Below are 57,671 nucleotides of genomic sequence, written 5' to 3' on the forward strand. Positions count from 1 at the left end.
ATTGGAATCAGGTTCAAAATGGGCTCATAAAAATTTAGAAATTGATAAATAGGGATTAGAATATTTTTTCATTCTATTTTTTTTTATTGTACTGAATCTGATGCTTATTTATTTTTATTTATTATTTTTAAAGTCAAAAAGGCTTGAAACTTTTGTTTGATGTTAAATTTGTTTCAAAGTATATCCTTAATTTGTACCATATTCATAAAATTAATATAACTGATTTAAAAATGAATATTTGTCCCTTATAACTCTTTAAATTCCTTTTAAAACAAAGTTTAAGTAAAACAAACTATAAAATATATATAAGAATTAGTTTTTTATTATATTTTTAGGGAGGTTTGTAATGTCAATAGATTCATCAAGAAAGGACGTTAGTATTGTTCTTTGCGGAGAAGCGGGTCAAGGTATTCAAACTGTAGAAAATATACTTGTAAAAGCAATTAAAAAGAGTGGATACAATGTTTTTTCAACCAAAGAATACATGTCACGTGTTAGGGGTGGCGAAAATTCCACAGAGATCAGAGTATCATCAAAGAGAGTAATTTCCTATGTTGATAGAATTGATATTTTGCTATCGTTAAGTAAGGGAGCGGTTCCACATCTAGAAAACCGTATAAAATCTGATACACTCATAATTGGGGATGAAAAAACATTAGAATCCCTTTCTACAGAAAATTACAACTTACTTAAAGTGCCTTTAATGGAAATAGCTAAAAAAATGGGTGGATCAATTTTTTCAAATGTAATAGCTGCAGGGATAATAGCTTGCGTTCTAAACATACCTAAATCAATATTTGAAAATTGTATCGAAGATATTTTTGCACGTAAAGGTCAGGAGATTGTTAAAAAAGATACAGATGCAAGTGTGAATGGATATGAAATTGGCAAGAAAATAGTTGATTCTGGAAGAATTAACTTACAGATTGAAAGGGATCCCCAAGTTTTAGAAGAACTACTTCTAGATGGAACAGAAGCAGTGGGATTGGGATGTATAGCGGGTGGCTGTAAATTTATGTCTTCCTATCCTATGACTCCATCCACACCTCTCCAAGTATTTATGGCTGTCAATTCAGAGGAATTTGACATGATCTTTGAGCAGGCAGAAGATGAGATTGCTGCAATTAACATGGCAATAGGCGGATTCTATGCAGGTGCTAGATCAATGGTTGCTACTTCAGGAAGTGGATTTGCACTTATGGAGGAAGCAGTAGGTCTTTCGGGAATGATTGAAATACCAGTGGTAATATATTTGGCTCAAAGACCAGGACCGGCAGTTGGTCTACCAACAAGGACATCACAGGAAGATCTGAACCTTGCACTATATTCAGGTCCTGGAGAATTTCCAAGAATAATATTTGCACCGGGTAATCTTGAAGATGCGTTTTTCCTTTCTCAAAAAGCATTTAACCTTGCTGATCATTACCAGATACCAGTATTCATACTTTCAGACCAATATTTTGCAGATATATTCTACAACCAACCAATATTCGATCTAGAGGGTCTTGAAATTGAAAATCACATAATAAAAACCAAATCAGATTATAAACGATACGAAATAACAGCCAGTGGAATATCTCCAAGAGGAATTCCCGGATATGGCGAAGGATTGGTTGTTGTAGATTCTGATGAGCACGATGAGGAGGGACATCTTACAGAGGATCTTGATCTCAGGACTGAGATGATTGACAAGAGACTAAGAAAATTAAATGAAATACAGAAGGAGATAATACCTCCAGATTTGTTAGGGGGTTCAAATTATAAAATTTTGGTAATAGGATGGGGATCAACCTACGGCTCAATAAAAGAAGCTTTGGATAATCTTGAAAATGAAGATATTAGCTTTTTATATTTTAAACAAATCTACCCATTAGATCCATCAATAAAAAACCTCCTTAACAATGCAGAAAAAACCATAATATTTGAAAATAATGCTCAGGGACAATTTGCAGATTTAATCAAACTTAAAATTGGATTTGAAATAGAAAAAAATGTTTTGAAGTATAATGGTATGCCATTTTCAGTGGAAGAAGTTGAAACGAGTCTCAAAGATTTTATAGGAGGATAAAAAATGGATCCTAATATATTTGATATAGACGGAGCAGACATTGCCTGGTGTCCGGGATGTGGAGATTTTGCAATTCTCAAGACAATAAAGGAAACACTTGCAGAAATGGAAATCAGCCCAGAAGAGCTGGTTTTTGTATCTGGAATTGGGCAGGCCGGTAAATTACCTCATTATCTTAAAGCAAATGTTTTTAATGGGCTTCATGGAAGATCTTTACCTGTATCCACAGCAATAAAAGCTGTTAATCCAGAACTTATTGTAGTTAATGTGAGTGGTGATGGTTGCACATATGGTGAAGGAGGTAACCACTTTATCCATAATATTAGACGTAATCCTGACATAACAAACATTGTTCACAACAACATGGTTTATGGTTTAACAAAAGGACAAGCATCCCCAACAAGTCAAAGAGATTTTAACACTCCTTTGCAGATTGAAGGCGTAACATTAGAACCCTTTAATCCACTGGCAATAGCAATAGCCCTAAATGCATCATTTGTTGCTCGGGCATTTAGTGGAGATATAAAACAAACTAAAGAAATTCTTAAAAAGGCAATAAAACATAAGGGATATGCTTTAATTGATATATTCCAACCATGTGTGACTTTCAACAAGGTTAACACATTTCAATGGTTTAAAAATAATACCTATTATTTAGATGAATCCCACGACCACTTTGATAGAGAGGAAGCATTCAAAAAGTCAATTGAAACAGAAAAATATCCTTTAGGCATATTCTATATGAATTCCGATAATAAAACATTTGAAGAGAACATAGTTGCCTATAAAACAGACAAATCACCCATGTACCAGAGGGATCTTGACATTGGTAAATTGAAGAAATTAATTGACACAAAAAAATGAATAAAAATTTTTAAATAGAATTTCCTTAAGATATGGTTATTAACAAAATGTTAAAATAGGGTGTAATTAATTATTAAAAAGAATTAGAGGTAAAGTATGGATAAAATTAGGATTCGATCTTGGAATGTCAATGGTATTAGGGCAGTTCATAAAAAAGGGTTTTTGGAATGGTTTATTAACGAAAAACCAGACATTCTTTGCCTTCAAGAAACAAAAGCAACTAGAAAACAATTTCCTAAAGATTTAAGGGTTATTGATAATTATCATCTTTATAATTCCGAAGCAGAAAAGAAGGGATACAGTGGAACTGCAACATATTCATCTATCAAACCTGAAAAAGTACAATATGGTTTTGGAATTAACAGATTCGATCTTGAGGGAAGAACAATTATCACAGATTATGGGGATTTTATACTGTTCAACATCTATTTCCCTAACGGTAAGATGTCACATGAGAGGTTACAATACAAGATGGAATTCTACGATGTATTCCTAGGATATGTAGATGAGCTGAAGGATGAGGGAAGGAATATAGTTGTATGTGGAGATGTTAACACTGCACATAAAGAAATAGATCTGGCCCATCCAAAAGAAAACTCAAAAATTTCAGGATTTCTTCCTGAGGAAAGGGCTTGGATGGATAAATTTTTTAGTCATGGCTATGTGGACACTTTCAGAGAATTTAACAAGAAACCCGAACAATATACGTGGTGGAGTTACCGTACCAGGGCAAGGGATAGAAATGTCGGCTGGAGACTGGACTATTTCTTTGTAAACAAGGAATTTATGGATAATGTTGAGTCTTCATACATTTTATACGATGTAATGGGATCAGATCATTGCCCAATCGGTCTTGATATTACGATATAGAACTAAAATTCCTGAATTAAAGTATTTAAGGAGTTTAAATTTTATTATTTTATTTAATATTTAAGTTTCGCATTGATTTTAGATTATATTATATATATTAAAAAAGTTAAACATCAAAACTTAAAAGTTTTATGAGATGTTTTACTAAGATAAAACACCTAATTATTATGCAGCGTTTTTTGTATAATCATTTAGACTTCATTATAAAAAACTTAAACAGGAATTTAATCAATACTTAGAGGGATGTTATATGGGTTATAAAGGATCTTCACAGAAATTTTTGGAATTATCAGGCATATCCATAGGGGATATTATTAAAATTACAAAAAACAATGTTTCTTACCAGGGAATTCTACTTGATAGAGCGGAAGATCCTGATGATAAACACATAGTTTTAAAACTAGATAGCGGTTACAACATAGGGATAGATGTTGTGGGAGCATTGGCAGAATTAGTAACAAAAGGAGATAAGCCCAATTTAGAACTTCCACCTTTAGATATGGGGAAAGATGTAGATAAACCAGATATATCAATAGTATCCACGGGAGGAACTGTCGCATCTGTTGTTGATTATAAAACAGGTGCAGTTCATCCTGCTTTTACAGCAGATGATCTTATTAGGGCAAATCCAGAATTACTTGTCCACGCTAATATAAATGGTGAAGCAATTCTCAATATTCTGAGTGAAAATATGAAACCCGAGTATTGGGCAAAAACTGCAAGATCAGTAGCTGATGAAATTAATAACGGAGCCGATGGGATTGTTGTAGCACATGGTACAGATACAATGCACTACACATCTGCAGCTCTGAACTTCATGTTAGATACACCTGTACCTGTTGTTGTGACAGGTGCTCAGAGAAGTTCCGACAGACCCTCTTCAGATGCATTTATGAACTTGATAAGTTCGGTGGTAGCTGCAAAATCTGATATAGCCGAAGTAACACTTTGTATGCATGCAGAAGAAGATGATTCATATTGTTTACTTCACCGTGGAACAAAGGTCAGAAAAATGCATACAACTCGCAGAGACACCTTCAGAAGTATAAACACCCTTCCAATTGCTAAAATTGAAAAAGGTAAATTAAAACTAGTTGATAAAAATTCAAATTATAAAAAGAGAAGCAACGAAAATGTACAGCTTCATGATGATCTCGAAGAGAAAGTTGCTTTAATTAAGAGCTATCCTGGAATTGAGGCAGACATAATTGATTATCACATTGACAAGGGGTACAAGGGAATTGTTCTTGAGGGTACAGGATTGGGACATTGTCCTGAAAATTTACTGCCATCGCTTGAAAGGGCAAAAGATTCTGATATTCCAGTTGTTATGACTTCACAATGTTTATATGGTCTGGTTAATATGAATGTGTATAGTACGGGTAGAAAAATTGTTTCTGCTGGTGTGATTTCTGTTTTTGACATGATTCCTGAGACAACATATGTTAAATTAGTTTGGGCTCTGGGTCAAACCGAAAATATTGAAGAAGTCAAAAAAATCATGCAAACCAATATAGCAGGGGAGATAGGGGAAAAATCATCAGAAAAATACTTTTTGAACTGATGATCAGTATTATATTTTAGTTATAGGGGGATCTTTATGGACTACAAAAAATTAGGTTTAAAAATGGGTCTTGAAATACACCAACAGCTTAACACAGAAAAAAAGTTATTTTGTCCGTGTAAATGTGAATTAACTGATAAAAAGCCTGATTACAAACTTTTAAGGTATTTGAGACCAACCCAAAGTGAGCTTGGGAAAATAGATAGGGCGGCTTTTGAAGAATCTAGGCGGAAATTAAAATTTATATATGAATCATACGATTATGAAACATGTCTAGTAGAATCTGATGATGAACCACCACACCCACTGAATATGGAAGCCTTAGAAATAGCAATGATAATAGCTTCCATTCTTCATATGAATATTATTGATGAATTCCACACCATGAGAAAACAGGTTATAGATGGGAGTAATACAGGCGGATTTCAGCGAACTGGACTTGTCGCAACAGATGGATATCTTGAAACAGAATATGGAATTGTCAAAATAGAAAATCTCTGCCTTGAAGAAGACGCAGCTAGAAGAATTAGTCAGAAGAGAGGGAAAGTAGTATTCAGACTCGATAGGCTGGGAATTCCTTTGTTGGAAGTAACTACAGATCCATCTATTAAACATCCTGAACAAGTTAAAGAAGTTGCATATCAATTGGGTCAAGTTCTTCGAAGTACAAAGGTGAAACGGGGACTAGGAACAATACGTCAAGACCTGAATATTTCCATTGCAGAAGGAGCACGTGTGGAAATAAAAGGGGTACAAGACCTTGATTTAATGCCCAAAATGGTAGAAAATGAAGTTAAAAGACAATTAAACCTCATAAAAATAATGAAGGAACTTCAAAGTAGAGAAGCTACTGTTGATAATGAAATACATAATTTAAATAAAATATTTAAAAAAACTGAATCTAAAATAATATCTAAAGCATTGTCCAATGGAGGAAATGTTCTAGCAATAAAATTAGGTGGATTTAAAGGTTTAATAGGAAAAGAAGTTCAACCTGGAAGGCGTTTTGGAACTGAACTAGCAGGTTATGCTAAAAAGATGGGAGTATCAGGAATATTTCATATTGATGAACTTCCAGCATATGGTATAACAGATGTAGATATTGAAAGAATTGCAGACCATCTCAAACTATCGGAATATGATGCATTTATCATTGTTGCAGATGAGGATGAAAAGGCAAGAAATGCTATTATGGAAGTACAAAGAAGAGCAAAAACATCTATTAAAGAAGTCCCTGAAGAAACAAGGAAGGCTTTAGAAGATGCTAACAGTGAATATCTCAGACCATTACCCACAGCTAGCCGTATGTATGTTGAAACAGACATACCTACTACTGTAATATCTAAAGAGCAGATAAATGATATTAAATCAAATTTACCCGAACTTCCAAATGAAAAGAAACAAAGAATTATTGATCAGTACAAATTAAGTGAGGATATAGCTTCACAATTAGTTCGATTAGATAAGGTGGAAAATTTCGAAGATATAATGTCCACCTCAAAATTAGACCCAACCACGGTAGGATCAACACTTGCTTACACACTTAAAGAGCTTAGAAGAGATGGAAATGATGTTTCAAGATTAGATAATAAGATGTTGAAGGATACTTTTGCATTGGTTGAAGATGGAAAAATCGTTAAAGAAGCAGTTTCAGAAGTTATTGTGGGATTATGTAACGAAGAAGGTTCACCAGAGCAGATAGCTAGAAGTCTTAACATTATTATGCTCTCTGAAAAAGAAGTGGAAAAAATAATAGATGAGATACTGTTTGAAAATAGCAAAATTGTTGAAGAACGTGGAATGGGTGCAATTGGAGCTTTAATGGGTAAATCCATGCAGAAACTCCAGGGTAAGGCAGATGGAAAACTTGTGAATAAACTTTTGAGGGATAAGATACAGAATATAAAGTAGTTGTGATGTTTTTAATAAAAAAATTATTAAGTGTATACGCACTTAAAATCCCTTAAATAATATTTAATAATGGAATTTCGGGTGGTTTTATGGAAGAACATGATATTATTATTGTGGGGGCAGGACCTGCAGGTCTAACAGCAGGCATATACGCAGGAAGAGAAGGTTTGAAAGCAATGATTATCGATAAAGGTGTTAAAGGTGGAAATGCTAACATGGCCCCTGTTATTGCAAATTTTCCAGGGTATAAATCAATACCGGGATTGGAGTTGCTTAAAAATATTGGAAACCAAGCAGAAAAATATATTTATATCCGGGAATACGAAGAAATAGTTGAAATACAGAAAAAAACCGACACAATAACATTAAAAACTGATAAAGATAATTATAGAACTAAATCATTAATAATCTGCTCTGGCACAACCTACAGGAAATTGGGTGTTCCTGGTGAGGATAAATATATAGGGAAAGGAATATCATATTGTTCAATATGTGATGGAATGCTTTTTAAGGGTAGAGATGTTTTAGTTATTGGTGGAGGTAACTCTGCTGTTACACATGCTCTCCATCTTAAAGATATAGGTGTAAATGTTAAAATTGTCCATAGAAGAGACGAGTTGAGAGCTCAGAAATATTTACAGGATAAACTACATGAAGTTGGAATACCTATTATTTGGAACTCTGTTGTAAAGGAGATAAAGGGAGATATATTCCTAAAAAGTGTGATAGTCCATAATAGAGAAACAGATGTTGATGAAGAGCTGGAGGTTTCAGGTCTATTCTTAGCTGTAGGTGAAAAACCAAACAGTGACATTGCATCTAATATGGGTGTAAATGTAGATGAAATGGGTTATATCATAACAGATAAAAACCAAAAAACAAATATTACAAATGTTTACGCTGCAGGAGATATAACTGGAGGAGTGAAACAACTTGTAGTTGCTTGTGGTGAAGGGGCTGTGGCTGCTGTAAATGCATATGAAGAACTTAAAATTGTAGAATAGAATTTTTATGATTTAGATTATTCTTTTTTTAAATAAATTCCAATAAGTTTCATTGGAGGGAATATGTCAAATGTAAGATTTGGTCCGGCTGGAAGACCCATTAACTTTAAAGGTAATGCAAAGGATGCATGTACTTATATAAAAGAAGAAGGACTTGAAGCCTATGAATATCAGGCAACATATGGTGTAAAAATTTCTAAACAATCAGCAATCGAACTTAAGCAGGATTCTGAAGATAATGATGTACTTGTTTCGATGCATGCGCCATATTACATAAATTTATCATCAAACAAGGATGATGTGATAGAAAGATCCATTCAAAGGTTGATTCAAGCTGCAAAGGCTTCAGAATGGATGGGTGCTTATAGAACTGTTTTCCACCCCGGATTTTATACTAATTACACTTCAAATGAGGCTATGGATCGATGTAAAAATGCTATAAAGCAGATTATGGATAAATTGGAGGTTCTTGGGGTTGAAAATTACTATTTTGCACCGGAAACCACGGGAAAAAGGTCTCAACTTGGCAATTTGGATGAGATAATAGAAATTTGCAGGTCATTTGATCATTTTGAACCTACAGTGGATTTTGCTCATGTATATGCAAGATCTAGAGGAAAAATTAATAAACGGGAAGATTACAATCAAATCTTTCAGAAACTTGAGGATGAATTAGGGATTAAATCTCTTCATTCTCATTTCACACATATAGAATACACAGATGCTGGAGAAAGAAAGCATCATAAACTTTTAGATGATAATTATGGTCCTCCTCTCCAACCATTTATTGAAGAAATTGCTGAGTGCGGTTGGAACATTACAGTGATATGTGAAAGTCCACTAATTGATCAAGATGCTCTTGTAATGAAAAAGATGTACAGCCAGTTTTTGGCAAATAAAAAAAAGATATAACACCAAAAAAAATAACCTCTAAAACAACTCATTTTTATTTAAGAAGTCCTGATGTAAATTCTAAATAAAATATTACATTAATATTATTATTGGAAAATAATTAATATTAATGCAAGTAAATCATTGTTGTCTATAAAAATAATTATTTTTCATTTTTTTCAATATTATTTTGAGAACAAAACTTTTTTATCCATTGCAATATACAAGTATGTTCATATAGTATTGATTCTAAAAGTATAGCAAATCAACAAATATTTTGATATTCACAAATTTATACATTCAATTTGAATAAAATTTACTAAATATAAAAAATGGTAGGTATCCTAGTGAAACTGAATAATATAACTCCTGATACATTGGTATCGGACAAAAAAACTTCAAAAAATTTAAATGAACCTAATAAGGAGGCTAAACTGGTAGTACTCCAGTCTATTGGCTATCCATTTCTATGTAATCTTGTTGAAAATCCTAAAATTGAAATATTCGATAAAGAACTTTTTGAACTTTATGCCAAAGAACAGTGGGAGGGATGTGTGGTTGATGAAGGTTCATTCTTGTTTGACCAGAAATTACTTCCAGATTATGCATTTAAGATTGTGAAAGCTCATCCAGATAATTCAAAAATAACCGATAACACGTCAATTCTTCTAATTGAGATTCAAGAATCGCGTGAAATAAAGCAGATTGAAAGTAGCATCCGAATGGAAGATGTGATTGGGCAGGAACGGGCTAAGACCAAGTGCAAAATAATAATGAAATATCTTAAGGAACCAGATAAGTTCAAGGAATGGGCACCAAGGAATGTTCTGTTCTATGGAACACCGGGTACAGGAAAGACCATGCTTGCAAAATCCCTTTCAAATGAATTAAAAGTTCCATTGTTTCTTGTTAAGGCAACTAGTCTTATAGGTGAACATGTAGGGGATGGTGCTAGACAAATTCATGAACTTTTTGAAATGGCTTCTGCAAGTTCACCTTCTGTTATTTTCATAGATGAGATGGATGCAGTAGGTCTAGACAGGAAATATCAATCGTTAAGGGGAGATGTTTCAGAGGTTGTCAATGCTTTGTTAACTGAAATGGATGGTATTGATCATCATAAGGGAGTTGTAACAATAGGTGCAACCAATAATCCTCATTTACTTGATTTCGCAATAAGGAGTAGATTTGAAGAGGAGATTGAATTCACACTTCCAGATGAAAAAGAAAGGTTGGCTATTTTAGATCTTTATACCGGATCAATGCCAATTAGTGTTGATTTGAACTTAGATAGACTTGTAAAATGTACTAAGGGGATGTCTGGAAGGGATATTAAGGACAGAATTTTAAAAGTTGCTCTTCATAAGGCAATATACGAAGATACAGACACAGTTACATGGGAGCATGTCAAATATGCGCTTAAACAACATAAAACCAAACTGAACGAACCAAAAGGTATGTTCGCATAATTATTTAAGTTTTTTTCTTATTTTTTTGGATAAAATTTTAAATATACGTTTTAATGGAAAAATAGGACTTATATATACATCCCTCACAACACTCAGGATACATGCTCTTTTTACACCTATATATTGATGTGTTCTATTCATAAATACCTAAGATCATAATTTACTATTGATTATATGGACTTTGGATTTGATTAAATTATATGAATTTTTTTTGTAATATCTATTTATTTAGATTTAAAATTTAATAACAGTCAGGTTTATAAGTCATATAAAAAATTTAAATATGGAGAGGTATAGGATATTATGGGGTCTATGAATCTAAATGAGATAATTATCGATGCAATGAAGTATTCTGCTTCCGATTTGAAAATGTTACTTCTTCTTGGATTGGTACTTTTTATTGCAGATTTTGCAGATTCACTATCTGGGGCAGGAGAAACCACAGATATTCTAAGATTTTTTCTTAGTGTCGTAGTTATTTTACTTGCTATCTTTGAAGCAGGTTATGTTTTTAGAATAGTTGAAGAAACAATTCATGGATCAAAAAAACTTCCTCAATTCAATGAATTGAAAATAACATTCATACACGGACTTAAAGAGACTATAGTCCTAATTATGTACTTTTCTATTCCTCTTTTGTTGTTTGTGTTGTTCTTTGTAGAATTTTTATTCTCTATGGATTTAGATGATGTTTCTGGAGAAAGTACAGCATTATTTCTAATTATACTTGCTATAACAGTTATTATTTATGCATTCTTCCCTGCGGTATTGTTACACCGAGCTCATCACAACGGAGAGGTAAGAGCAAGCATTGATTTTAAAAAGATTTATCATAAAATACGAAATGTGGGTATTAAACGATTGATTATTGTTTACCTTGGAATATTCATAGTTGGAACCATGGTAGAAGTGGCTTTATCAGATAGTTTGGCAAATACTATTCCTATTATAGGTACTTTTATTCCTGATCTCATAATTGCCCCGTATATATTAATATTCTCTGCAAGGTTTCTGGGACTAATAGATAGATAATTAATTATTTAATAAATGTAATTTAAGTAAAATTAATCAAAATAAATTTTTTATATGAATGAATCAATGAATCCTTAATATTCTAATTAAAAATTGGTATGATTATTTAATAAATAATATTCTAATAATTTTCTATAACCACGATTTTTTTGAGAAAATAGTTTCAGCAGCTTCGATAACATTTTTTTCATCATTTTCAGCTGCTTCCTTTAGATTTTTTATTACATCATAAAATATACGTTCAACAACTACCTTTGTTAGGTCGTCAACAATTTTTTCATTACCATTCATATCGCCAAGCATTTTAAATGCTTTCTGGGTTTCATTTAACCGGATATTTTCAGCTGTAATTCTGATATTTGATATGATGGGTTCCACTTCCAAATGTTTGAGGGAACGTTTTAAAAGTTTCATTTCATTTTTAACTATATCTTCTGCGTCTGATGCTTCAGTTTCTCTCATTTCCCTACTTCTTTTTGCTATATCTCTTAGGTCGTCTATATTAAAGAGTTTCACACCAAGTTTGGAAACATCCTCTTCAATGTCTCGTGGATTTGCAATGTCTACCATAACCATTTTTGAAATAATATGTGAAGGCACAACTTCTTTAACCTTTTGATAGGTTAAAATTGGGTGCGGTGCACCAGTTGCACTTATAACAACATCTGCATCTCTCATTGCTTCATCTAATTTATCAAAGTGGATGGCTGATCCACCTAGTTCCCTTGCAAGTTCAACTGCTCTATCATGTGTTCTGTTTGCAACAACGATGGCCTTTAAATTTTTCTCAACTAATGCCTTGGCAACAAGAGTTCCCATTTTACCTGCACCAATTACTAGAACCTTTTTACATTTAAGATCTCCATGAACAGATTCTGCTAGTTCAACTGCAGCTGAACCAATAGATAAGGAACCTTCATTTATTTTTGTTTTTTTCCGTACAACCTGACCAACATGAATTGCCTTTATGAAGATTGTATTTAGCACCTCTCCACAGCATCCTTCTTTAACACTTCTCTTTTGTGCATCTTTTATCTGTCCGAGTATTTGGTCTTCGCCAAGTATCATTGATTCCAAACCTGAGGATAATCTTAGTAGATGTTCCATTGCATTGTCATCTGTTTCAACAACAAAATCATCACATTGAAGGTTTTCAATAGAACATTCTCCTAAAACCAAGTAGATCTCTGCTCTATTACATGTATTTATCTTTAGATATTCTTGCACGGGATATCTTTCATAGATATTCTTGAAAACAGACTCAAGTTTCTGACTTGATCTTTCCATTTTACTAATGTCTGCTGTTTTGTGATCAACTCTAATGTTCAAAATCACTTTTTCCACCTAAAATATAATTATTTTTAAGAATTTTTTCCCATAGAACCCTATTTTTAATTCATAATTTAACATTGTTAAGGGATATTATCAACTCGTTAACATATTTCTTAGCATCTTCCAGTTTGCCCTCTGTTAAAAGTTTTTTTATTTTTTGATCTTCTAAAATGGTATAAAGGCATGATCTTCTTTTTTTCTGATCATCTAACCTTTCTTTGAGAATTTTCCGAGCAAATGATTGGAGTTCGAGCTGCAGAACATCTTCTGGACTTATTACTTTTTCTATCTTTTTTCTTAACTCCCTTGACATGAGGGGGCTCTTTCCGCCGGTAAATATACATATTTGCACATCGCCTATGAAAAAAGATGATGGAACAATTAAATTGCCTTTATTTGGGAAGTCTGCTCTATTAATAAGTTTTTCTCCAGATAAGTCAGCTACTCTTTGGTTTAACTCATGGTCGGCTGAAGCAGTAATAACAATATCTGCCCATTCAACCCAATTATGAATTTCTTCAATTGGTTTTATAGTTGCACCAAGATCATTTAAATCTTCTGGAACATGGCTTCCCACTACAACAACATTGGCCCCTGCCTCAAGGAATCTTATAGTTCTCCTATTTCCTACTTCTCCAGAACCTACTATTAAAACTTTTTTGTCCTTCATCTCAAGAAACAGAGGAGTCCAACCCATATTAAAACTCCAAATTCTTCATTTTAAGAAGTTTTGCAGCTTTTTTCAAGTCATTATCACATTGCTGGAGTGTTTTAAATGCCTCTTCCTCGGACACATTGAATGTTTCTGAAAGGACAGTAACACTCTCTTTTGTATTTGATTCATGTTTTCCTACAAGTTCCTCTGAAAGCTGTTTTTTCAACTCCATATACTCGTCAACACTCATTCCAATCCTTCTCATTACCATATCTCTTAGTGGACATGGTTTTGAAGGTTTACAGCACCATACAAGTGAACCAAAACAAGTTCCTTCTCCTTGGCTGAGTTTAGTTTTCTCTGCAAATTTTTCTTTTATTTCAATATACTCCTGAGGAGTTAGTTTAGCATCCTCAAGTGCATATATAACTGGACAAGGTTTTACTGGTGGACAACAAAATGCTAATGCGCGTTTGTCCCCTCCCCTGCATACATGTGATGGTGAATCTTCCCATACCATTATTTTATTCCTCCGTAAGCATCTTCTCTTTCTCTTTTGGTGTTAGATCTTGGACAATCTGCTTTGGATCGCCTATTTTAAGTATTTTTCCACCACGCATCAATGCAGCCCTATCGCAAACATCAAGAACGAAATCCATGTCATGGGATATAATTAGAAAAGTCTGACTAAGTTCATCACGAGCTCTTCTTATTGAATCAGTAACCTGAACTCGTGTAATAGGATCCATAGTGCCGGTTGGTTCGTCAAGAATCACAATATTCGGTTCTTTAATCAGAACCTGGGCAAGAGCAACTCTGTGGCGTTCTCCTCCACTCAATTCATCAGGATATTTTGTTAATAAATTATTAGCATAATCTTCATCAAAACCAACTGCTTTGAGTACATATATGGCTTTCATTTTAGCAAATTCTGCGGGGAGTTCGAGACTAATTGCCTCTGTTAGGTTTCCAAGAACGTTTCTATGAGGATAAAGACTATATTCTTGATGTAAAATTCCAAGGTAAGGTATTACACGTCCTCTCCCGAAAGGACCTTTTTGTGTCATATCGATCCAATTTTCACCAAGTTTTACCTCGATTTTACCGCTGCTGGGATCTGTGAGTCCATAGAGTATTCTAGAAAGAGTTGTTTTTCCAGCACCACTAAGCCCTACAATTCCAAAGATTTCACTTGTATTAACAGTAAGATCAATACCATCAACTGCCTTAACAACTCCCCTTTCAATGGAGTAGTAATGTTTTTTAACATTTTCTATTTGTATTATGGGGCCACCAGTCTTGAAAACATCTTTTTTCTCAGGTAGAGGTACTTGAGACATGAATTCCTGGACAACAGTTTCAGGATCTCCTTCAACAATTATTTCTCCCTTTTCAAGCCATATTACATAGTCTGATAATTTTCTCATAACCTCTGGCCAGTGAGATGTAATGATCATTGTTGTGCCTTTATTTTTTACTCCATCAAGCAGTGCCTGATGAAGTAATTCAGCTGTTTTAGGATCTAATGTTCCAGTAGGTTCATCAGCAAGGAATATCATTGGTTCCTTTGCTATCTGTCTTGCAAGTACTACTCTTTGCTTTTCCCCTCCGCTCAGATCCCTTGCAATATGGGTAATTCTGTGTGCCATTTGGGCCATTTCAATCAATTCTATAGCCATATACGTACTTTCCTCTTCATCATGACCAGTTATTGATTTTAAAACATTATCTATGACTGTATCATCTTCATAAAGGGCAAATGTCCTCTGCAGCATTATGGATATTCTACGTTTTATGGCTGCAAAAATTTTGCGGTCACAGTTCCAGAAGTCAATTTTTTTTAATTCGAATTCACATCCACATCCGCAACTACATATTTTGCCAGCGGCAGATGGGGGTTCTACCCTCAAACAATCAGGGCAGATTGCTATTGTATATATGATCTGACCTTTATCTGGTCTGTAATCTTTCATTCCTCTGAACATATTTATGAGTACAGATTTCCCTGAACCACTTCTTCCAAGAATACCTAAAACTTTTCCCTCATCAATGGTCATATTCAGATTTTTTAAGATTTCGACACCGTTAAAGGTTTTTGTAACATTTTTCACTTCTATAAAAGACATGTAACCACCTTTTCTATGAGTTTGTGAATTTTTAGATAAATTAATTTGATTTATTCTATTTTGAATATTTAACTTATTAATTATTTGATTCAACCAATATATAATTTGATAATTATATCTTAAAAATTATCAATTTTTTTTATATAATCCCTAAATAAATTTTTTTAGTCATACCATTGAAAGATCAAACGGGAGAGTCCCATTAATAGCAGCTCTTGCAATAGAAAAACCATTAGCACCTGCAGAGAGCATATTTCTTGCAGACATTATATCTTTGATCGAATTGTTTCCTATAATGAATACATCAACATTTTTCGTTATAGATTCAATAACACCATAATCCGCACAATCAAATCCTGGTTTCATTGCATCGACATGAATGAAATCGGCACCTGCATCATTTATTGCTTTTGCAACTATAACATTGTCCACTCCAGGTACATTTGCACGCATCTTAACCGAGACTTTCTTATCACAATTTTCTACAACCTTTGAGGTGAAATCTTTAAGTAATTCAGGATTTTTTAGAAGAGCCTGTCCACAACCCGCTTGAACCAATTCCTGCTGTCTACAGTGGGCATTTATTTCGATTATGTCGAGTTCTGGGATATTGGATATATTTATGATAGGGTCTGGAGTGCTTGCACGAAGATTAACAGATACTAGGCCTTTGTAATCATTGTTATTTTTGATAATTTTGATTTCATTGGTTATATGTTGTTCTAAATCATTTTTAGCAATATCAAATTCTGGTCTGCCTCGTTTGATTATTTTCAATCCTGCCCTTATAGATTGTTGATCTGCATTGTAACCTCCAATGGTTAAAATATCAAAACCATAAATAGCCATTTTATTGCAGAATTTACCATCTGTTATCCCTGCCATGGGGGCTAAAACCTTCAATGGGATACCTCCATTAAAACAAAATTTAATTTGTCTAAAATGAATATTCATAAAGTATAATTAAAAACAAAGATATTTTGAGGTTTTCTAACCTCGGATCATATCATTCTTCATTTTTCATTACATGTACAAGATTGTAGGTGAATCCGCCCCTTATTTCTTCAAGTGCGAGGTCTGCAAGGTTTGCTGCTTTTTCTGCAGTCGGTGCTTTTCCAACCCCTGCTTTAAGGGCAATATTTATTTCATTTTCAATTTCTTCGATTATCTTAAGGAGTCCCTCTGGGGTTAGGCCGTTACAGGGAGACATGAAGTTGTCACCACCAATAAAGAAAAGTAAAGAACCTTTTTCAATGAGTTTCTTCATTAAGAAATGTTGTACACGATTTACTATGAAAGAAGTATCATATGCCGGGATTATATCGGTGAGAGAGTCAGTTATGCCATTTATATCTATATGGGCGATCTGGACAAAGCTTTCGTCACTTTTTACCAAACCGTCTATTGCCAGAACTTCTGTTCTTTCCTCTGACTGAGCTCCACCATAGTTTTGAAGGGCATTTGTTGCTTTTCGCTGTGCCTCGTATGGAGTTTCTGCAGCCCCAACACCCATACTAACTGTTATGGGGTATCTATTTCCTATGGACTTTTGTATTCTAAGATGATCCTCCATGTCCACGCCATTTGTCACCGCGAGCATGTTATCGAAACGGGTGAAAAATACTAGCCCTCCCTTTGCAGCAAACTGCCTTTGGAGGTCTGCATAAAGCTCTGCCTGTAGGATCTGTAGATCTGCTTCTGCCCTTGGTGTTGGAGTAACTGTCCATGGGCCATAGTTGTCAATTTGAATTAAGGTCATTTGAATCATAAAATCTCACCCAATGTAGTTCTGGCTAACATCTTTTTTTCTCCGATGTTCTTCATGTTGGTGTTTGTTACAACAACCTCTGGTATTAGTCTTTCTATTTTATTCTTGTAGGCATTATCCTTAAGGTCTATAATAAATTTGTCTAAAAAGTTCGCGTACATTTTTGCAACACCTAAACATGAAACATCATGTCCCAGAGCATTCATAAATTTGGCTGCAGGACCACTTACAGGAGCATCACCAATAATTGGAGATATCCCAACTACATAAGCATTTTTTAGGGCTTTAGATACACCTTTTAAAGTTATTATGGGTCCTATGGAAGTTATGGGATTTGAAGGCCCTATTATAACCATCTCAGACTCTTCAATAAATTCAATAAGTCCTGGTGATGGTGAAACAGGATTATATTTGATGTCAAGAACTTCAGGCATGCCTTGTCTCTCAACAAGAAATTTATGAAATTCCATTTTTCCTTCGTTTGTTTCAATGATTATATTAGATTTATCATTACTCATTGGAATTATTTCAGATTCAATACCCAGGGCTTTTCTCTGAATGTCAACAACCCTTGAAAGAGGATATTGTTCCATAAGCAATGTTTTCTGAATTTTTATGGCTCTATCCCTATCACCAATTTTAAGGGTTTCAGGGCATTTGATCTCCTTTAAAGTTTCATGTGTTATAAATGTATCATCCTTAATTCCATACCAGGTATCCTCATTGATCATTCCTGACAGTGTATACATAACAGTGTCAATATCAGGAGTCACATAAACTCCTGAAAAATAGTTGTTTTCAAGTGTATTAACAACCACACGAAGTTTATTTGGTTCTATTAATTTCATAATCCCCTGTAATAGTTTAGGGGTACCTGTTCCGCCGGAAAATATTGTTATCATGTGGATCTATCTATTTTTTTATTATTGACTAAGATTTTGAATTTTATTTAGCTATCTAATAATATTCTTATCTGAACACATCGTATTCTTTTGGTCTTAGTAGAGGTTTTGAATTTGCAGAATTATTTCTCAATATTTTGAAATAATCCACTCCTCTTATTATAACAACAGGAATTCCTTCACTTGCTTGTCCCATTACTATAGATGCTGCTGATGCTAATTCATCTGAAACTGCTGTTTGGGTTGTTTGAAGTTCACGTCCGTAGAGATCTAGTTTTCCTTCTTGGTTCCACAATGATTCCATACCAGATATCCCAATGGCAACACCCACTGCACCTTCTCTAAATGGACGTCCTTGTGTGTCAGATATTATTACTGCAACATCCTTTTCAGTTAAGGTTTCTATTTTTTTTCGGATTTGATCTGCACTTTTATCTGGATTTGTAGGTATTGGTGTTGCAAATCCATGTTCAATATTTGATTCATCTATCCCTGCATTAGCACATATAAAACCATGTTTAGTTTCACAAATTATGAAATTTGGTCCTAATTTGATTATATCGGTTGATTCGCGAATAATAGCTTCAACAAGATTGGCATTTTTCCCAGTTTTTTTGGAAATTTCCATTGCATTTTGACTTGGATTCAATGATTTAAGATCTATTACATTACCTTCTGCTTTAGCTACTGCAGTTTCTGCAATCACTATAATATCTTCATTACAAATTTCTATTCCTTCATCATCTGCATTATTAATTATAATTTCTGCAAGATTGTCTCCTTCTTTTATAAGTGGAATTTTCTTGATACCAATGATATTAACACACATTTATGCACCTTTTCATAATGAATCTATTATATGGAACTTATCTCCCATTGATCCTTTCCAAAGGCGGCTGCAGATGTCACAGGGTTGGTGAACTCTCTAAATTTGCCTTGATCCATTATAAATTTAGCTGCTTCTTGGGCATTGTTGGCATTAAAATCCACTATTTGTGGTTTTGTTTGTTCGTATGTTGATATGTACACACATTTCCCAGTTTCAACCTTTTGAACTATTAAATCTTCATGGGTAACAATTCCTATATAAGAATCTCCTTGTAGTGTTGTTGCACCAGCAATGCGTGGAGTTTTAAAATCATCCTTTTCATAATCCATAGAAAGTAACGATAATGCTATTGAATCTCTAATATTCATTCCTGAAGCTATTTTATCTGCTATCACATCTGTATGTGAACCATTTGAAACAACTGCTATGTCATCGACAATTTTTATGGAATTATATGCTATATATGGATTTTTAAACACATCTTTTTCATTTCCCTCTGTGGGAACAATAGAAACTCTGTCTTCAAATGATTTTGCTATTCTATTTGGAAAAGATCTACTGGATACTCTGTATGCAACGAATTTTCCAGATTCTGTACTTCCTACTGCTAATATTCTTCCGAGATACACTTCATTCACCACTTATACATTTTATATATTTAATCTATTTAGAGAGAATATAATAATCTTGAATTTATTGTTGTGGTATATTCACTGCTTGATCTGGTGACATATCAGATGGGGCAGTTATCACAATTGCACCTTCTTTTGCCTTTATAATTATCTCTCCCTCATCTATTACCCTTGTGTGGACGGCTATTGCACCATTTTTTATGTCCTTAGACATGTCAATTCCATTAACAGTTACTAATTTAAGACCCGCTACAGGTATAAGATAGTAATCCGAAGGCCCAGCAGTCTGGTTTATTTCGGGTTTACCTGAGGATGAACTGGTATCTGCAGCAGCTTGAAAACTACTTGTAACCATTAGAAATATTAGAATTGTGAATATAACATCTATGAGTGGAACTAAATTGACCCTTGGATTGTTTTCTTGTAACTTATTTCTGTATTTGCTTGTGTCAAGTGCCATTTATTGACTCCTAAAAATTATTATAATTTATTTTTGAATCTTTAATTTAGTAGTAGTAATATTTACTTTTTCATTGGCGTAATTTACTTTCAATTATTTCTGCATTTGTATTGCCCTTTTCCCTAACAATGCTGCTTATGTTTTTATCAAGCATATTTGGATGTATAGATATCCATATGTTTGCATCTGAATCGAGGATCTTCTTCACCTCTACAACTCCGTTAGATGCTTTAAGGGCTTCAACAGATTTATCTACATTAGAATCAACCTTAATCTTCATTTCTGCTGTTCTCCAATTTGTCATCTTCTTGGCTATGTCTATCTTATCTATTTCTTCTTCTATCTTACTGTTTATATATGAATACAATGGTAAAATGATTATTGCTACTGTAAGTCCTGCGATTGTAGTTATTAATGCGATATAAATCCCTTCGGCCATTATTGAAGGGTTTCCACCCACTCCCATGGCCTTGAATGTGTACCAAATACCTATAACTGTTCCAATCAAACCCAAAAGTGGGGCGATTTCTATTATGGTTTTCAAAGTATTGAGTCCTTTGGTCATTCTTCCCATTTCAACAATGAATACCCTTTCCATTGCATCTTCAACCTCAACATTGTTTCGATAGCCTATTTTCAATGCTTCAGATATGATTTTTGATATGGGATTCTGGTATTTTCCTATTGAGCGTAAAGCTTCAAGAGAACCACCTCTGTCCATTGCTTCATTCACTGTTCCAATGATCTGTGGAAGACTAATCTTGGATATTTTGCGCATTTTGTAAATCTTTTCAGAAGATAATATAACACCATAAATTCCAATTATGGTTATTAAATAGGTAATTATTCCTCCACTTCTGAACATTTCCATTATGGTTCCAATAGAACTTGTAAAAAATTCGTATATCATTTTATCCTCGTTACTTCATTCTTTCAACAGTTGCCCAGGATCTTCTAACAAAGTCTGGTAGATCATTGTATGGTGTGTTTTTTAAAAATGAGATGGTTTTTGGATCACTGGGATAACCCGATCCAATATCTTTAAATTCCTTTTTGATCTTGTTAATTTCCATGTCCCTTTCAACTTTGGCAACAATTGATGCTGCAGATACAATAGCATATTTATCGTCAGCCCCATGTTCTGCAACAACCTTTAGATTGTTCTGGAATTTTTCTATTTCATTTTTAAATCTTTCAGGTTTAACATCTATACAATCAATATAGGATACATCGGGATTGGAATCTCCAATTATTTTTCTCATTGCAATTTTTTCTATTTCATTGAGGTTAATATCCTTTGATCTTAACAGATCTATGTCTGTTGCACTTATGTGTACAGGGTGACATTCTGCTATTTTTCTTATTTTCCTTGAGAGAACAACCCTTCTCTTTGGAGAAATTTTTTTCGAATCCCGTAATTTAAGTCTATCCAAATATTTCAATCTTTCTTCTAATATTGCAACTCCACATACAACAAGCGGACCCAACACAGATCCCCTACCTGCTTCGTCTATGCCAACTAATTTCATGTACTATTAACCCCTTAAAAAGTATAGCTGTTGTTTAATCCTTAATTATTTTGCATATATTAAATAGTTAATAATTACAATTTATTGGCAATTAAATTAGGATATTAATTTTTAGAAAAATAAAAAATTGTTTAAAAAAAGAAGAGAATTTATTTCATCGCTTTTAAACGAACTTCGGGTTCGAGTGCCCTTGGTTCTGCAGCTACTATTGCAGCTCCCTTTGCCACAACAGTCATTGGATCGTCTGATATTTCTACCGGAATTCCAACTTCTTCATATATTCTTTCTTTTAATCCTCTGAGCTGTGATGTTCCACCAACAACTACAGTTTTGTTGTATACTCCAGATATGAGTTCTGGTGACATCCTTTCAAGAACCAGCGAAAGTGCCTCAATAAGTCTTTTAACTATTGGTTCTGCAGCATCAGCCACTAATTTGGAGTCTATTTCCACCTTTTTTGGCTTGTTGGTTTCCATGGATTTTCCAATTGCATTTGTTGTGATATTTTCAACATCTGCATCGGAATGTACCATTCCTACGGCTATTTTAGCATTTTCCGCTTCATGTATTCCTATTTCAACGTTGTAAATCTCTTTGACTTTTTCAACAATGTTTTTATCTATATCATCTCCACCATTTCGTATGGTTTCGATGTCGGTGATTCCACCTAAGGATATTACAACTATATCACTTGAACCTGCACCAATATCTATTACCATTGTACCTGCAGCTTCTGCTATAGGAAGACCGGCTCCAATGGCAGCAGATAATCCCTCACTTATAACTAGTACATAACTTGCTCCAGCTTTTATTCCTATCTCTTCAACTGCTCTTTTTTCAACTTCAGATGCATCTCCAGGAATACCTATAACAATTCTGTCAATGTTATCTGTATTTTCACCTGAACCCTTATCCATAGCATAAACCAGTAATGCTTCTGCTTGAGCTATACTTTCTATAACTCCCTTTCTGAGGGGTCTTACGGCGATAATATCTTCAGGAGTTCTTCCGAGCATTGATTTTGCTTCTTCACCAACAGCTAGAACATATGATGAATCTTCCTTTTTAACTGCAACCACAGATGGAATTTTGTATAAGTCGAATTTATCTCCTGATGGCTTAGCAACTACTGTGTTAAGGGTTCCTAAATCTATCCCTAACGTGTCGGTCAAAGCCTTTTTCTTAACATCTACCTCATCATTCTTCTTTAGAAAATCGAACATTTCATTCCTCCTTTAAAATCTTATTGAATTCTATTACAAATATCTTGTTAACTTTTGCAATTTCCTTTATTTTTGGTATAGTTTCTTCTTCAGCGGATATTAGAATTGTAGATAATGCAACATCGGCCATTTTAAATAGTGGGTCAATAGTGGTTCTTATAAATTCAGGTAACTTGTTCGTTATATAAACATCTGTTTCAATGAAACCAGTTGTTTTATCCTCTATAAGGAAATTAACTTTTAACCTTGCCTTTTCACAATCTCCCATGAACTTTTTAATGGAATTTTCAGGCCCTACACTTAAAATTAAATTTGGCTCATTCAACACATAATATGGTGCAATTTTAAGGTAAGCCCCCCCATTATCTTTGCACATTAAACTCAAGTCTCTGACTTTGTTGATGTCTCCATGTAACAAAATGAAATCAAATTTTTTGGTTACAAATGATTCTTTGCTGGTTATATGTTCTCTGCAAAGGATTTTAACCCTTTCCTTGTCGGTAATTGCTGCGTAGGCAATATTATTAACCATTTCTTCGTTTCCAGCTATTACGCACCATATTTCATCTGATTCTTGCATGGTGGAAACTTTTGCAGCTTGTCTCAAGGTTTTTATCTTATTTTCTATCATTTTTACCACGCCTTTGTGGAAATGTTCATTAAATAATTTTAAATTTAATAAAATTTTTCAAATTAATAATTTATCTATTATTTTCGTCACACCTAAATTCATACAATATACATCATGTGTTTTGCATCAGAGCTTTATATAACTATACAATTTAACCTAATTATAACTTTATTAAATTTTTTAATAATAATGTATTATCCTATAATAATCGGTTAACTCTGCATGGATAACCGCAGTAATTTCGATATTTAACTTATGGAGTAGTAACTTCATTATTAAAATATTTTTGAACTGTTAACATGGATTTTAAGAATTAATAATTGTTTTGTGATATTAAATATTAATAATATATTTTTCAACATTAGAATTTAATAATTTTTAATTGAATTATATAAAGTTTTAGATTATAATAGATATAACATAATTAAATTCTATATCATAGATGTAGAATTTATAAATCTTAATTACCATCCTCAGAGAATTATTGGACTCAATTATATTAATAGGGTAGTAAATTTAATAGGATTACATTATTTCATATTTCTGGTCAGATAGTACAGATTTTAGATTATAAAATTTTTAAAAGTTATTGTTTATAAAGGGGAAGTAGTTGTGTTTGTTAAAGGAGTGACATTAAAAAAAATAGGAATATTATTAACCATAGCAGTTCTACCTTTCCTTTTAGGGTATTTCTTACTCAGTTTCATAATATTTTCTGCAATAGCATTTTTTATGCAGTTTTTTAGAGATCCTAAACGGAATATTCCAACAGAAGACGGAGTTGTTGTAGCACCTGCAGATGGTAAGATATTGAAGGGGAAAATTGATTGTTTAAAGGTAGTAACTAAAAAAGATGACCCTGTAATGGAACATATATTAAAGGATGATGAAAAAGGAATTCTCATAAGTACTTTCATGTCACCATTTGATGTTCATGTACAAAGGGCTCCTGTCACAGGAAAAATTTTGAAAACCAAACATTATCCGGGTAAATTCAAAATTGCTATGGGAGATGTACATACTGAAAACGAAAAAAATTTAATAGTGATAGATTCGGAGTATGGAAAAATAGGAGTTATTCAGATAGCAGGTTTTGTTGCTAGGAGAATAGTTCAATATGTTAATGTTGGGGACAGTGTTAAGATAGGTGATAGGCTGGGAATGATAAGATTTGGATCCCGGGTTAATTTAATAATCCCCTACGATAAATTTAAAGTAATGGTTTTTGAGGGTGAAAAACCCACAGCAGGAGAGACTATAATGGCCGAATTAGTTGAATAAATTAAATATAAACTAAACTGGTCTGAAAGAGGTTTTTTAAAATGAATATAAAGCATTACATGTCTTACGCAGATATAGTTTCTCTTGGAAACGCTTTTTTTGGATTTTTATCAATAATAATGGTTTTAAACGGTTATCTTGCACTTGCTGCCCAGTTTATCCTTGTTGCTGTTATCTTTGATTCACTTGATGGTTGGGTTGCAAGAAAAACTAAAAGAGTTGATGAGTTTGGATTTGGAGAAAATATTGACTCATTATCTGATGTGATTTCTTTTGGTGTTGCACCGGGAATGCTTTTGTATTCAGCTTGCGCATCGTTTAGTATACCATACATTAATATAGTAGTAGCACTCCTAATACTATTATGTGGGATTTTAAGACTCGCAAGGTTCAATGTAATTACAGATTCAAGTGAGGCTTCGGATGATAAATTTGTTGGCTTACCAATTCCATCAACAGCCCTGATCTTAGGATCGTTTTATCTTTCGGGTATTTTTAGAGCAGACATAGCATTAGTAATAATGGTTGTGGTATCTGTGTTAATGGTGAGTACGATTACTTATCCAAAATTTAGGGGGATCAAAATACTATTAGCAGGTAGTGTGTTGATATTTTTAACACTTTTGCCACAAAACATTTCAACAATAATTACAAATCTTCCCGCAAAGCTTTTATTCATTGCCTCATTAACATATGTAATAATAATACCGATTATGGATTTATACGCCAAGCTTCGCAGAAGTGGTCCAAATGTTAGATAAGATACTAGGAAAAAAAGATAAAGATAAAAACGATACACCAGATCTCCGAAAGAATGGAAAAAAATCTGATTCCGATAGTTCGGATATTGGTGGACGCCTCAAAGATATGGTGGGCAAAGTTTCTGGCAAACCAAAGGATGAAGGTAAGCCTAAAGCAGATAGTGGGGATAAAAAAGGCACTTCTGATAAGAAAATTTCAAAGCCTATGCCTAAACCAAAACCACAACCTATGGATAAACCAAGGTTAAGGCCTCCTGAGAAAAAGAAGCCTGGAGGATTTGCAGGATTGGGTGGAGGATTTGGAAAGCAACTTCCAGAAGATGATCAAAGAACACTTGTTGGTGCAGCTGTTTTTGGAATTATACTGATTATACTTGTGGGCGCAGGATATTATTTCCTAGTTTTCGCACCTTATCAAGACACTTTGAACAGTGCGAAGATGGCTAAAATCAATGAAGTAAATTCTTACTTTAAAGGGGCATTAGCTGCTGATCCACGAAAGAATCTGATCTTGGCAGATATTGATACAGGTGAAACACCTGATCAGGTACTTGCAGTAGATGTTATTGGTCCAGCAACCAGTGCTTGGAGAGAATATCAGAATCAACAGATAAATCTGAAGAAGGATCCATATGGACGGGTAATGATAAGTTATTCTACTCAACCTACAGGTACAGCTAGCAATGAAACGAACTCAACCACTCCAACTACAAGTGCGAGTGATGTGAAAAATTTAATTGTAAAAGTTGCAGATGCACAAAAAATAGTTAATGAAGCAGATGCAAGTGTGCTTGCCAATATGGACATAGTAACACCAGATACTGTGGCAGTTCCAATAGTTATAGTAAGAACCCAGGCAGCTGGAGGTCTTATAAATGTTGGCGATGCAGTTGATGTTTATCAAAATGTTGCCCCTGTAACCACAGGAAACAATACGACAACACAGACCGCTCCAATAGATAATTCTCCTAAAATTAGTGGAGCAACAGTACTCGCGATTTTGAGAAATACTACTAGTGGTATTTACAGCTCTAACACCGCGAACTTTACACACACTACCCAGTTCCAAGTAAATGGTGCAGGTCTTAGTACTTCAACTGGTCAATCCGCTCAAGGAGATGTTGAACAGCTGTTAAGAGCAGGTGCATCTAGAAACTGGAACGAAGCTCAGATAAATACCCTTTTAAATGCTTATGGATGGAGATTATCTGATTTTGAAAGAGTCTCAAATCTTGGAGAACTCGATGCTCAATACCTACTATTATTGGAGGTACCTAGAGAAAATGCACTGTGGTTAATACAAAACTCAGGCAGTGTAGTTCTTACTGTCCCAACCCAAAGGGCACCTGAATGGATGATAACAGAACTTCATCAAATATATGGAACTGGATAAAAAAAATCTAAATGCCAAGTTTTCTATCTGCAGCTAAATACGGGGAAAAAGCTGCAGATATTTCTTGGTAATTCTAAATCAGGGGAATTATTCAATGGTTAAGCCGGCTAGTCGGGGGTTAAACAATGGATTTCAATTATTTCAATAAAATAAGCGTAGCTTTTATTTTTCTATTTATGATTTTTACAGTATTTTCAACCACCTCTGATGCAGCTACAGATCAAGTAGCTCATCTTCAGGAAGCAGGATCAAATTTGCAATTCACTTTCCTTGAAGCTCAGATACATGTTACTATAAAAAATAATAATGATCATGCAGAATTTTTTAAAATAAGCCAACAGTATACTGGCGACGGTACAGTTACAGTAACAGGCACAGATTCTTCAGCTATTGACTGGAATGTTATTTCAACCAGTCCTCCTGCAATTAAAATGGTTAATTTTATCAACCCTGGTGGTGATTTAGGATGGGAAATAGATTCAGGTCAGACCAGAGAAGTATCATTTACTCTTGTAGAATCCAATCCACCTACACCATTTTTTATTCGTCGAGGTGATTCAAGTAATACCTTCTGGCCAATAATAAATGATCCAGGATCAACAGCTACATATTTCCTTCCCAATGAAATTGAATACTTGAATCCAAATCTTCAAGTTGTTTCATGGAGTGGGCACTTTTTCTTCTTCCTCAAAAACCTGGATTCAACAGGCCCTAGAGTAGAAGGTCTTATAAGGGCACCAATAGTTCCTATTAATTCAGTACTTACAGCTAGCAATCCTACAGTTGATTTTATCGACAAAGAAAATCCAACTGCTCAAACAGCAGGATGGGATGTTACATTGTTCCCGGGTCAAACAAAATCATATTCCTACACTTACAGTTATCCCACTGGATCGAGCGTAACTCCTGTCAACAGACAATCCGCTTCAACTAGAATAAACTCAGAAGGAAGTTCTGGTGACCCTAAAACACCAACATCTATACCCACAAAAAATACAGGGGTTCCTTATGGCCTTTTCGTTGTTGGTGGTATCGTGATAGCAGCGGGAATTGCTTTTGCTAGATATGTACGATAAATTTATTAGTTGGAAGTTTTTAATAATCAAAGAACTATGAAACTTTCAACGTTTTTCGTTTTACTTGGAATGTTAATTATCTCACTATATGGATTAATAGAAGTGAGTTACTATGCATCTGCCAACCAGCTTACTGTAAATAATACAGATACCCCTTATATAGAGATACCAAAAATTGGTGTTGATCAAGCTATAAACAATAAATCAGTTGATTATGGTATTTATCACGATCCAAAATCTGCAAAACCTGGTTTTGGAACCGTTGCCCTTTTTGGACATCGTACATTCCATGGTTCTCCTTTTTTAAACCTTGACAAACTACAAACTGGAGACAATATAACAGTTCAATGGCCCGGAATTGGTAATGTTGAATATGAGGTTGTTAATTCAACCATAGTTCCAGCTTCCTACAGATTATCAATTGAACAGGGGAATACTCTCTTCCTGGTAACATGTTATCCACTTGGATCATCAAAGGAAAGATTGATGATTATGGCTAAACAGGTTAATACATATCCTATACAGATGACCAATAAAAAATCAAACAATGATCCTCCATATGCCCTAATAATCATATTAGGTTTCTTTACAGGAGGGATGTTACTGAGTTTCATTTATCCTATTAAAGAAGAACAGTACATAATATTTTTAGCAACAATAACAATTACCATATTCCTTGTAATTGCATATATGTATCCAATTCCTCCAGATGCAATTGAATCTAAGTTATCATGGGCTAACAACCTTATAGGTGTTTAGAATGGATGTGAATGAAAAATATTTTAAAAACATATCAAATAGAGAAAGAGCAATTTTTGAGGGAGCTATAACTATGGGTGCTTTATTCCATCAGTTTATTGGTACTCCCATAAACATAAAAAGTGCGGAATCCTTAGAAAAATCGATTAAAACTGCAATGGAGCTTCAACCATGTATAAATAAGGTTGAAATAGAAATTAATAGGGACATATTAAAAAAAATAGAAAATGAATACGAATATATTTCTTTAACAGGTGAAATGCTTGATGTGAAAGTTGAGTCAAATTTCTCTGATAAAAGTGCAGTTATAAGATTGAAGTACATTTCTGAACTAAAATATCCTCTTATGTATGTTGAAGATGTTGATTAACTTTTTTAGCTTTAAAGAAGTGTTTATATATTCAGAGTAACATATTAAGTTATACAAAAGTTATTAATCAATTAGGGGTGATTATTTGGTTAACTGGGTAGCAGCATTTGTTGGATTTATATTGGCAGTTGTACTTTCAAACTTGTTTGGTTTCTTTTTAGGGTTTGTTGGTATTAACATTGGATTGTTCTTGGCAGGAATTGTTGTTGGGTTAATGGTTGGCGGCGGAATACTTCGAGGATTTGGTAATGGATTAGTTGCCGGAGCATTTGGAGCCATAGTGATTTCAATAATTCTGATAATAGGAGGAACAATAACAGCAGGACTTACAGGATTTGCTGCTACTGCACTTACAGGAATATTCCTTGTAATAGCTGTTTTCATAAGCAGCGGATTTGTTGTAGGTATAGGTGGCGCAATTGGATCCCTTATAAGTGGTAAGGACTGAAAATATTGTTTTTCATTAATTCCTATTTTTTTTAATGGGGTAAAATTATGGTTGTCATATATCCAGATATCAACATGTTCAATAGTCAGTCCTTCCTTGTTATTATCATAATATTGGTAATATTACAACTTCGCCAAAGAAGGATAAAAAGACCATTGGGATTGATGATCCTCCCTGCATTTATGTTGTTTATAACAATATTTATTGTTCAAAATATTATTTTCACAAGTTTATTGAATTTTATCCTTATCATTGCAAGTTTCATTACGGGAGTACTAATTGGAATTACACTTGGTAATTTCTTTGATGTAAAGGTAGAAAAGGATGGGGATATGTTTCTGAAGGGGTCCTTTGCTGCGGTCCTACTTTGGATTTTGGTAATAGCTCTCAAGTTTTATGGTGATAATCTATTAACTAATTCAGGATATATAGATCTTAATGTTTTGAGTTCTATGTTATTGATGCTTACATTAGGAGCAATGATAGCTCGTCGACTTTTCATTTACAACAAGTTCAGGAAGAAAATTAAAGAAATTAAATAACTTGTTAGATCAGAATAATTTCATAAAAATCCATTATCAATAATTGATTTAAATTTCTCTTTTAATTCGTGATTTAATAATTGTTGAAGCAAATAAAGCAGCTCCAAAACCATTGTCAATATTAACCACAGCAATACCTGGTGCACAAGATTGTAGCATTGCATAAAGTGCTGTGAATCCACCTTCACCAACACCATAACCTACTGAGGATGGAACACCAATAACAGGCATATCCACAAGACCCGCTACCACCGAAGGTAAAGCACCTTCCATTCCTGCAACAACTATGAGTACTTCCACCTCTTCTTCCAACATTATCCTAACTTGAGAGAAAAGTCTGTGTATACCTGCCACACCCACATCATAAGATCTTAAAACATCACAACCCACTTCTTCTGCAACTATTCTGGCTTCTTCAGCAACTGGTATGTCTGATGTACCTGCGGTAATTATACCTATCTTACCTATCTTTTTCGGGTCATGTTCTTTTACAACTAATATCCTTGCCTTTCTATTATAATTTAGTTTAAATCCCCTATCAATAAGTGGACTCAAATCTTCTTTTATGGATTGGTATCTGTCATTCTGAAGCCTTGTTACCATTATACCGTCATTATCAGCACATTTCATGACAATTTTTACGATCTCATCATTTTCCTTTCCTTCTGCAAATACAGCTTCTGGGACTCCAGTTCTAACTTCACGACACATATCCATCTTTGCAAAATCTTCTATCTCCATAATATGCATGGTTTTGAGCATTTTTTCAGCTGTTTCAGCTGATATCTCTCCATCTGAAAGTTTTTGAAGTATTTCCCTCATTTTATCACTTAAACATTGATTATTATATTAGAAAATTAAATAAAATATTATTAACAGAATAACTTTAATTTAAAACTTAAAGTAGTTAACTTTTTTATGTTAAACTTTTCAATTATACATTTTGTAAGAATAATCTAGGATTAATGTTGTAAATTTACAATATGGCGTCAAAAGATAATTTTTTTTATTTTAGATTAAATAATTTTGGAATAAATTTATAAAACAATATAGTTTAGAATAATTCAATTTTAATATTTGTCATCTACATTCCAAATATTATATACTGTTTTGGTATTGATTTCAATTTCAGATAAATATTTAAAAAAATAGTGACATACTAATAAGTATGGATTCAAGAAATCAGTTGTATGTTGTTATTTCTTTGGTGGTTATTGTTTTAATATTCAGCATCGCATATATTTACGGACCCAGCGCATCTGATCGAAGTGGTGATGAAGGAACAGAAACTCCAAGCAATATAATCATCATTACACATGAAACACTGACCTGGAACAACTCAACAATCAAAGTGGGAAATAATATAACTTGGATAAATCGAGACTTTGCAATCGAACATGAGATAGTAAGCAATACTTCAAATTATGCATTTGACAGTGGAGTTCTCAAAAATGGTCAAAGTTTCAGTTTAAACTTTACAAAAGCTGGAACTTACAATTACTATGACAAGTTACATCCCAACTTGAGTGGAATAATAATTGTTCAGCAGTAATGATAATTAATAACCAGAGAAAAATTATGATAAGAATGTAATAAGTTTATTTGCTATTTAATTATCTATAAATTAATTTTAAAGTATATATCTAACTTACATCCCATTAAATTCAGATTTAGAAAATTAAATAGGTGAAAAGATAAAGAAACTGTATTAAAACTTCTTAAGGAAATCTAAACTAATCTGAAATTTAAAACCAAATAAAACTTTAATCATATTTAGCAGGCATTTAAATAGTTCTAAGAATATATTATGAATTATTTAGTTTAAATAGGGCTTAACAAAGGGATATTATGGATAAAAATCAGTATAAATGGGGTGTTGTAATAATTGCCTGCATGGCAATTTTTATTATCGTTTTAGATTCATCTGCAATGAATGTGGCCATTACTACATTGATTGTAGAATTAAATACTACTCTATCAACTATCCAGGCTATTATAGCATTGTATGCATTAATTATTGCATCTTTAATGTTATTAGGCAGTAAAATTCAGGATATTCTTGGTAGAAAAAAGACATTTCTAATAGGATTGGTTATATATGCGATTGGTACTATTACGGCAACTCTAAGTGTAAATGCAATCATGTTAATGATTGGATGGGCTGTTCTTGAAGGTATTGGAGCTGCACTGATTTTACCTGCAACAACAACATTAGTTGGTGCTAGTTACAAGGGTAAAGATAAGGTCACTGCATTTGGAATTTGGGGAGGTATTGCTGCGATGGGTGCTGCAATTGGCCCTATAATAGGGGGAATTTTCACTACATACCTTACTTGGAGACTTGTTTTTGGTTCCGAACTTGTTTTTATTGTAATTATATTTCTATTTAGAAACTACTTAACAGAATCTAAACCGACTTTGAAATGGAAAGATTTAGATAAATTAGGTGCATTACTTTCAATTACATCCCTTATTTTAATTGTTTTGGGTATTTTATTACTCACCACACCTCAGAACTGGTCATATGTTTTGTTGTTGATAGGTTCTGGTTCTATACTATTCCTAATATTTTTATTATCCCAGAGAAGAAGAATTAATAAAGGCTTAGAGCCTTTATCTGATATAAGACTACTTAAAAACCGTGTATTTGGATTGGGTAATATTAACTCCATAATACAACAAATACCCTTAGCAGGATTTCTTTTTATCATTCCGGTATTTTTACAACAAGTAACAAAGGCAGATGCATTCACCACTGGACTTGTACTTTTACCTGCATCAATAACTATTTTAATTTTCTCTCTACTTGGAGCGAGACTTTCATCTGTTTTAGGTTCTAAATACATCTTAATGATTGGATTTATTGTTTCAGCATTGGGTTCAATAATTCTGGGAGGATCGTTCAACTTATACACACAAGCAATCGATATCGTACCTGGAACTATTGTATTTGGGGTGGGAATAGGATTTTTACTTTCCCAGCTAACTAATCTAACAATGTCAGCAGCTAGGAGTGATCAAGAAACTGATGCATCAGGATTATTTAATGCCTTTAAAAATTTAGGCTATTCTGTTGGAACCGCATTAATTGGTGTCCTGTTGTTGTTAGGAATTTTTGGTGGCCTTTCCACGTCAATAGAATCATCAGGAATAGCAGCAAATATGAGTTCAGAACAAATAGATAGTAGTTTAGTAGCGTATGTTGAAAAAATGCAGACTACTACTTTGAATATTCCGCCTAATATGGTTCCATTAGCAAATCAGATTGTGGACTCCACTATTAGTTCTGCAATGAAACACACTTTCAACATTTTGGCTCTTATACTACTTTTAGGATTCATTACGAGTATATTTTTACCATCAAAGAGAAAATCTGTCAATTAAGTAAATATGCTGAAATAAATCTTAATAAAAAGATAATTCAAATCAGGTGGTGATAATGATGAACAAAAAATTTGATGAAGATAAAGCATTTGAACAGAAGTTAAAAGGTAAAATGGGATGGAAATGTTCATGTTCATTGGAAATAGTAGATAAAAAATGTTCTTTAAAAAAGGTAGTTTGCAAAGGATGTGGTAAAGTCTTCAAGACTAATAGGGATGTTGAGTATTGCTTTGATTGTGAAAAATAGAAGATCATATAAATTAAATTAGATTAACTAAATTTTTATTTGCATTTTATAGTCTTTTAGCATATTTTAACTCTTTAAATCTGATAATAAATGTGGTTCCATGATTTTTATTGAGTTCAATTTCACCATCTATCTGATTTATCAAAGAGTTTACTAACTGTAAACCCAATGAATCTGTATTTTTGAAATCTAACTCGTCAGATAAACCTATACCATTGTCACTGATAGTTAACACATATTCCTCTTCAATAAACTTAAGAAACACCGTTATTTGACCTCCTATTCTATTTGGAAAAGCATATTTGAGACTGTTAGATATTAATTCGCTTATTATTAATCCACAAGGTATGGCTGTTTCCATATTCAACTTTATCTCTTCAATATCAATAATTTTTTTAATTTTATTTTTGTCAATGTTATAGGAATAGAACAGGTTTGAAATTAAACTTATAATGTACTCCTTAAAGTTGATATTAGTTAAATCTTCAGATTGATACAGCTTTTCGTGTATCATTGCCATTGATTTAACCCTATTCTGACTTTCTTTTAAAACATCCACAGCTTCATCATCTTCCACATAACGGCTTTGGAGGTTTAGTAGACTTGAAATAATTTGCATGTTATTTTTAACGCGATGATGGATTTCTTGGACTAGAACTTCTTTCTCTTTAACTGAATTTTTAAGAGCATTTTCAAATTCTTTTTGTTCGGTTATATCAATTGCAATAATTAAAAAAAATGAGATATTTTTATTATCCCGTATTGGGCTTATTTGGATATAGATATGCCTAATATTTCCATATTTATCTAATAACATGGATTCAAAGGGTTTAATAATTTTTTCACTTGAAATTTTATGGAAACGTTCTCTGTAAAAATTTATATTATCTTCAAATATTTTCAATTCAGTGAAATGTTTACCAACCATATTTTCCTTAGATAAACCTAGTACATTAATAGTTGCATCATTAACATCCAATATAACCCCATTGGCATCTAGCAAGATGTTATAATTTGGATCTGCTTCAAAAAGTGTTCTATATCGTTTTTCACTCTTACGCAATGCATCTTCCATTTCTTTACGTTCTTTAATTGGGTGTGTGGTAACTACAATGCCATTGATACTGGGAACGTTTGTTAAATTTTGGGAAACAGATTCTACGGGAATATAAGCGCCATTGGCTTTCCGAATTCTGAATTCTGTGGGAATTCCCGGATTTGTATAGTCAAAAACTTGTTGCAAATCTGTTTTAACTTTATCATAATCATCTGGATGAATAAAATCTAGGGGACTTTTACCCAAAAGTGATCCTTCGGGATAACCTAAAATACGTGCAGATGAAGGGGAATCAAAAATAATACGTCCTTCTTTATCAAGAATACGAATAAGATCTGATGAATTTTGAATTAATTTTCTGAATCGTTCTTCACTTTCCTTTAGGGATTTTTGGATCTTTTCATTTTCTTTTTTGGTTCTTAATGCATTTACTCCATAGGACAAATCATAGGCAAGTTCTTCTAATAATTTAACTTCTTCAGTATCAAATGCATCTGTTTCTGAAGAGTAAATTGCAAGCATTCCAATAATATTTGAATTGATTTTAAGAGGTAAACTGATTACAGATTCATATCCACGTTTATGTGCTTCATCCCTCCAAATGCTAAAATTAGGTTCCTCAAGCATATTATTAAAAATGGTTGTTTTACCTGTTCTAATGGATTTACCTACTGTACTTGATCCTCTTTTATTGTTGGCCCAAGATAGATTTGCTATTTCCAGATATCCATTTTCCTTTCCTGAATGCACAATGGGGGTGACTGATTTTTCTTTATTATCTTCAGCAAAACCAATCCAAGCAAATATGTACTGACCCATATCTACTAAAACATTGCAAATTTGTTTGAGTAATTCAGTTTCATTATTGGACCTTACCAACACTTGATTACATTCACTAATAACCCTTAAAGCCCTATTATATCTTTTTAATTTTTTTTCAGTTTTCTTGTGTTGGGTTATATCTAGGATCAATCCTTCAAGAAATAATAATTCATTCTTTTCTGAAAATATACCGCGACCCTGTTCCCATACATATTTTATTTTGTTATTGGCGGTTATTATTCGATAGGTAATTTCATATGATTTTTTCTTGTTTAAACCTTTATCTACTGCTTTTTTAACTTTACTTCGATCTTCTGGATGTATAATGGAGTTATAGGATATTTTTTTATTTAGAATTATATTTGATTCTTTATATCCTGTTAATGCATAACATCCACTACTTACAAATTCCATTGTCCAATTTTGATCATTTTTACAGTGATAGGCCATACCTGGAAGGTTATCCATTAATTTTGGAAGCATTTCTTTATTTTCATTTAATTTTTTGTTTATAATATTAATGGTATTGTTAAATGCAGTTCCATTTAGAGGCTTCAAAATATAGTAGTCAGTTTCGGTTAAAAGTGATTTTTCTATGAATTTTTCATCACATTTATCTATTAGGTAGATTATTGGGAACTCAAAATTCTGTTTAATCTTATTAGCAGTTTCTATTTCATTTATTTTATCAACATTAATAGAAATTAGAACTATATCTGGATTAAATAGATTTAATTCTTTTAAAACTTCTTTACCAAAGTAAACTACTCTAATATCTTCATACCCTAAGTATTCGATAGCAACTCGAATTTCATTAGCGCTTATTGTATTGTTTTCAACAATTATAATCCTGTTACTAATCATGGAAAAACTCCTGAAGCCCCTAATTGTTGAATAATGTATGTTGATGTTTATATAATAATTTTTAGTTAATCGGTTTAGTTAAGAATGAAAATTATCGCTTTTTTAACGCATTTTGATTTCATATATGTAGATTTATATAGTAATTTTAAATCATTTTTGAATATGTTCAGTTATTTATATTTAAATTCATTATATATTCTATTGAACTCACAAATTATTAGGATAATATTTGAAATATTGCTGATTTTTATATATGATTCCTTTTTTAATCCAAATATTTATATATCATAAAATCCTATTTCATGTTGTCGGAAGTAGGTTTCCTTTTTCCGGTAGAAGATATGATCTTAAAAAAAAACTTGAAGAGGGGTTTGAATGGTAAGAAAAATAGCAATATACGGAAAAGGTGGAATTGGAAAGTCCACAACCCAACAAAACACAGCTGCAGCAATGGCATATTTCCACGATCAAAATGTCATGATCCATGGATGCGATCCAAAGGCAGACAGCACAAGGCTGATTTTAAGGGGAAAAATGCAAACCACCATGATGGATACCCTTCGTGATTTAGGTGAAGAAGCATGTACTCCTGAAGCAATTATTGAAGAGGGATTTGAAGGAATTAAATGTGTTGAATCTGGAGGACCAGAACCAGGAGTTGGATGTGCAGGCCGAGGTGTTATTACTGCAATTACGTTAATGGAAATGCAAGGTGTTTATGATGAAGATTTAGACTTTGTATTCTTCGATGTATTGGGTGATGTTGTATGTGGAGGATTTGCAATGCCAATACGAGATGGTAAAGCAGAAGAAATTTATGTTGTTGCATCAGGGGAGATGATGGCACTTTATGCAGCGAATAACCTCTGTAAAGGTATGGTTAAATACGCTGAACAAAGTGGTGTGCGTCTCGGAGGAATAATATGTAACAGTAGAAATGTGGATGGGGAACTCCAATTGCTTAAAGATTTCTGTGACAAACTAGGCACCCAGATGATCCATTTTATTCCAAGAGACAACATTGTGCAGAAAGCAGAATTCAACAAAAGATCTGTTATTGAATTTGATCCTGAATGCAACCAAGCCAATGAATACAAAGAACTGGCAGATAAAATAATCAATAATAAAAACTTTGTTATACCTAAACCAATGACAATGGATGAATTAGAAGATTTAGTTCTAAAATATGGTCTAATGGACTAATCTTAAAATGGAAGTGGATTTATGAAAATGATAAGAGCAATTGTAAGGCCTGAGAAGGTTGAAGAAGTGGTTGATGCGTTGGATAATGCAGGATACGTGGCTCTGACCAAGATGGATGTTATAGGGAGAGGTAAACAGAAGGGTATCCAACTTGAGAACATTTACTATGATGAGATACCCAAAACTATGCTGCTGCTTGTAGCTGAAGATGATGTAACAAAAGAAATTATTGAAATAATTGCAGAATCATCCTTTACAGGAAATTTTGGAGATGGAAAGATTTTTGTTAGTCCTGTTGAAGAAGCTTACACTGTTAGAACTAGGAGCAGTACATTATAGTTCCTTAAAACAAGTAATTTGAATAAGATTAAGGAGAGGGTATTTATGAAGGAAATAATGGCCATTATACGCCCTAAAAAAGTAACAAAAACAAAAGAAGTTTTGGATTCTCTTGGATTCCCTGCAATGAATGCAATCAGGGTCATGGGGAGAGGTAAGCAAAGGGCGATCCTGAATGAAATCAGCTTTGAAATAAATGAACCAGAACTTTTAGATATGGAAGGTTCGATGCGTTACATTCCGAAGAGGATGTTGGCACTTGTTGTACCTGAGGAGGATGTTTCACTGGTTGTGGAGGCCATAATGAAGGTAAACCACACAGGGCAGATAGGGGACGGTAAGGTGTTTGTATGTCCAATAGAAGAAGCTTTAAGGGTTCGAACAATGGAAAATGGAGATGAAGCAATTTCCTGATTACATTAAACGACTTACAGTTAGTTAAAATAAATTTTAAAATTAAAGATTGATCAATATTTGAAAAAAATGTCAGAAATACATTATTAGAAAATAAAAAAAGTTAATTAATTTATTAGGAGAGTTAAAATGCCTTACAAGCTTTTAAAAGTAGATAAAGAAATTCCTGAAAGGGAAAAGCATGTATATGTAAAGCACTGCTCTGACCCTGAGGATCAAATACCAAATTGTAACACAAAGACCATACCAGGGTCCATGTCAGAGCGGGGATGTGCATTTGCAGGTGTAAAAGGAGTTATTACTGGAGCAATAAAGGACGTAATTCATGTTGTGCACTCTCCAATTGGATGTACAAGTTATGGGTATGGGACAAAGAGATACCCTACCTCTCCTGATCTTCCTAATGGTGAAAAGTTTCCAATAGATAACTTCAACCTGAAGTATATTCTGGGCACTGATCTCCAGGAATCTGATGTAGTGTTTGGTGGAATGAAAAAACTTAGACAATCTATTATTGAAGCTCACAAAGAATTTCCAGAAGCCAATGCAATTTACGCATATTCAACATGTACTACTGGATTAATTGGGGATGATATGGATGCAGTAGCTAAAGAATTAACAGAAGAACTAGGAACTAAAGTTGTTGCATTTAATGCTCCCGGATTTTGCGGACCTAGCCAGTCCAAGGGGCATCATGTTGGAAATCTAACCCTTTTTAATAATCTGGTTGGTACCAAAGAACCGATAGAAACCACGCCTTATGATGTGAACCTAATTGGAGAATATAACATTGATGGTGACTTATGGGTTATTAAAGAATATTTGGATGAGATGGGAATAAATCTTCTGAGTAAATTCACAGGAGACTGTAGTCATGATGAGATATGTTGGATGCACCGAGCTAAATTAAGTCTCGTAAGATGTCAAAGATCTGCAACATATATCGCAGACTTAATTGAAGAAAAATACGGTGTTCCATATATTAAAGTTGACTTCTTCAGCACAAAATACTGTGCAGAAAACCTCAGAACAATTGGTAAGTACTTTGGTCTTGAAAAAGAGGCCGAAAAGGTAATTGAAGATCGTATGAAAATAGTGGGACCAGAACTGGAATTTTACAAGAGCAAACTTCAAGGAAAACGGGTTTTTATATTTTCAGGAGGACCAAAAAGTTATCACCTATCCAAACCCCTTGAAGATGAGCTTGGAATGGAAACAGTTGCAGTTGCATCCCAGTTTGAACACAAAGACGGTTTCGAGAAGATGAAGAGCAGGGTTAATGATGGAACCCTTATTATGGATGATCCCAATTCATTGGAATTTGAAGAGATAATTGAAGAATATAAACCTGACCTGATACTTGCAGGTGTAAAAGAGAAATACTTGGCTATTAAATTGGGTGTACCTTGTTTACTTATACATTCATATGAAAATGGGCCATACATGGGATTTGAAGGATTTGTTAATCTGGCAAAGGATATGTATTCTAATATATACAGTCCTGTTTGGGATTTGCTTGAGTTTGAGGATCATGTTGAAGAATTCGGAGCTGAAGGAGTAAAAATTGAAAGTGGAACAAATTCTGAGGAATCTGATGGAATTAAAGAACCAAAAAATAGGGGAGAGGCATGATGAGTTGTATTAATGTTATGGAAAAGGAAAGGAATGTCATAATAAATCCCCTTAAAACATGTCAACCATTTGGTGCCATGTTTGCTGTTACGGGTATAAATAAAGGATTTCCAATAGTTCATGGATCTCAAGGATGTTCAACATTTGTAAGGTATGGTTTTGCACGTCATTTTAGGGAACCATCTGAAATAGCTGTTACATCCCTTCATGAGGATGCGGCAGTATTTGGTGGTAGAAATAACCTTGTAAAAGGTATCGAAAATCTTGCAGTGAGATTTAAACCAGATCTCATTGGAGTTATAACAACCTGTTCCAGTGAAATTATAGGTGATGATGTTTTTGGATTTGCTGATACTGCAAGAGAAAATATAAAAAAACGAATGGGTGAAGATTCTAAAAAAATAGAAGTTATTCCAATAAACACTCCAAGTTTTGTTGAAACCCACTACAAAGGTTATGACAATGCAATTAAAGCAGTTGTGAACCATTTGGCCCGTAAAAATGAACCAAATGATAAAGTCAATATAATACCGGGAATTGTGAATCCCGGAGATGTCAGAGAATTAAAACATCTCATTGATATGATGGGATTAGAAGGGATATTCCTCACAGACATCTCAGATCCTTTTGATGCACCACTTAGACCTTCCAAAACTACTATGAAACCTTTTTATCCAAAAGGAGGAGTATCAGTTGATGATATCAGAGATTCTGCCAACAGTTTAGGAACAGTCTCAATTTGTAAATATGCAGGTTCTGGAGCAAAATCACTTGAAAAGGAACATAATGTTCCTGCAGCAATAAACTCACCACCAATTGGTATCCAAAACACAGATCAATTCCTCAGAGAACTTAAAAAATTCACTGGCAATGATATTCCCGACAAACTTCTCGATGAAAGGGGCATACTCATTGATTCAATGGCAGATAACGCTTCAAGATATCTGTTTGGACGTAAAGTAGCAATATATGGTGATCCCGATATTACAACAGGAATTGCACGTTTCGTTGGCGAGCTTGGAATGGAACCTACAATGGTTTGTACAGGAGTAAAAGGTCCTGAATTTGCCAAGGACATGGAAAAAATTGCTAAAGAAACAGGAAGCAATATTGATGTCATGGTAGGCCAAGATCTCCGTGCTGTGGAAGTTTATTTAAAGGAAAATCCAGTTGATATTATGATTGGTAATTCGGATGGAAGGTTAATAGCTCTGGATCTAGGAATACCTCTAATAAGGGTCGGATTTCCAGTTTATGATAGGGTGGGATACCAAAGACAGCCAATACTTGGTTATAATGGAGGATTGTATCTTATGGATCTAATCACCAACACGATACTAGAGAAATATTATGAACCAACACACTGGAAGCTTCAGCAATAAATATCTAAATTTGTTATAACTGAAATAATCCGTAATGTTAGATTAAATTGAAAATAGTAGTTAAATAGAGGTAAAAAAATGGAACCCATTATTAAAACGTTTGAGTCACGTAAAAAACACATGTGTGTAAAGGGGGAAGGAATTTCCATCCCTACCTGTGATAAAGCCAGTTTACCTGGCACAGTAACACAGAGAACATGTGTGTTTGGTGGTGCAAGAATTGTTTTAATGCCAATTACAGATTCAATTCACCTTGTACATGGCCCAATTGGTTGTGCAGCATGTACATGGGATATTAGGGGAAGTAAATCCTCAAGAGAAGATTTATATAAAAAAGGATGTTCTACAGACCTTAAAGAGAAAGATATTATCTTTGGGGGAGAAAAAAAGCTTTATGAGACTATAATGGAGCTCAATAAGATTTATAGTCCTGGGGCAATATTCGTGTATGCAACATGTGTTTCAGGTATCATAGGGGACGATATCAAGGCAGTATGTAAAAAATCAGAAGAAACAACAGGATGCAGAGTTATACCCGTTCAATCCGAAGGATATCAAGATCATAATAAAACCAAAGGACATTGGATAGGGGGTGATGCATTACTGGATTATGTAATTGGAACCAAAGAACCTGAAAAAACAACACAATTTGACATAAATATTGTTGGTGAGTTTAATGTAGCCGGAGATCTCTGGGGAATAAAACCCCTAATCACTGCAATGGGTGTTAATATAATTAGTACATTAACTGGAGATTCACATGTGGATGAGATAGCCCAGGCACACCGAGCTAAGCTGAATATAGTTCAGTGTCAGAAGTCGTCTAATTATGTTGCCAAAAAAATGGAAAAGAAATATGGAATACCTTTTATAAAGGTTAATTTCTTTGGTCTTGAGCAAACTGTGAATTCATTAAGGGAAATTGCTGATTTTTTTGGAAACCCTGAAATGATGTTAAGAACCGAAAAGATAATTGAAACTGGATTAAAAGAAGTTGAACATAAAACTGATGAATATAAAGAGAGATTAACAGGGAAAACTGTGGCATTGTATGTTGGAGGCAATAAAGCATGGTCTCTTGTAAGGGCATTTGAAGAATTGGGTGTGGATGTTATGATGTCTGGAACCAAGAATGGAATAAAAGAAGATTATGAAAGAATTAAAGAAACTGTAAAAGATGGTACAATAATTGTTGATGATGCCAATTCAACAGAATTAGCCAGACTTCTTAAAAAATACCGGCCTAATCTCCTTATATCTGGTGCTAAAGAAAAATATATTTCATTAAAGCTGGGAATTCCATTCTGTGATTTTAATCATGATCGCATATCTGCATTTGCAGGATTCAAAGGTTTTGTAAGCTTTGCACGGGAAGTTGATGCTTCTGTTTCAAGCCCAGTATTCGATCTTACATCCAAAAATTTGAGGGAGGAATTAGATGCATCAAAATAAAAAGTTTTCAGTAATAAACCCCTCTAAAATGTGTCAGCCCATGGGTGCAATACAGGCTCTTTTAGGAGTAAATGATGCAATGCCCCTTATACACGGGTCTCAAGGTTGCAGTACATACATGAGGTTTCAGCTCACAAGACATTTTAGAGAACCAATAGAAGTTGCATCAACTTCAATGAGTGAGAAAACTGTGATATATGGAGGAGAATTCAATTTAATGAAAGCATTAAAAAATATAACAGAAAAACAATCTCCAAATATCATAGCTGTTACATCAAGCTGTCTCACTGAAACAATTGGAGAAGATATGGAAGGGATAATAGCAAAATTCAACGAAGCAAATTTTGATAAAGATTTGCCGATAATTATACCTATATCAACTCCAAGTTATGTTGAATCACACGTTGAAGGATATAACCGAACCATAAAAGCTCTTGTGAAACATTTAGCTTCTAAATCAGTACCAAATGGTAAAATAAACATCATTACGGGTAACATATCTCCTGCAGATGTGAAGGAAGTTAAAGAGATACTAAACAACCTAAACATCGAAAGTATCATTTTAACTGATACATCAGAAAATCTTGATGCACCATTATCAGAATCAGCTTTGAATCTGTATAAAGATGGTACAACCATAGAAGAAATTGAAGATACAGCTAATTCACTGGGTACTTTTGCATTGTCTAAACATGCAGATTCAGCAGGAACATATCTTAATAAAAAATTTGGAGTTAAATCTATATCTGGACCAATTCCACTTGGTATTGACAATACAGATTCATTTATAAATTCTGTATGTAAACTCGGAGATCTTGAAATTCCTGAATCAATAGAAAAAGATCGTGGCAGGTTACTAGATGCTATGGTAGACGCACATTCATACAATTATCACCGAAAAGTTGCAATATTTGGAGATCCTGATTTTGTATCAGGGATGGCACGTTTCACATCTGAAATGGGAATGATACCAACTGTACTATGCACAGGAAGTAGAAGCCAAAGATTCATTGGAGACATAAATGTAATTGCCAATGAAAAAGGATTTAAGCCGGTTATTTTGGCTGGTGGGGATCTATATGATATGCATCGAGAAATTAAAATAGCTGGTGCTGATGTGTTAATTGGAAATTCATATGGGACCCATATTGCTCATGAAGAGGGTATTCCACTCTTTAGAACAGGTTTTCCAATATTTGATAGATTAGGGGCACAGCGAATAGCTACTTTGGGATATAACGGCGGTATAGAATTTGTTGATAGATTAACAAACACTTTACTTGATTTTTACTACGATGAATCAGGGTATGAGATGGTTGATGAAGAATCAGAAGAAACAATCAAAAATGAGTTATTTGTGAGGGAGGAGGTTTAATTGAAAATAGCAGTAGCATCAACCGATGGTAAAATAATAGACTTGCATTTTGGAGATGCAGATCAATTTTTAATTTTTAAAATCAAGAATGGGGAAGGTATATTTCAGGAAATACGGAAGAAAACAGAAATTCCTCTTAACAATCATCAAGAACGTTGGGTTGCATCAATAGACCTCATAACTGATTGTAAGGCAGTTCTTTGTAACAAAATTGGAAATGAACCTACAGTTGAACTTAGGAAATTGGGAATTAAACCAATACAGCTTGACTGTGATGTTAAAGACGCAGTTAAAGAATGTTCTGAGCATTTATTGGGTTAATTATGAATTTAGAATAAGATTTGGGGGGAATAAATTTGATTACGGTAAATATAATTCTTGATCATGATAAATGTCAGGGTTCAGATTGTGGGGTATGTGCATATGTATGTCCAACAAATGTTTTTTCTATTAAAGAAAATAAAATATGCGTAAATTCTCCTCAGTACTGTAAGTTATGTTACGAATGTCTAGAATTGTGTCCAAGTAGGGCTTTAGAACTTAATAAGAATGAAGGAAATTTCTTATAATGTTTTTATTTTTTTTTATTTACCTAAATAAGGGAGTTCATTTACATCTAATAAATTTTTTTTATTTTCTTAAAAAAAGTATTTGAATATTTATTCTTCAAATTTGAGCAAAAGTTAAAATGTTTATTCAGCCAAATATTGGATAGGAAAATAGATCTATTTAATTAAAATGTGAGGCTAATATCCAATTATTAGTCTTACTAATTAAAATGTAACAATACTAAGGGAAACGAACATGATAACTGTTAACGAGAAATTATGCAAGGGATGCAATATTTGCAAGGAATTTTGCCCCCATAATGTTTACGAAGAATCAAAAACCCTTAATAATAAGGGAATTAATGTGCCTTGTCCTAAAAATAAAGAAAATTGTACAAAGTGTGGATTATGCACCCTTATGTGTCCGGATCAAGCAATAAAAGTGGATGATGAGAATGAAGACTGAAAAATACTTTATACAAGGTAATGAAGCCTGTGCAAGGGGAGCTATAAAGGCAGGATGCAGGTTTTTTGCGGGTTATCCCATAACTCCTTCGACTGAAATAGCCGAGGATATGGCAGTTTTCCTACCAAGGGAAGGTGGAACATTTATTCAGATGGAAGATGAGATATCGGCTCTTGGGGCAGTAATTGGTGGTGTTTGGGGCGGTATGAAAGGAATGACTGCTACATCCGGACCTGGATTTTCTCTTATGCAGGAGCATATAGGATATGCTGCTATGACTGAAACTCCACTGGTTATTGTGAATATGCAAAGGGGCTCACCATCAACTGGACAGCCTACAATGGCCTCTCAGAGTGATATGATGCAGGCTAGATGGGGATCCCATGGAGATTATGAGATAATTGCTCTATCTCCTGCGTCTGTACAAGAATGCTTTGATTTTACAGTCATGGCTTTTAACCTTGCAGAAAAATATAGGGTTCCTGTAATGGTAATGGCTGATGAGATTGTTGGCCATATGCGTGAAAAGATAAACATACCTGAAAAAACTGAGATAATTGCTAGATCCATGCCGGATGAGGATCCATTAACCTTTTTACCTTACAAATCGGAGCCGGATGGAACATCCGATATGCCTGCGTTTGGTGATGGATATAAACTTCTTATTACAGGTCTTACACATGATGAACGAGGTTATCCGGATGCATCAAGTCCAAAATCTCATTCAAAACTTGTAAACAGGCTTTGCAATAAGATACTTGCTAAAACCGATGAAATTGCAATGGTAAAAACCATGTTTACTGAAGATGCCGATGTTCTTATTGTATCTTATGGTGCACCATCAAGATCTGTTAGCACAGCTGTTAAAAAAGCAAGGGAAGATGGTGTAAAAGCAGGTTTTATAAAACTTGAAACTGTATGGCCATTTCCTGAGAGCATGCTATTGAGTGCTGCTAAAAATGCCACTAGAGTTATTGTAGTTGAAATGAACCTAGGCCAGATTTTTTATGAGGTTCAAAGGGTATTAAGAGACCATAATGTTGAAAATCTCCCAAAGATAGGTGGAGAAATGCATAAGCCCGATGAAATACTTGAAAAAATTGAGAAAGGCTGATAATTAGATGGAATCATAATTTAACATAAAAAATTTATGACTTTATACAAAGTTTATTGATGGTCTTAATTTATGGAGATGAGAAATATGGATAAAACGAATCAAAATCGTTTTATGAAATACTTGAGAACTGACAGACTTCCTAACATTTTCTGTGCAGGATGTGGGAATGGAATTATCATGAACACATTTTTCAATGCCATAGAGCTAGCTAAACTTGATTTTGATAATCTTGCTCTTGTGTCTGGAATTGGATGTTCATCTAGAGTTCCTGGGTATATCAAGTGTGATTCAATGCACACAACACATGGACGCCCAATAGCATTTGCAACTGGTCTAAAACTTGCGAATCCCGAACTTGATGTTGTTGTGTTTACTGGGGATGGTGATGCAGCAGCTATAGGTGGAAATCATTTAATACATGGTTCCAGAAGGAATATAGACATCACTGTTATTTGTATAAATAATAGTATATATGGAATGACAGGTGGTCAGATAAGTCCAACCTCTCCAACTGGAAGTTATGGAAGCACAGCACCATTTGGTGCTATTGAAAAACCATTTAATTTAGCAGAACTTACCAAAGCTGCAGGTGCTACCTATGTTGCACGATGGACAACAGCCCATCCAGTGCAGCTTTCAAATGCAATTAAAAAAGGATTCAACAATAAAGGATTTTCTTTTATTGAGGCAGTTTCACAATGCCCTACATATTTTGGGCGTAAAAATAAGATGAAAACTGCGGTATCAATGATGCAGTGGATGAAGGATCAATCTATACTAAAAAGACAGGCAGACAAACTTGAAATAGCGGAATTAGAGGGTAAACTTATCATTGGAGAATTCCAAAATAAAGATGAGCCAGAATACACTGAAAAGATTTGTAAACTTCTTGAAGCTAAATGTAAAACAGGAAAGCCTTCTTCAATTAGATCAGCATACCAGGGGGAGTGAAATGCGTAAAGATATTAGAATAGCAGGTTTCGGTGGTCAGGGGATCATACTAGCAGGAATCGTTATTGGAAAAGCGGCAGCACTACACGATGGTATACATGCGGTTCAAACACAGTCTTATGGTCCAGAAGCCAGAGGTGGTGCTTCAAGAACAGAAGTCGTTGTTAGTGATGAGGAAGTGGATTATCCTAAGGTACAAAATCCGGATATATTTGTTGCCATGTCACAAACAGCATTAACTGCATATCTTGATGATCTTAAAGATGGCGGTACTTTAATTGTAGATCCTGACATGATATCCGAGGAAGAAATATTGCCATTTGTAGAGAAACACAAAATAAAGCTTTATAAAGCTCCAGCAACTAAAACCGCATCAGAAGAAATAGGAATAAAAATAGTTGCTAATATTGTTATGATTGGGGCTATAACAAAAATAACAAAGGTAGTATCTGAAGAGGCTGCAAGGGCATCTATAGCTGAAAGCGTTCCACCAGGAACAGAGAAAAAAAACCTGGCAGCATTTGAAGCAGGTTTAAAACTAGCTGATTAGGAGGTTAAATGTGAAGATTCATGAATATATAGCGAAGGACGTATTCAAGGGTGAAGGAATACCAGTACCTAATAACAAGATGGTAACAAATCCTGAAGATGCCAGAAAAGCTGCTATTGAGATTAAAAAACCTGTTGCAATCAAATCACAGGTTCTTGTGGGTGGTAGGGGAAAGGCAGGAGGAATAAAGTTTGCTGAAATACCCGATGATGTGTACGATAAAACCAAAAAAATTCTTGGTTCAATAATCAAGGATGAATTAGTAGAAATGGTGTTGATCGAGGAAAAAATTGAAATTTTATCTGAGTATTATTTAAGCGTTGTCCTAGATAGATCAGCAAAAAAACCACTTATAATGGCAAGCATGTCTGGTGGTGTTGATATTGAGGAAGTTGCAAGTGAAACACCTGAGAAAATAGTTAAATATTACTTGAATCCTCTGAATGAATTTTTACCTTATCAAGGAAGGGAAATTGCTATTAAAATGGGTGTTCCAAACCCTCTTATTTCAAAGATAGGTATGGTTATTTGGAAGCTCTTCAATGTTTTTCAGAAATATGATGCAACCATAGCCGAAATAAATCCTCTTGTTGTGACTGCAAATGGCGTAATTGCAGCAGATGCAAAACTTGATATCGATGATGATGCTCTTTACAGGCAAAAAGAACTGGTTGAACTTGAAAATGTAACAAAGGACGAATTTGCATATGTAAAGCTCGATGGGAACATTGCGGTAATTGGGAACGGTGCTGGATTAACCTTGAGTGGAATGGATATGCTGAAACTTTATGGAGGAGAACCAGCCACATTTCTGGATATAGGTGGCGGATCTTCGAGAGAAAATATAGCAAAAGCATTGAACATTGTAATATCTGATCCTGATGTTAAAACAGTATTTTTAAATGTACTTGGAGGAATAACAAGGGCAGATGATGTTGCAAGAGGGGTATTGGATGTTTTAAACGCTTCTAAGCGTAAAGTTCCTCTGGTCATACGGTTGACTGGTACCAATGAGGAAGAAGGTCAGAAAATACTCAAAGAAGCTGGTGTTTCGTATGAAACATCCATGGAAGCTGCTGCAAAAAAAGCTGTCGAGCTTTGCAAAGATATTAAATAACTTTTTTTATATTTCTATTCTTTATTCAAAAAAAACATTAAAATTAAAATAATTCAAGTGTATCATTAATTAATATTCCCCTAATTAAATTAAGATAAATTTCATTTTGTGTATAATTATACAATGAATTTTAAATATTCGCTTAGCTTTGTGATCATTATGTTTTTAGAAATGTTTTGGTGTTGGTAAGATATCACTTTTAATACCATAATTTTTATTAATTTTTTATTAGTAATTCGCTTTAAAATATTGAAACTTAATTAAAAAAAGAAATTATTCAAAATTCAGATATTTCTTTTAATACTTAGTATATGGGCCATCACAAGCGCTGAAAGGAATATATAAACTAGCATGGCGATTCCATTAAATGTTCTATTGAACAAGAAAAGTGCAATTATACTTTGTGATAAGAACGCAGTTAAAGCACCTATCAAAAGAGCTTCTCGACCTAAATACATTCTACTTCCATTTTTACGTTTACTTCGGTAATTTCTTAGTATGTAAAATCCAGTCAATGTAACAATCATGATCCATACCATAAGTGCTAAAAGACCACCATATCCAAAATCAAATGCAACTCCGAAAATTCCTGGAAGCATGTAATCGATAGCATCTTTTTTTACCACTAAAACACCGGCAAATAATGGAAATGGAAGCGTGAAAAAGTTTATCAGGTTCATGGGCATGGAAATATAACCATCAGAACCTCCAAGACACTGGGCTCCCCAGAAACATGAGCCCTGAACATGTCCCCAAAATGTTGTATTTTTTATGACCATGGTCAAACTGGGCATAGCAAATTCTTCAATCCGGGATATCCTTAAGAGAGGGCTTAGTATTGGAGCATTGAGTATTTTAGAAAGAATTTCCAAAATTCCAAAACCAGCTAAACCTGCACCCATAACTAATAAAATTCTTTTTAAAGTTATAGTAGATGTCCTTCTGAAACTTTTAGACATTATTAACGTGCCAACAAACCATCCAAGTAACCATAACAATAAAAAGGATCGATGCATTATCCCGCCAGCAACTGCTATTACAAAGAAGAGTATAATTGAAAGAGTCTTTATGGATGATGATTTAATATCTACCTCAGTTAATAAACTGGCTGAAGCAGAAAGTGTTACCCAAGAGAAAACTGCCAATGGACCAAATGGATGTGTAAACTCATGATGCGATACAAATGGAAGGAAAAGAAAAGCAGTGTCAATACTGAAGATTCCTGCAAGTACAACAGTTAACATTAATGCAAGAAACAAAACTAAACTAAGTGGAATTGCTATAACATTAAAGATAAGCAGCATACCAACATGCACCATTATTACAACTTCTAAAATGAACTGAAGATGATTTTCTGCTATCAACATGTTATCACTATGATCTCTATATATTTATACTGAATTTAGAGTAATTTCATTTATTCTCTGGCATTACTTGATTAAAATATTCGTTTATCGAGGATATAAATTCAAATTCACTGTCCAGATACAAGACTACTCAAATAATTGAAGATACTTTGAAGGTAGTTCATTATCTGTTCAATAATTCCACCAGATTGAGTTGCCTGAGTTGTAACACTCTGAAGTTTATTTTTGAAATCAGTTAAACTTGACTGGGCCTGCTGAGAATTTGCAAGTGAATTTGCAATCTGCTGTGCCTGTTGGTCTGATAAATTGATATTCATGCTGTTAGCTATATTAATTACTATTACCTTAATCTGAGCAGGATCCTGAAGATTCTGATTTTGAACCTGGTCCATTGCCTTAGAGAATAAGTCTGCTATTTTATCTGGACTTTGTCCTGTTTGATTTACAATTTGTGTCTCAGTGTAAAGTTCCTCTGTGGCTGCTTTTTTGGCTTGATCTGGTATGGGGGCTCCTACAGCTACTTCATATGATTCAAGTACACCTGCAAGGGCAGCTTCTCCAGATGCTGAAATAGGGGACGATACAACTACATATCCGTTATTTATTCCCGTTGATTTTAATGCATTGGCATACATTTTAGGTGTAACAACTGTTATTTTGCTACTGTCAACAACCACGTTAATACCTTGACTGTAGCTTAGATCAACCATTGCACAGGAAAAGATTTGGCTTGATGGGTAGGTTCTTCCGGTTATGTTCATAGATATTGCATTAACTTCAGAGGCCGTAACAACCTTGGAAGTAGCATCACTAACATTTTTGCTTGTCTTAGACTGGAAATAAGTGTTCATAGAATTTTTCCAATCCGCATTAGTATAAGTTGTTTCTCCATAGGTTATTGCAAAACCTGAAACACCATAAATCGGACTTATTATCATTATTAAGAGAATCAATCCAAGTGCCAACTTCTTCATAACTATCACCATCATATCTTTCCATTGATTATGTTGAATTTACTATTAAATCTTCTTCATACTATGATCCATATCCTAATTAAAGTTATTGTTTTAAACCTTTTAAAAGCCTCTGAATTTCCTTCAAACTATAGAAGTTTAATTAATTGAACTTTAAAAAGAATGTAACTTAAACATTCTTTGTTTATGATTTTTCACATGATAAATTGTTATGTTCTATGTTTATTTCTTCGTAATAGAACATATATTCAGGCTAGTAGGACTACTCTACTCTCAGATGCACTGTTCACAATTTCACGGTCGCATAACTTTGCAATAGATTCTGCGAAGATTTGAACATCATTTAATGAGGGCATATTTTCCAGCACCAGTCTATCCCTAGAACTTCCTACGTACATATAAGCTTTGATCTCAATAAAATCAGGGTTGCTCCTTTTGATAATATTGGCATATTCTTTAGGGTTTTTCATATTATAATCTTTAACACATGTTGTCCTCAGCACTTTTCTGCAGTCAAAGCTTGATAAAAGGTTCAATGATTTGTTTAAACGTTCCCATCCTCCTGAAATTTGAGGCTGGCACACTTCATTGTACACTTCTTTATTAGGGGCATCTAATGATATATAGAGCTGTGTGGGTTCCTTTTCAAGGTTTTCAAGTTTAGAGGGGGTCATTCCATTGGTTACAAGAAATGTTGTAAAATCCCTGCGAATAAACTCAGATATTAAATCATTTATACGGGGATAAAGCATCGGTTCCCCTGCAAGAGATATTGCAGCATTTTTTGGTTCCTGAGATTCTTTAAGTTTTTTCTTATTTGCTAGTGAGTTACCAAAGAAACCACATAATAAATTTCTCTGTGCATCTATACAATCATCGATAATAACCTTAGGTTCATCAAAATCTTCATCCCACTCTGTTTTGGTAATGGAAATATCTCTCCAGCAAAATGAGCATTTTTGATGACAAAATGGAATGCTAGGGGACATTTGAAGGCACCTATGACTTTCAATCCCATAAAATTTTTCTTTGTAACATACTCCTTCATCTAGAAGACTTTTTTTGGTCCAGTGACATACCTTGGCTGCTGCATGTTTCAAATCTCCTGCGAATCTGTATCCTTTTTTTTCAAGGGCTTTTATTTGAATTTCTGTGAGTGTCATTTATGATCGGTTTGATAATATTTTTTTTTACATTTCAAATTCAAAATTTTTAAATTATTTCAATTTACATTTATTACCTCTTATCTCATGTATATAATATACCTAAAATTAGATTGGAATAAATAATAATTCAAATCTAATCAATATGTTTCATGATACTCCAACTATGTCTATTTTTTTAATAATTAAGTTTAAAAAGTCTTAAAGACATATTTCTTTAAAAATCTGATTCATTTGGATGTAAACTATAATATAACTCAAAAATAATACCACAATATTTTTATATCCCCTGATAAAGAAAGAAGATTAGAACTATTATGTGCTTTTTTTGGAGGTAAACAATGAATAAAATAAAGAGAACTCCAATAGTGATTTTAAATTTTAAAACCTACTTGGAATCTACTGGAAAAAATGCTTTAAAATTAGCTATAGCTTCTGAATTGGTGGCAGAAGAGACTGGTGTAAATATGGTTGTTGCACCTCAAAGCCCTGATATATATTCCATATCTAATGAAGTTAAAATTCCTGTTTTTGCACAGCATGTTGATGCAGTTAATTCTGGGGGACATACTGGAAGCACACTGGTTGAATGCGTTGAGGAAGCAGGAGCAGTTGGTAGTCTCATAAACCACTCAGAACAGAGAATGAAATTGGCGGATATTGATGTGGTTGTGAAAAAAACAATGGAAAAAAATATGGTTAGTGTTTTATGTACCAACAACATTGAAACAAGTGCAGCTGCAGCAACATTAAAACCAGATTTTGTAGCAATAGAACCTCCTGAACTAATTGGATCTGGAATTCCTGTTTCGAAGGCAGAACCGGAAATAGTTGAGGGTACAGTGGATATTATACATGAAATAAATCCTAAAATTGGTGTCCTATGTGGAGCAGGTATATCTACAGGAGATGATATGAAGGCTGCTCTTGATTTGGGTGCAGAGGGAGTTCTACTTGCATCGGGCATAATCCTTGCAGAGGATCCTAAAGAAGCTTTGTTAAATCTTGTTAGTAAAATATAATGGAATATTAGTTAATGCCATAATGGGCCAAAATAATGAATAACAGTTACCATAATAAGACGGTGAACAGATGGCGCTTGATTTTTACACAATAGATGATTTTGCTCTGGATAATAAAACAGTTCTTGTAAGGGTCGATATTAATTCGCCAGTTGATCCTAGTACAGGTCTCATATTAGATGATACAAGAATTAGACTTCATGCTGAAACCATCGGGGAGCTTTCAAATAGGGGTGCAAAAACAGTTGTTCTGGCACATCAAAGCAGACCTGGTAAAAAAGATTTCACAACACTTAAACAGCATGCAGAATCCCTTTCGAAGATATTGAATCACAAAGTTGAATATGTTGATGATATTTTTGGGAGTAATGCAAGAAATTCAATATCAAAAATGAAAAGAAGAGATATTCTTCTTTTGGAAAATGTGCGTTTTTACTCCGAAGAGATATTAACGAGGGAACCCAAACTCCAATCAGAAACACATATGGTTCAGAAGTTATCACCCCTAGCAGATTATTTTGTAAACGATGCATTTGCTGCAGCGCACAGATCTCAACCTTCATTGGTTGGTTTTGCATTTATGCTGCCATCAGCTGCCGGAAGGGTAATGGAAAGAGAGCTTAAAGCCCTTTATAATGCAATGGATAATGTTCAAAGGCCATGCGTTTATATTTTAGGTGGAGTTAAAGTTGATGACTCTATAATGGTCATGGAAAATGTCTTAGAAAATGGAAGTGCAGACTACATCTTGACCACTGGTCTTGTTGCCAACATATTCTTATGGGGTTCTGGTATAAACATAGGGAAGTACAATAAAAGCTTTATTAAAAATAGAGGGTACTGTGAATATGTTAAAAAATCTAAAAAACTCTTAAAAAATTATCGGGATAAAATAATAATACCAAAGGATGTTGCAGTATGTATGGGAGATAAAAGAGTTGAATTTTCAGTTGATGATATACCCAACCACCCCATCTATGATATAGGTACAGATACAATAACAGAATATGCAGGATATATAAGGAAAGCAGAGACATTATTTGCAAATGGACCCGCTGGAGTTTTTGAGAAGGAAGATTTCAATATAGGCACAGATGATATACTAAATGCTATAGCATCATCACATGCATTTTCAATTATTGGTGGAGGCCACCTTGCAGCTGCTGCAAATCAGATGGGTCTTTCAAAGGGAATAAGTCATATTAGTAGTGGAGGAGGAGCTTCAATTAATCTTCTTGCTGGTGAGAATTTACCGGTGGTTGAAGTGTTAATGGAGCGTGCATGCAGAAAAATTTAAAATCATATCTAAAATTGTTTAATAACATAAACGGGACCTGTCCCTGTTTTAATATCATATTTTTGTACAGCTAAAAATTTTAGAATAGTATATTAAGGGGAACGATATTATATGGGATGGTATATTAATTGAAGGAATTCAATTGATGTAAATTCTGTTAATGTTAAAAAATGTTTAAAAAAAAACATTAATGAAAATCTAAAAATCATTAAACCCAAAACTATTTAAGTTAATATTCCATATACCTAAAAATGCCTCGGTAGCTCAGTCTGGTGGAGCGCGAGACTTGTAATCTCGTGGTCGGGGGTTCAATTCCCTCCCGGGGCTCTAAGCCGATTTAATTAGAGGCTTATAATTTATTCATTTGGGACCATAGGGTAGCTTGGTCGATCCTTTGGGCTTTGGGAGCCTGAGACTCCGGTTCAAATCCGGGTGGTCCCATTCATTATCCCGCCTTAGCTCAATTTGGCAGAGCATCGGACTGTAGATCCGAGGGTTGCTGGTTCAAGTCCGGCAGGCGGGATTTTGTTATTAATCAACTGTTAGTAAGATATATTCGCATATATCGAGAAGAGAGGAGACACACATACAAAAGTTTATATACTATCAAACAAAAACTTTGTTAAAGGAAAAGTATTTAAGCATGCATAGGTATAACTCCTTATACTCTCATTCTTTAGAGCTGCCCTGGTGGTGTAGGGGCTATCATGCAGGCCTGTCGAGCCTGCGACTCGGGTTCAAATCCCGGCCAGGGCGTTGATTGTGGGCCCGTAGCTCAGTCTGGGAGAGCGCTCGGCTTTTAACCGAGTGGCCGCGGGTTCAATTCCCGTCGGGCCCGTTCTTAATTTTTAACTGGAGGATATATTGTGAAAAAAGATATTTTAAAACACAAATTGGTTCCAGATCATACTATTTTGTCAGAAACAGAAGCTAAAAAAGTAGTGAAAGATTTGAAGGTTCATCCTGAACAGCTACCAAAGATAAAAGTTGATGATCCCGTTGCTAAAGCTATTGAAGCTAAGCCTGGAGATATTCTTCAAATAACGAGAAAAAGCCACACTGCTGGAAGATTCGTTACATATCGATTGGTATTAGAATAGTTGGTATGGAATTTGTTAAACTAATTATGTTAATTGAAAAATTTGAATAGATCTAGAATTGTTTTTTGGAGGAATTTAAATCGAATTGTTTTTTGGAGGAATTTAATGGTAAAAAATGCATGGGAACTAGTTGATGCATTTTTTGATGAATACAACTTGGTAGACCACCACATCAAATCCTACAACGACTTTGTCAATCACAGAATACAGGATATAATTGATATAACAGAGCCAATTGTCCTGGAACAAGGCGAATACACTATAAAGACGGGGAATGTTGAGATCAGGAAGCCTTTTATTAAAGAGGCAGATGGATCAAACAGTAAAATATTTCCTACAGAGGCCAGACTTAGAAACCTGACATATTCTGCACACATGTACCTTGAAATGGCCCTCACTAAAAAAGGTGATGAGGAACAAGACATGGAGAAAGTTTACATTGGTGAACTACCTGTGATGTTGAAATCAAATATATGCCATCTCAATGGACTAGGTGAAGAAGAAATTGATGATGTTGGTGAAGATCCGCAGGATCCTGGAGGATATTTCATAGTGAATGGTTCAGAAAGGGCCATTGTAACAATGGAAGAAATTGCCCCCAACAAGATCATTCTTGAGAGAATAGGTGAGAAAGAGGATAGGCGTGCAAGGGCAATAGTGACATCGATAAAAAGTGGATTTAGGGCTCGTATAACCCTTGAATACAGAAAACCACGTAAAAAAGGTGTTTTTTTAAGAATTTCATTCCCTTACGTACCTGGAGAAATCCCTCTGGTTGTTCTTTTAAGAGCACTAGGATTTGAAACAGATCAGGATCTTGTTACAAGTGTTTCAGATGAGAATGATATACAATTCCTTCTAATAGATGATATACAGACCTCAGAAATAATGACACAGTACGATGCAATCAAATACATTGGAAACAGGGTTGCAAAAGGTATGACAGAGGAGTATAGAATCAAACGAGCAGAGGATGTTATAGACAAATATTTACTCCCTCATATTGGTGTTGAACCAGAAAAAAGAGCTGAAAAGGCGACTTATCTGGCTGAAATGACAGAGATGCTTCTCCAAGTTGTATTTGAAAAAAGGGAACCACATGATAAGGACCATTACGCTAATAAGAGACTTAGGGTATCTGGAGATTTAATGGAAGACCTTTTCAGAGTAGCATTTACCAGTTTAACAAGAGATATGACTTATCAGCTTGAGAGAAGTCTTGCAAGAGGTAAAGAACCATCTGTAAAACAAGCTGTTCGTTCAGATGTGTTAACTGAAAACATAAAACATGCAATTGCCACGGGAAACTGGGTTGGAGGACGCGCTGGTGTAAGCCAGCTACTCGATAGAACAAGTTACATGGGAACATTATCACATTTAAAAAGGGTTGTATCTCCATTAAGTAGGAGTCAACCGCACTTTGAAGCTCGTGATTTGC

At 34.1% G+C, this 57,671-nt stretch carries 58 protein-coding genes and 5 tRNA genes (2 of these 63 running past the window's edge); 44 read left to right on the forward strand and 19 right to left on the reverse strand.

What is annotated here, in order from left to right; all coding sequences use genetic code 11:
- The 10 genes from K8N75_RS04125 to K8N75_RS04170 all read left to right on the forward strand — a co-directional run.
- Positions 1–52, forward strand: the end of a protein-coding gene (locus tag K8N75_RS04125; protein ID WP_223790847.1) for a 2-oxoacid:acceptor oxidoreductase family protein. Its footprint begins 1,403 nt before the window's first position; only the last 52 of its 1,455 coding nucleotides appear in the window; its start codon lies off the left edge, out of view; it ends in the stop codon at positions 50–52.
- Positions 53–346: 294 nt separating this feature from the next.
- The gene (locus tag K8N75_RS04130) at positions 347–2,068 is read left to right on the forward strand and encodes a 2-oxoacid:acceptor oxidoreductase subunit alpha (RefSeq protein ID WP_223790848.1); all 1,722 of its coding nucleotides are present in this window, start codon (positions 347–349) and stop codon (positions 2,066–2,068) included.
- 3 nt (positions 2,069–2,071) lie between these two features.
- Entirely contained in the window at positions 2,072–2,932 is an 861-nt protein-coding gene (locus tag K8N75_RS04135; RefSeq protein WP_223790849.1) for a thiamine pyrophosphate-dependent enzyme, read from the forward strand.
- A 96-nt stretch (positions 2,933–3,028) separates the two neighbouring features.
- Positions 3,029–3,802, forward strand: a complete 774-nt coding sequence (locus tag K8N75_RS04140; RefSeq protein ID WP_223790850.1) for an exodeoxyribonuclease III — start codon at positions 3,029–3,031, stop codon at positions 3,800–3,802.
- Between the two features lie 250 nt (positions 3,803–4,052).
- The gene (gatD, locus tag K8N75_RS04145) at positions 4,053–5,366 is read left to right on the forward strand and encodes a Glu-tRNA(Gln) amidotransferase subunit GatD (protein ID WP_223790851.1); all 1,314 of its coding nucleotides are present in this window, start codon (positions 4,053–4,055) and stop codon (positions 5,364–5,366) included.
- 36 nt (positions 5,367–5,402) lie between these two features.
- Complete coding sequence (gene gatE, locus K8N75_RS04150; RefSeq protein WP_223790852.1) at positions 5,403–7,277, forward strand: Glu-tRNA(Gln) amidotransferase subunit GatE; 1,875 nt, start codon at positions 5,403–5,405, stop codon at positions 7,275–7,277.
- A gap of 89 nt (positions 7,278–7,366) precedes the next feature.
- A complete protein-coding gene (locus K8N75_RS04155) occupies positions 7,367–8,281 on the forward strand; it encodes an NAD(P)/FAD-dependent oxidoreductase (protein ID WP_223790853.1) in 915 nt (304 codons plus the stop codon).
- Positions 8,282–8,344: 63 nt separating this feature from the next.
- The gene (locus tag K8N75_RS04160; protein WP_223790854.1) at positions 8,345–9,193 is read left to right on the forward strand and encodes a TIM barrel protein; all 849 of its coding nucleotides are present in this window, start codon (positions 8,345–8,347) and stop codon (positions 9,191–9,193) included.
- A 326-nt stretch (positions 9,194–9,519) separates the two neighbouring features.
- Entirely contained in the window at positions 9,520–10,641 is a 1,122-nt protein-coding gene (locus tag K8N75_RS04165; RefSeq protein WP_048189737.1) for an AAA family ATPase, read from the forward strand.
- Positions 10,642–10,944: 303 nt separating this feature from the next.
- Positions 10,945–11,673 (forward strand): DUF4013 domain-containing protein, encoded by a 729-nt coding sequence (locus K8N75_RS04170; RefSeq protein ID WP_223790855.1) that lies wholly within the window; start codon positions 10,945–10,947, stop codon positions 11,671–11,673.
- Positions 11,674–11,805: 132 nt separating this feature from the next.
- Here K8N75_RS04170 and hemA read toward each other — a convergent pair whose 3' ends face one another.
- The 14 genes from hemA to K8N75_RS04240 all read right to left on the reverse strand — a co-directional run bounded on the left by hemA (position 11,806) and on the right by K8N75_RS04240 (position 23,760).
- Positions 11,806–13,008, reverse strand: a complete 1,203-nt coding sequence (gene hemA, locus K8N75_RS04175; protein WP_223790856.1) for a glutamyl-tRNA reductase — start codon at positions 13,006–13,008, stop codon at positions 11,806–11,808.
- A gap of 61 nt (positions 13,009–13,069) precedes the next feature.
- Entirely contained in the window at positions 13,070–13,702 is a 633-nt protein-coding gene (locus K8N75_RS04180) for a precorrin-2 dehydrogenase/sirohydrochlorin ferrochelatase family protein (RefSeq protein WP_223790857.1), read from the reverse strand.
- Between the two features lies 1 nt (position 13,703).
- The gene (locus tag K8N75_RS04185) at positions 13,704–14,180 is read right to left on the reverse strand and encodes a methanogenesis marker 9 domain-containing protein (RefSeq protein ID WP_223790858.1); all 477 of its coding nucleotides are present in this window, start codon (positions 14,178–14,180) and stop codon (positions 13,704–13,706) included.
- Between the two features lie 4 nt (positions 14,181–14,184).
- Positions 14,185–15,786, reverse strand: coding sequence for a methyl coenzyme M reductase system, component A2 (atwA, locus tag K8N75_RS04190; protein ID WP_223790859.1), 1,602 nt, complete (start codon positions 15,784–15,786; stop codon positions 14,185–14,187).
- A gap of 168 nt (positions 15,787–15,954) precedes the next feature.
- Positions 15,955–16,671: an MJ0144 family RNA dihydrouridine synthase-like protein gene (locus K8N75_RS04195; protein ID WP_223790976.1), complete on the reverse strand. Its 717-nt coding sequence runs from the start codon at positions 16,669–16,671 to the stop codon at positions 15,955–15,957.
- A 121-nt stretch (positions 16,672–16,792) separates the two neighbouring features.
- Entirely contained in the window at positions 16,793–17,554 is a 762-nt protein-coding gene (locus tag K8N75_RS04200; protein ID WP_223790860.1) for a GTP cyclohydrolase III, read from the reverse strand.
- On the reverse strand, positions 17,551–18,456 hold the full coding sequence (gene cofD, locus K8N75_RS04205; protein ID WP_223790861.1) for a 2-phospho-L-lactate transferase: 906 nt from the start codon (positions 18,454–18,456) through the stop codon (positions 17,551–17,553). Before cofD ends, K8N75_RS04200 begins: the two co-directional genes overlap by 4 nt.
- Before the next feature lie 67 nt (positions 18,457–18,523).
- On the reverse strand, positions 18,524–19,285 hold the full coding sequence (locus tag K8N75_RS04210) for a coenzyme F420-0:L-glutamate ligase (protein ID WP_223790862.1): 762 nt from the start codon (positions 19,283–19,285) through the stop codon (positions 18,524–18,526).
- A 26-nt stretch (positions 19,286–19,311) separates the two neighbouring features.
- Entirely contained in the window at positions 19,312–19,914 is a 603-nt protein-coding gene (locus tag K8N75_RS04215) for an IMP cyclohydrolase (RefSeq protein ID WP_223790863.1), read from the reverse strand.
- Between the two features lie 64 nt (positions 19,915–19,978).
- Entirely contained in the window at positions 19,979–20,377 is a 399-nt protein-coding gene (locus tag K8N75_RS04220; protein ID WP_223790864.1) for an ExbD/TolR family protein, read from the reverse strand.
- A gap of 70 nt (positions 20,378–20,447) precedes the next feature.
- The gene (locus tag K8N75_RS04225; protein WP_223790865.1) at positions 20,448–21,287 is read right to left on the reverse strand and encodes a MotA/TolQ/ExbB proton channel family protein; all 840 of its coding nucleotides are present in this window, start codon (positions 21,285–21,287) and stop codon (positions 20,448–20,450) included.
- 10 nt (positions 21,288–21,297) lie between these two features.
- On the reverse strand, positions 21,298–21,906 hold the full coding sequence (gene rnhB, locus K8N75_RS04230) for a ribonuclease HII (protein ID WP_048189749.1): 609 nt from the start codon (positions 21,904–21,906) through the stop codon (positions 21,298–21,300).
- Positions 21,907–22,055: 149 nt separating this feature from the next.
- Entirely contained in the window at positions 22,056–23,129 is a 1,074-nt protein-coding gene (locus tag K8N75_RS04235) for a rod shape-determining protein (protein ID WP_048189750.1), read from the reverse strand.
- 1 nt (position 23,130) lies between these two features.
- On the reverse strand, positions 23,131–23,760 hold the full coding sequence (locus K8N75_RS04240) for a hypothetical protein (protein ID WP_223790866.1): 630 nt from the start codon (positions 23,758–23,760) through the stop codon (positions 23,131–23,133).
- A 612-nt stretch (positions 23,761–24,372) separates the two neighbouring features.
- Between K8N75_RS04240 and K8N75_RS04245 the strand changes: the two genes are divergently transcribed.
- The 8 genes from K8N75_RS04245 (at position 24,373) to K8N75_RS04280 (ending at position 30,390) form a co-directional block, all read left to right on the forward strand.
- Positions 24,373–25,041, forward strand: coding sequence for a phosphatidylserine decarboxylase (locus K8N75_RS04245; protein WP_223790867.1), 669 nt, complete (start codon positions 24,373–24,375; stop codon positions 25,039–25,041).
- 41 nt (positions 25,042–25,082) lie between these two features.
- Entirely contained in the window at positions 25,083–25,802 is a 720-nt protein-coding gene (locus K8N75_RS04250) for an archaetidylserine synthase (protein WP_223790868.1), read from the forward strand.
- Complete coding sequence (locus K8N75_RS04255; protein ID WP_223790869.1) at positions 25,792–27,195, forward strand: DUF515 domain-containing protein; 1,404 nt, start codon at positions 25,792–25,794, stop codon at positions 27,193–27,195. Before K8N75_RS04250 ends, K8N75_RS04255 begins: the two co-directional genes overlap by 11 nt.
- 125 nt (positions 27,196–27,320) lie before the next feature.
- Positions 27,321–28,271: a hypothetical protein gene (locus K8N75_RS04260; protein WP_223790870.1), complete on the forward strand. Its 951-nt coding sequence runs from the start codon at positions 27,321–27,323 to the stop codon at positions 28,269–28,271.
- A gap of 102 nt (positions 28,272–28,373) precedes the next feature.
- Positions 28,374–29,030: a class E sortase gene (locus tag K8N75_RS04265; RefSeq protein WP_223790871.1), complete on the forward strand. Its 657-nt coding sequence runs from the start codon at positions 28,374–28,376 to the stop codon at positions 29,028–29,030.
- Between the two features lies 1 nt (position 29,031).
- Complete coding sequence (locus K8N75_RS04270; RefSeq protein ID WP_223790872.1) at positions 29,032–29,400, forward strand: dihydroneopterin aldolase family protein; 369 nt, start codon at positions 29,032–29,034, stop codon at positions 29,398–29,400.
- A gap of 85 nt (positions 29,401–29,485) precedes the next feature.
- Positions 29,486–29,848 (forward strand): DUF5518 domain-containing protein, encoded by a 363-nt coding sequence (locus K8N75_RS04275; RefSeq protein ID WP_223790873.1) that lies wholly within the window; start codon positions 29,486–29,488, stop codon positions 29,846–29,848.
- 47 nt (positions 29,849–29,895) lie between these two features.
- Positions 29,896–30,390 (forward strand): CcdC protein domain-containing protein, encoded by a 495-nt coding sequence (locus K8N75_RS04280; RefSeq protein WP_223790874.1) that lies wholly within the window; start codon positions 29,896–29,898, stop codon positions 30,388–30,390.
- 48 nt (positions 30,391–30,438) lie between these two features.
- Here the strand turns inward: K8N75_RS04280 and larB are convergent, their stop codons facing one another.
- Complete coding sequence (gene larB / locus K8N75_RS04285; protein WP_223790875.1) at positions 30,439–31,212, reverse strand: nickel pincer cofactor biosynthesis protein LarB; 774 nt, start codon at positions 31,210–31,212, stop codon at positions 30,439–30,441.
- 346 nt (positions 31,213–31,558) lie between these two features.
- On the opposite strand from larB, the gene K8N75_RS04290 reads away from it, so the two are divergent.
- The 3 genes from K8N75_RS04290 (at position 31,559) to K8N75_RS04300 (ending at position 34,021) form a co-directional block, all read left to right on the forward strand.
- The gene (locus tag K8N75_RS04290) at positions 31,559–31,942 is read left to right on the forward strand and encodes a cupredoxin domain-containing protein (RefSeq protein WP_223790876.1); all 384 of its coding nucleotides are present in this window, start codon (positions 31,559–31,561) and stop codon (positions 31,940–31,942) included.
- 296 nt (positions 31,943–32,238) lie between these two features.
- Positions 32,239–33,774, forward strand: coding sequence for an MFS transporter (locus tag K8N75_RS04295; protein WP_223790877.1), 1,536 nt, complete (start codon positions 32,239–32,241; stop codon positions 33,772–33,774).
- Positions 33,775–33,829: 55 nt separating this feature from the next.
- Complete coding sequence (locus tag K8N75_RS04300; RefSeq protein ID WP_338038021.1) at positions 33,830–34,021, forward strand: hypothetical protein; 192 nt, start codon at positions 33,830–33,832, stop codon at positions 34,019–34,021.
- A 46-nt stretch (positions 34,022–34,067) separates the two neighbouring features.
- Here K8N75_RS04300 and K8N75_RS04305 read toward each other — a convergent pair whose 3' ends face one another.
- On the reverse strand, positions 34,068–36,764 hold the full coding sequence (locus tag K8N75_RS04305; RefSeq protein ID WP_223790878.1) for a PAS domain S-box protein: 2,697 nt from the start codon (positions 36,762–36,764) through the stop codon (positions 34,068–34,070).
- A 375-nt stretch (positions 36,765–37,139) separates the two neighbouring features.
- Here K8N75_RS04305 and nifH point away from each other — a divergent pair, with 375 nt between their 5' ends.
- The 14 genes from nifH (at position 37,140) to sucC (ending at position 49,310) form a co-directional block, all read left to right on the forward strand.
- Complete coding sequence (gene nifH, locus K8N75_RS04310; protein ID WP_223790879.1) at positions 37,140–37,967, forward strand: nitrogenase iron protein; 828 nt, start codon at positions 37,140–37,142, stop codon at positions 37,965–37,967.
- A gap of 21 nt (positions 37,968–37,988) precedes the next feature.
- Positions 37,989–38,306 (forward strand): P-II family nitrogen regulator, encoded by a 318-nt coding sequence (locus tag K8N75_RS04315; protein ID WP_223790880.1) that lies wholly within the window; start codon positions 37,989–37,991, stop codon positions 38,304–38,306.
- Positions 38,307–38,351: 45 nt separating this feature from the next.
- Positions 38,352–38,720, forward strand: coding sequence for a P-II family nitrogen regulator (locus K8N75_RS04320; RefSeq protein ID WP_223790881.1), 369 nt, complete (start codon positions 38,352–38,354; stop codon positions 38,718–38,720).
- A 129-nt stretch (positions 38,721–38,849) separates the two neighbouring features.
- The gene (locus K8N75_RS04325) at positions 38,850–40,352 is read left to right on the forward strand and encodes a nitrogenase subunit alpha (RefSeq protein ID WP_223790882.1); all 1,503 of its coding nucleotides are present in this window, start codon (positions 38,850–38,852) and stop codon (positions 40,350–40,352) included.
- Entirely contained in the window at positions 40,352–41,734 is a 1,383-nt protein-coding gene (locus tag K8N75_RS04330) for a nitrogenase component 1 (protein WP_223790883.1), read from the forward strand. The genes K8N75_RS04325 and K8N75_RS04330 overlap by 1 nt, the downstream gene beginning before the upstream one ends.
- Before the next feature lie 78 nt (positions 41,735–41,812).
- The gene (gene nifE, locus K8N75_RS04335) at positions 41,813–43,186 is read left to right on the forward strand and encodes a nitrogenase iron-molybdenum cofactor biosynthesis protein NifE (protein ID WP_223790884.1); all 1,374 of its coding nucleotides are present in this window, start codon (positions 41,813–41,815) and stop codon (positions 43,184–43,186) included.
- Positions 43,173–44,561 (forward strand): nitrogenase component 1, encoded by a 1,389-nt coding sequence (locus K8N75_RS04340; RefSeq protein ID WP_223790885.1) that lies wholly within the window; start codon positions 43,173–43,175, stop codon positions 44,559–44,561. Before nifE ends, K8N75_RS04340 begins: the two co-directional genes overlap by 14 nt.
- Positions 44,562–44,882 (forward strand): NifB/NifX family molybdenum-iron cluster-binding protein, encoded by a 321-nt coding sequence (locus K8N75_RS04345; protein WP_223790886.1) that lies wholly within the window; start codon positions 44,562–44,564, stop codon positions 44,880–44,882. It abuts the gene before it with no gap.
- A 35-nt stretch (positions 44,883–44,917) separates the two neighbouring features.
- Positions 44,918–45,130 (forward strand): 4Fe-4S dicluster domain-containing protein, encoded by a 213-nt coding sequence (locus K8N75_RS04350; RefSeq protein WP_223790887.1) that lies wholly within the window; start codon positions 44,918–44,920, stop codon positions 45,128–45,130.
- 235 nt (positions 45,131–45,365) lie between these two features.
- Positions 45,366–45,575, forward strand: coding sequence for a 4Fe-4S dicluster domain-containing protein (locus K8N75_RS04355; protein WP_048189769.1), 210 nt, complete (start codon positions 45,366–45,368; stop codon positions 45,573–45,575).
- Positions 45,565–46,689, forward strand: a complete 1,125-nt coding sequence (locus K8N75_RS04360) for a 2-oxoacid:acceptor oxidoreductase subunit alpha (protein WP_223790888.1) — start codon at positions 45,565–45,567, stop codon at positions 46,687–46,689. The genes K8N75_RS04355 and K8N75_RS04360 overlap by 11 nt, the downstream gene beginning before the upstream one ends.
- 87 nt (positions 46,690–46,776) lie before the next feature.
- Positions 46,777–47,643, forward strand: a complete 867-nt coding sequence (locus tag K8N75_RS04365; protein WP_223790889.1) for a 2-oxoacid:ferredoxin oxidoreductase subunit beta — start codon at positions 46,777–46,779, stop codon at positions 47,641–47,643.
- Between the two features lies 1 nt (position 47,644).
- Positions 47,645–48,193 (forward strand): 2-oxoacid:ferredoxin oxidoreductase subunit gamma, encoded by a 549-nt coding sequence (locus K8N75_RS04370; protein ID WP_223790890.1) that lies wholly within the window; start codon positions 47,645–47,647, stop codon positions 48,191–48,193.
- A gap of 10 nt (positions 48,194–48,203) precedes the next feature.
- Positions 48,204–49,310, forward strand: a complete 1,107-nt coding sequence (gene sucC / locus K8N75_RS04375) for an ADP-forming succinate--CoA ligase subunit beta (RefSeq protein ID WP_223790891.1) — start codon at positions 48,204–48,206, stop codon at positions 49,308–49,310.
- A gap of 284 nt (positions 49,311–49,594) precedes the next feature.
- On the opposite strand, the gene K8N75_RS04380 is transcribed toward sucC, so the two are convergent.
- From K8N75_RS04380 to twy1, 3 genes are all read right to left on the reverse strand, one after another.
- Entirely contained in the window at positions 49,595–50,677 is a 1,083-nt protein-coding gene (locus tag K8N75_RS04380) for a hypothetical protein (RefSeq protein ID WP_223790892.1), read from the reverse strand.
- A 107-nt stretch (positions 50,678–50,784) separates the two neighbouring features.
- The gene (locus K8N75_RS04385; protein WP_223790893.1) at positions 50,785–51,651 is read right to left on the reverse strand and encodes a DUF1002 domain-containing protein; all 867 of its coding nucleotides are present in this window, start codon (positions 51,649–51,651) and stop codon (positions 50,785–50,787) included.
- Between the two features lie 248 nt (positions 51,652–51,899).
- Complete coding sequence (gene twy1 / locus K8N75_RS04390) at positions 51,900–52,814, reverse strand: 4-demethylwyosine synthase TYW1 (RefSeq protein WP_223790894.1); 915 nt, start codon at positions 52,812–52,814, stop codon at positions 51,900–51,902.
- Positions 52,815–53,155: 341 nt separating this feature from the next.
- On the opposite strand from twy1, the gene tpiA reads away from it, so the two are divergent.
- The 9 genes from tpiA to K8N75_RS04435 form a co-directional block, all read left to right on the forward strand.
- Positions 53,156–53,836: a triose-phosphate isomerase gene (gene tpiA, locus K8N75_RS04395; protein ID WP_223790895.1), complete on the forward strand. Its 681-nt coding sequence runs from the start codon at positions 53,156–53,158 to the stop codon at positions 53,834–53,836.
- Positions 53,837–53,906: 70 nt separating this feature from the next.
- Positions 53,907–55,133, forward strand: coding sequence for a phosphoglycerate kinase (locus tag K8N75_RS04400; protein ID WP_223790896.1), 1,227 nt, complete (start codon positions 53,907–53,909; stop codon positions 55,131–55,133).
- 253 nt (positions 55,134–55,386) lie between these two features.
- Positions 55,387–55,460, forward strand: a tRNA-Thr gene (locus tag K8N75_RS04405).
- Between the two features lie 39 nt (positions 55,461–55,499).
- A tRNA-Pro gene (locus K8N75_RS04410) sits at positions 55,500–55,574 on the forward strand.
- An 8-nt stretch (positions 55,575–55,582) separates the two neighbouring features.
- Positions 55,583–55,656: transfer RNA gene (locus K8N75_RS04415), tRNA-Tyr, on the forward strand.
- A gap of 161 nt (positions 55,657–55,817) precedes the next feature.
- Positions 55,818–55,889, forward strand: a tRNA-Asp gene (locus K8N75_RS04420).
- An 8-nt stretch (positions 55,890–55,897) separates the two neighbouring features.
- A tRNA-Lys gene (locus K8N75_RS04425) sits at positions 55,898–55,971 on the forward strand.
- Between the two features lie 28 nt (positions 55,972–55,999).
- On the forward strand, positions 56,000–56,233 hold the full coding sequence (locus K8N75_RS04430) for a DNA-directed RNA polymerase subunit H (RefSeq protein WP_223790897.1): 234 nt from the start codon (positions 56,000–56,002) through the stop codon (positions 56,231–56,233).
- A gap of 105 nt (positions 56,234–56,338) precedes the next feature.
- A protein-coding gene (locus K8N75_RS04435) for a DNA-directed RNA polymerase subunit B'' (RefSeq protein WP_223790898.1) crosses the window boundary here: on the forward strand, positions 56,339–57,671 show its 5' portion. It continues 170 nt past the right edge of the window; 1,333 of the gene's 1,503 nt are visible here — the first part of the coding sequence; its start codon is at positions 56,339–56,341; the stop codon falls past the right edge of the window.

It is taken from the genome of Methanobacterium spitsbergense (genome assembly GCF_019931065.1).
In the GTDB taxonomy this organism is placed as follows: Archaea; Methanobacteriota; Methanobacteria; order Methanobacteriales; family Methanobacteriaceae; genus Methanobacterium_B; species Methanobacterium_B spitsbergense.

Excerpts from the sequence above, each read along its gene's own strand:
- K8N75_RS04400 (WP_223790896.1), top strand. The coding sequence starts at position 53,907 with ATGGCGCTTGATTTTTACACAATAGATGATTTTGCTCTGGATAATAAA.
- K8N75_RS04280 (WP_223790874.1), top strand. The coding sequence starts at position 29,896 with ATGGTTGTCATATATCCAGATATCAACATGTTCAATAGTCAGTCCTTC.
- K8N75_RS04270 (WP_223790872.1), top strand. The coding sequence starts at position 29,032 with ATGGATGTGAATGAAAAATATTTTAAAAACATATCAAATAGAGAAAGA.
- K8N75_RS04320 (WP_223790881.1), top strand. The coding sequence starts at position 38,352 with ATGAAGGAAATAATGGCCATTATACGCCCTAAAAAAGTAACAAAAACA.
- K8N75_RS04210 (WP_223790862.1), bottom strand. The coding sequence starts at position 19,285 with ATGTGTGTTAATATCATTGGTATCAAGAAAATTCCACTTATAAAAGAA.
- K8N75_RS04185 (WP_223790858.1), bottom strand. The coding sequence starts at position 14,180 with ATGGTATGGGAAGATTCACCATCACATGTATGCAGGGGAGGGGACAAA.
- K8N75_RS04160 (WP_223790854.1), top strand. The coding sequence starts at position 8,345 with ATGTCAAATGTAAGATTTGGTCCGGCTGGAAGACCCATTAACTTTAAA.
- K8N75_RS04385 (WP_223790893.1), bottom strand. The coding sequence starts at position 51,651 with ATGAAGAAGTTGGCACTTGGATTGATTCTCTTAATAATGATAATAAGT.
- K8N75_RS04365 (WP_223790889.1), top strand. The coding sequence starts at position 46,777 with ATGGATAAAACGAATCAAAATCGTTTTATGAAATACTTGAGAACTGAC.
- tpiA (WP_223790895.1), top strand. The coding sequence starts at position 53,156 with ATGAATAAAATAAAGAGAACTCCAATAGTGATTTTAAATTTTAAAACC.
- K8N75_RS04370 (WP_223790890.1), top strand. The coding sequence starts at position 47,645 with ATGCGTAAAGATATTAGAATAGCAGGTTTCGGTGGTCAGGGGATCATA.
- larB (WP_223790875.1), bottom strand. The coding sequence starts at position 31,212 with ATGAGGGAAATACTTCAAAAACTTTCAGATGGAGAGATATCAGCTGAA.
- K8N75_RS04360 (WP_223790888.1), top strand. The coding sequence starts at position 45,565 with ATGAAGACTGAAAAATACTTTATACAAGGTAATGAAGCCTGTGCAAGG.
- K8N75_RS04220 (WP_223790864.1), bottom strand. The coding sequence starts at position 20,377 with ATGGCACTTGACACAAGCAAATACAGAAATAAGTTACAAGAAAACAAT.
- rnhB (WP_048189749.1), bottom strand. The coding sequence starts at position 21,906 with ATGAAATTAGTTGGCATAGACGAAGCAGGTAGGGGATCTGTGTTGGGT.
- K8N75_RS04315 (WP_223790880.1), top strand. The coding sequence starts at position 37,989 with ATGAAAATGATAAGAGCAATTGTAAGGCCTGAGAAGGTTGAAGAAGTG.
- gatE (WP_223790852.1), top strand. The coding sequence starts at position 5,403 with ATGGACTACAAAAAATTAGGTTTAAAAATGGGTCTTGAAATACACCAA.
- twy1 (WP_223790894.1), bottom strand. The coding sequence starts at position 52,814 with ATGACACTCACAGAAATTCAAATAAAAGCCCTTGAAAAAAAAGGATAC.
- K8N75_RS04300 (WP_338038021.1), top strand. The coding sequence starts at position 33,830 with ATGATGAACAAAAAATTTGATGAAGATAAAGCATTTGAACAGAAGTTA.
- K8N75_RS04380 (WP_223790892.1), bottom strand. The coding sequence starts at position 50,677 with ATGTTGATAGCAGAAAATCATCTTCAGTTCATTTTAGAAGTTGTAATA.
- K8N75_RS04180 (WP_223790857.1), bottom strand. The coding sequence starts at position 13,702 with ATGGGTTGGACTCCTCTGTTTCTTGAGATGAAGGACAAAAAAGTTTTA.
- K8N75_RS04240 (WP_223790866.1), bottom strand. The coding sequence starts at position 23,760 with ATGATAGAAAATAAGATAAAAACCTTGAGACAAGCTGCAAAAGTTTCC.
- K8N75_RS04250 (WP_223790868.1), top strand. The coding sequence starts at position 25,083 with ATGAATATAAAGCATTACATGTCTTACGCAGATATAGTTTCTCTTGGA.
- K8N75_RS04260 (WP_223790870.1), top strand. The coding sequence starts at position 27,321 with ATGGATTTCAATTATTTCAATAAAATAAGCGTAGCTTTTATTTTTCTA.
- K8N75_RS04135 (WP_223790849.1), top strand. The coding sequence starts at position 2,072 with ATGGATCCTAATATATTTGATATAGACGGAGCAGACATTGCCTGGTGT.
- K8N75_RS04235 (WP_048189750.1), bottom strand. The coding sequence starts at position 23,129 with ATGTTCGATTTTCTAAAGAAGAATGATGAGGTAGATGTTAAGAAAAAG.
- K8N75_RS04155 (WP_223790853.1), top strand. The coding sequence starts at position 7,367 with ATGGAAGAACATGATATTATTATTGTGGGGGCAGGACCTGCAGGTCTA.
- K8N75_RS04255 (WP_223790869.1), top strand. The coding sequence starts at position 25,792 with ATGTTAGATAAGATACTAGGAAAAAAAGATAAAGATAAAAACGATACA.
- K8N75_RS04325 (WP_223790882.1), top strand. The coding sequence starts at position 38,850 with ATGCCTTACAAGCTTTTAAAAGTAGATAAAGAAATTCCTGAAAGGGAA.
- K8N75_RS04355 (WP_048189769.1), top strand. The coding sequence starts at position 45,366 with ATGATAACTGTTAACGAGAAATTATGCAAGGGATGCAATATTTGCAAG.
- nifE (WP_223790884.1), top strand. The coding sequence starts at position 41,813 with ATGGAACCCATTATTAAAACGTTTGAGTCACGTAAAAAACACATGTGT.
- K8N75_RS04140 (WP_223790850.1), top strand. The coding sequence starts at position 3,029 with ATGGATAAAATTAGGATTCGATCTTGGAATGTCAATGGTATTAGGGCA.
- K8N75_RS04195 (WP_223790976.1), bottom strand. The coding sequence starts at position 16,671 with ATGGCAGGGATAACAGATGGTAAATTCTGCAATAAAATGGCTATTTAT.
- K8N75_RS04170 (WP_223790855.1), top strand. The coding sequence starts at position 10,945 with ATGGGGTCTATGAATCTAAATGAGATAATTATCGATGCAATGAAGTAT.
- K8N75_RS04330 (WP_223790883.1), top strand. The coding sequence starts at position 40,352 with ATGAGTTGTATTAATGTTATGGAAAAGGAAAGGAATGTCATAATAAAT.
- K8N75_RS04200 (WP_223790860.1), bottom strand. The coding sequence starts at position 17,554 with ATGATTCAAATGACCTTAATTCAAATTGACAACTATGGCCCATGGACA.
- cofD (WP_223790861.1), bottom strand. The coding sequence starts at position 18,456 with ATGATAACAATATTTTCCGGCGGAACAGGTACCCCTAAACTATTACAG.
- K8N75_RS04290 (WP_223790876.1), top strand. The coding sequence starts at position 31,559 with ATGGATTCAAGAAATCAGTTGTATGTTGTTATTTCTTTGGTGGTTATT.
- K8N75_RS04130 (WP_223790848.1), top strand. The coding sequence starts at position 347 with ATGTCAATAGATTCATCAAGAAAGGACGTTAGTATTGTTCTTTGCGGA.
- atwA (WP_223790859.1), bottom strand. The coding sequence starts at position 15,786 with ATGTCTTTTATAGAAGTGAAAAATGTTACAAAAACCTTTAACGGTGTC.
- K8N75_RS04295 (WP_223790877.1), top strand. The coding sequence starts at position 32,239 with ATGGATAAAAATCAGTATAAATGGGGTGTTGTAATAATTGCCTGCATG.
- K8N75_RS04225 (WP_223790865.1), bottom strand. The coding sequence starts at position 21,287 with ATGATATACGAATTTTTTACAAGTTCTATTGGAACCATAATGGAAATG.
- K8N75_RS04340 (WP_223790885.1), top strand. The coding sequence starts at position 43,173 with ATGCATCAAAATAAAAAGTTTTCAGTAATAAACCCCTCTAAAATGTGT.
- gatD (WP_223790851.1), top strand. The coding sequence starts at position 4,053 with ATGGGTTATAAAGGATCTTCACAGAAATTTTTGGAATTATCAGGCATA.
- K8N75_RS04305 (WP_223790878.1), bottom strand. The coding sequence starts at position 36,764 with ATGATTAGTAACAGGATTATAATTGTTGAAAACAATACAATAAGCGCT.
- nifH (WP_223790879.1), top strand. The coding sequence starts at position 37,140 with ATGGTAAGAAAAATAGCAATATACGGAAAAGGTGGAATTGGAAAGTCC.